Origin of the sequence: Tellurirhabdus rosea, from assembly GCF_026278345.1 — a bacterium.
GTDB lineage: Bacteria > Bacteroidota > Bacteroidia > Cytophagales > Spirosomataceae > Tellurirhabdus > Tellurirhabdus rosea.
The window spans coordinates 317,672-375,342 of sequence record NZ_CP111085.1 but is presented as its reverse complement, the minus strand read 5'-3'; the positions used below and the strand labels follow the sequence as shown (position 1 = coordinate 375,342).

Annotated in this window: 45 protein-coding genes and 3 tRNA genes (2 of these 48 running past the window's edge); 18 read left to right on the top strand and 30 right to left on the bottom strand. The window is 54.6% G+C overall.

The genetic code is table 11. The features are described from left to right. The 4 genes from ORG26_RS01545 to ORG26_RS01530 form a co-directional block, all read right to left on the bottom strand. Nucleotides 1–170, bottom strand: partial view of a transketolase gene (locus ORG26_RS01545; protein WP_266366726.1) — the 5' portion only. The gene continues 688 nt to the left of window position 1, outside the view; the window shows 170 of its 858 coding nt (coding positions 1–170); its start codon is at nt 168–170; its stop codon lies beyond the left edge, outside the window. A 69-nt stretch (nt 171–239) separates the two neighbouring features. Beyond that, the gene (gene bcp / locus ORG26_RS01540; protein ID WP_266366724.1) at nt 240–689 is read right to left on the bottom strand and encodes a thioredoxin-dependent thiol peroxidase; all 450 of its coding nucleotides are present in this window, start codon (nt 687–689) and stop codon (nt 240–242) included. Nucleotides 690–712: 23 nt separating this feature from the next. Further along, a complete protein-coding gene (locus tag ORG26_RS01535; RefSeq protein WP_266366722.1) occupies nt 713–2,734 on the bottom strand; it encodes a M23 family metallopeptidase in 2,022 nt (673 codons plus the stop codon). Nucleotides 2,735–2,806: 72 nt separating this feature from the next. Further along, nucleotides 2,807–3,418 carry a fumarylacetoacetate hydrolase family protein gene (locus ORG26_RS01530; RefSeq protein WP_266366720.1) on the bottom strand — a complete coding sequence of 204 codons (612 nt, stop codon included), beginning with the start codon at nt 3,416–3,418 and terminating at the stop codon, nt 2,807–2,809. Nucleotides 3,419–3,578: 160 nt separating this feature from the next. Here ORG26_RS01530 and ORG26_RS01525 point away from each other — a divergent pair, with 160 nt between their 5' ends. After that, nucleotides 3,579–4,400 carry a M48 family metallopeptidase gene (locus ORG26_RS01525; protein ID WP_266366718.1) on the top strand — a complete coding sequence of 274 codons (822 nt, stop codon included), beginning with the start codon at nt 3,579–3,581 and terminating at the stop codon, nt 4,398–4,400. A 90-nt stretch (nt 4,401–4,490) separates the two neighbouring features. On the opposite strand, the gene sucC is transcribed toward ORG26_RS01525, so the two are convergent. Then, nucleotides 4,491–5,714 carry an ADP-forming succinate--CoA ligase subunit beta gene (gene sucC, locus ORG26_RS01520; protein ID WP_266366716.1) on the bottom strand — a complete coding sequence of 408 codons (1,224 nt, stop codon included), beginning with the start codon at nt 5,712–5,714 and terminating at the stop codon, nt 4,491–4,493. A gap of 225 nt (nt 5,715–5,939) precedes the next feature. On the opposite strand from sucC, the gene ORG26_RS01515 reads away from it, so the two are divergent. Further along, on the top strand, nt 5,940–6,602 hold the full coding sequence (locus ORG26_RS01515) for an ABC transporter ATP-binding protein (RefSeq protein WP_266366714.1): 663 nt from the start codon (nt 5,940–5,942) through the stop codon (nt 6,600–6,602). Between the two features lie 384 nt (nt 6,603–6,986). Here ORG26_RS01515 and groL read toward each other — a convergent pair whose 3' ends face one another. Both groL and ORG26_RS01505 read right to left on the bottom strand, forming a co-directional pair. Beyond that, nucleotides 6,987–8,618, bottom strand: coding sequence for a chaperonin GroEL (gene groL, locus ORG26_RS01510; RefSeq protein ID WP_266366712.1), 1,632 nt, complete (start codon nt 8,616–8,618; stop codon nt 6,987–6,989). Between the two features lie 124 nt (nt 8,619–8,742). After that, nucleotides 8,743–9,039, bottom strand: a complete 297-nt coding sequence (locus tag ORG26_RS01505) for a co-chaperone GroES (RefSeq protein WP_266366710.1) — start codon at nt 9,037–9,039, stop codon at nt 8,743–8,745. Between the two features lie 397 nt (nt 9,040–9,436). Between ORG26_RS01505 and ORG26_RS01500 the strand changes: the two genes are divergently transcribed. Then, nucleotides 9,437–10,027: a hypothetical protein gene (locus tag ORG26_RS01500; RefSeq protein WP_266366708.1), complete on the top strand. Its 591-nt coding sequence runs from the start codon at nt 9,437–9,439 to the stop codon at nt 10,025–10,027. 68 nt (nt 10,028–10,095) lie between these two features. Here ORG26_RS01500 and ORG26_RS01495 read toward each other — a convergent pair whose 3' ends face one another. The 7 genes from ORG26_RS01495 to ORG26_RS01465 form a co-directional block, all read right to left on the bottom strand. Beyond that, on the bottom strand, nt 10,096–11,490 hold the full coding sequence (locus ORG26_RS01495) for a S8 family peptidase (RefSeq protein WP_266366706.1): 1,395 nt from the start codon (nt 11,488–11,490) through the stop codon (nt 10,096–10,098). Nucleotides 11,491–11,700: 210 nt separating this feature from the next. Then, nucleotides 11,701–12,078 carry a preprotein translocase subunit SecG gene (gene secG / locus ORG26_RS01490; protein WP_266366704.1) on the bottom strand — a complete coding sequence of 126 codons (378 nt, stop codon included), beginning with the start codon at nt 12,076–12,078 and terminating at the stop codon, nt 11,701–11,703. 45 nt (nt 12,079–12,123) lie between these two features. Further along, the gene (locus ORG26_RS01485) at nt 12,124–12,966 is read right to left on the bottom strand and encodes a hypothetical protein (RefSeq protein ID WP_266366702.1); all 843 of its coding nucleotides are present in this window, start codon (nt 12,964–12,966) and stop codon (nt 12,124–12,126) included. Nucleotides 12,967–13,020: 54 nt separating this feature from the next. Further along, on the bottom strand, nt 13,021–13,542 hold the full coding sequence (gene lptE, locus ORG26_RS01480; protein ID WP_266366700.1) for an LptE family protein: 522 nt from the start codon (nt 13,540–13,542) through the stop codon (nt 13,021–13,023). A 25-nt stretch (nt 13,543–13,567) separates the two neighbouring features. Next, nucleotides 13,568–14,878 carry a sigma-54 interaction domain-containing protein gene (locus ORG26_RS01475; RefSeq protein ID WP_266366698.1) on the bottom strand — a complete coding sequence of 437 codons (1,311 nt, stop codon included), beginning with the start codon at nt 14,876–14,878 and terminating at the stop codon, nt 13,568–13,570. Between the two features lie 127 nt (nt 14,879–15,005). Next, nucleotides 15,006–16,433, bottom strand: a complete 1,428-nt coding sequence (gene miaB, locus ORG26_RS01470) for a tRNA (N6-isopentenyl adenosine(37)-C2)-methylthiotransferase MiaB (RefSeq protein ID WP_266366696.1) — start codon at nt 16,431–16,433, stop codon at nt 15,006–15,008. Nucleotides 16,434–16,556: 123 nt separating this feature from the next. Next, nucleotides 16,557–19,151: a BamA/TamA family outer membrane protein gene (locus ORG26_RS01465; protein ID WP_266366694.1), complete on the bottom strand. Its 2,595-nt coding sequence runs from the start codon at nt 19,149–19,151 to the stop codon at nt 16,557–16,559. A gap of 88 nt (nt 19,152–19,239) precedes the next feature. Here ORG26_RS01465 and ORG26_RS01460 point away from each other — a divergent pair, with 88 nt between their 5' ends. Further along, the gene (locus ORG26_RS01460) at nt 19,240–19,989 is read left to right on the top strand and encodes a TrmH family RNA methyltransferase (protein ID WP_266366693.1); all 750 of its coding nucleotides are present in this window, start codon (nt 19,240–19,242) and stop codon (nt 19,987–19,989) included. A gap of 2 nt (nt 19,990–19,991) precedes the next feature. Here the strand turns inward: ORG26_RS01460 and ORG26_RS01455 are convergent, their stop codons facing one another. From ORG26_RS01455 to ORG26_RS01445, 3 genes are all read right to left on the bottom strand, one after another. After that, nucleotides 19,992–20,507: a hypothetical protein gene (locus ORG26_RS01455; protein ID WP_266366691.1), complete on the bottom strand. Its 516-nt coding sequence runs from the start codon at nt 20,505–20,507 to the stop codon at nt 19,992–19,994. Between the two features lie 56 nt (nt 20,508–20,563). Further along, on the bottom strand, nt 20,564–21,346 hold the full coding sequence (locus tag ORG26_RS01450; RefSeq protein ID WP_266366689.1) for a queuosine precursor transporter: 783 nt from the start codon (nt 21,344–21,346) through the stop codon (nt 20,564–20,566). A 98-nt stretch (nt 21,347–21,444) separates the two neighbouring features. After that, a complete protein-coding gene (locus ORG26_RS01445) occupies nt 21,445–22,662 on the bottom strand; it encodes a pyridoxal phosphate-dependent aminotransferase (RefSeq protein WP_266366687.1) in 1,218 nt (405 codons plus the stop codon). Nucleotides 22,663–23,022: 360 nt separating this feature from the next. Between ORG26_RS01445 and ORG26_RS01440 the strand changes: the two genes are divergently transcribed. The 6 genes from ORG26_RS01440 to ORG26_RS01415 all read left to right on the top strand — a co-directional run bounded on the left by ORG26_RS01440 (nt 23,023) and on the right by ORG26_RS01415 (nt 33,587). Continuing rightward, nucleotides 23,023–26,193: a ligand-binding sensor domain-containing protein gene (locus tag ORG26_RS01440; protein WP_266366685.1), complete on the top strand. Its 3,171-nt coding sequence runs from the start codon at nt 23,023–23,025 to the stop codon at nt 26,191–26,193. 235 nt (nt 26,194–26,428) lie between these two features. Beyond that, nucleotides 26,429–27,088: a response regulator gene (locus ORG26_RS01435; protein WP_266366683.1), complete on the top strand. Its 660-nt coding sequence runs from the start codon at nt 26,429–26,431 to the stop codon at nt 27,086–27,088. Nucleotides 27,089–27,381: 293 nt separating this feature from the next. Next, on the top strand, nt 27,382–30,522 hold the full coding sequence (locus ORG26_RS01430; protein ID WP_266366681.1) for a SusC/RagA family TonB-linked outer membrane protein: 3,141 nt from the start codon (nt 27,382–27,384) through the stop codon (nt 30,520–30,522). Between the two features lie 98 nt (nt 30,523–30,620). Next, nucleotides 30,621–32,066 (top strand): RagB/SusD family nutrient uptake outer membrane protein, encoded by a 1,446-nt coding sequence (locus ORG26_RS01425; protein WP_266366679.1) that lies wholly within the window; start codon nt 30,621–30,623, stop codon nt 32,064–32,066. Between the two features lie 292 nt (nt 32,067–32,358). Beyond that, on the top strand, nt 32,359–32,778 hold the full coding sequence (locus ORG26_RS01420) for a hypothetical protein (protein ID WP_266366677.1): 420 nt from the start codon (nt 32,359–32,361) through the stop codon (nt 32,776–32,778). A 161-nt stretch (nt 32,779–32,939) separates the two neighbouring features. After that, nucleotides 32,940–33,587 carry a carbonic anhydrase gene (locus ORG26_RS01415; protein WP_266366675.1) on the top strand — a complete coding sequence of 216 codons (648 nt, stop codon included), beginning with the start codon at nt 32,940–32,942 and terminating at the stop codon, nt 33,585–33,587. 68 nt (nt 33,588–33,655) lie between these two features. On the opposite strand, the gene ORG26_RS01410 is transcribed toward ORG26_RS01415, so the two are convergent. Beyond that, on the bottom strand, nt 33,656–35,143 hold the full coding sequence (locus ORG26_RS01410) for a glutamate synthase subunit beta (RefSeq protein WP_266366673.1): 1,488 nt from the start codon (nt 35,141–35,143) through the stop codon (nt 33,656–33,658). Nucleotides 35,144–35,158: 15 nt separating this feature from the next. Continuing rightward, nucleotides 35,159–39,733, bottom strand: a complete 4,575-nt coding sequence (gene gltB, locus ORG26_RS01405) for a glutamate synthase large subunit (RefSeq protein WP_266366671.1) — start codon at nt 39,731–39,733, stop codon at nt 35,159–35,161. A gap of 417 nt (nt 39,734–40,150) precedes the next feature. Between gltB and ORG26_RS01400 the strand changes: the two genes are divergently transcribed. Both ORG26_RS01400 and ORG26_RS01395 read left to right on the top strand, forming a co-directional pair. Beyond that, a complete protein-coding gene (locus ORG26_RS01400; RefSeq protein WP_266366668.1) occupies nt 40,151–40,597 on the top strand; it encodes a hypothetical protein in 447 nt (148 codons plus the stop codon). 37 nt (nt 40,598–40,634) lie between these two features. Next, nucleotides 40,635–43,874, top strand: a complete 3,240-nt coding sequence (locus tag ORG26_RS01395; RefSeq protein ID WP_266366666.1) for a M4 family metallopeptidase — start codon at nt 40,635–40,637, stop codon at nt 43,872–43,874. Between the two features lie 37 nt (nt 43,875–43,911). Here ORG26_RS01395 and ORG26_RS01390 read toward each other — a convergent pair whose 3' ends face one another. The 8 genes from ORG26_RS01390 to ORG26_RS01355 all read right to left on the bottom strand — a co-directional run bounded on the left by ORG26_RS01390 (nt 43,912) and on the right by ORG26_RS01355 (nt 51,396). After that, entirely contained in the window at nt 43,912–44,775 is an 864-nt protein-coding gene (locus ORG26_RS01390; RefSeq protein WP_266366664.1) for a glycosyltransferase family 2 protein, read from the bottom strand. A gap of 13 nt (nt 44,776–44,788) precedes the next feature. After that, a complete protein-coding gene (locus ORG26_RS01385; RefSeq protein WP_266366662.1) occupies nt 44,789–45,682 on the bottom strand; it encodes a glycosyltransferase family 2 protein in 894 nt (297 codons plus the stop codon). Between the two features lie 64 nt (nt 45,683–45,746). Continuing rightward, a complete protein-coding gene (locus ORG26_RS01380; protein WP_266369296.1) occupies nt 45,747–46,667 on the bottom strand; it encodes a ribonuclease Z in 921 nt (306 codons plus the stop codon). Nucleotides 46,668–46,798: 131 nt separating this feature from the next. Next, entirely contained in the window at nt 46,799–47,212 is a 414-nt protein-coding gene (locus tag ORG26_RS01375; protein WP_266366660.1) for an STAS domain-containing protein, read from the bottom strand. Between the two features lie 91 nt (nt 47,213–47,303). Beyond that, the gene (locus ORG26_RS01370; protein WP_266366658.1) at nt 47,304–48,248 is read right to left on the bottom strand and encodes a phosphoribosylaminoimidazolesuccinocarboxamide synthase; all 945 of its coding nucleotides are present in this window, start codon (nt 48,246–48,248) and stop codon (nt 47,304–47,306) included. A 224-nt stretch (nt 48,249–48,472) separates the two neighbouring features. Further along, on the bottom strand, nt 48,473–49,648 hold the full coding sequence (locus tag ORG26_RS01365; protein ID WP_266366656.1) for an acetyl-CoA C-acyltransferase: 1,176 nt from the start codon (nt 49,646–49,648) through the stop codon (nt 48,473–48,475). A gap of 34 nt (nt 49,649–49,682) precedes the next feature. After that, complete coding sequence (locus ORG26_RS01360) at nt 49,683–50,396, bottom strand: tetratricopeptide repeat protein (RefSeq protein WP_266366654.1); 714 nt, start codon at nt 50,394–50,396, stop codon at nt 49,683–49,685. A 37-nt stretch (nt 50,397–50,433) separates the two neighbouring features. Then, on the bottom strand, nt 50,434–51,396 hold the full coding sequence (locus ORG26_RS01355) for a VWA domain-containing protein (protein WP_266366652.1): 963 nt from the start codon (nt 51,394–51,396) through the stop codon (nt 50,434–50,436). 163 nt (nt 51,397–51,559) lie between these two features. Here ORG26_RS01355 and ORG26_RS01350 point away from each other — a divergent pair. From ORG26_RS01350 to ORG26_RS01325, 6 genes are all read left to right on the top strand, one after another. Beyond that, nucleotides 51,560–51,649 (top strand) — tRNA-Ser (locus ORG26_RS01350). 96 nt (nt 51,650–51,745) lie between these two features. Continuing rightward, nucleotides 51,746–51,820, top strand: a tRNA-Pro gene (locus ORG26_RS01345). Nucleotides 51,821–51,907: 87 nt separating this feature from the next. Next, nucleotides 51,908–51,981, top strand: a tRNA-Arg gene (locus ORG26_RS01340). Nucleotides 51,982–52,475: 494 nt separating this feature from the next. Next, a complete protein-coding gene (locus ORG26_RS01335; protein WP_266366651.1) occupies nt 52,476–53,654 on the top strand; it encodes a phosphoribosyltransferase in 1,179 nt (392 codons plus the stop codon). Continuing rightward, nucleotides 53,651–54,616 carry a DNA-processing protein DprA gene (locus ORG26_RS01330; protein WP_266366649.1) on the top strand — a complete coding sequence of 322 codons (966 nt, stop codon included), beginning with the start codon at nt 53,651–53,653 and terminating at the stop codon, nt 54,614–54,616. Before ORG26_RS01335 ends, ORG26_RS01330 begins: the two co-directional genes overlap by 4 nt. Before the next feature lie 212 nt (nt 54,617–54,828). Continuing rightward, nucleotides 54,829–55,479: a hypothetical protein gene (locus ORG26_RS01325; RefSeq protein WP_266366647.1), complete on the top strand. Its 651-nt coding sequence runs from the start codon at nt 54,829–54,831 to the stop codon at nt 55,477–55,479. A 143-nt stretch (nt 55,480–55,622) separates the two neighbouring features. Here the strand turns inward: ORG26_RS01325 and ORG26_RS01320 are convergent, their stop codons facing one another. From ORG26_RS01320 to ORG26_RS01310, 3 genes are all read right to left on the bottom strand, one after another. Beyond that, a complete protein-coding gene (locus ORG26_RS01320; RefSeq protein ID WP_266366645.1) occupies nt 55,623–56,447 on the bottom strand; it encodes a hypothetical protein in 825 nt (274 codons plus the stop codon). Next, entirely contained in the window at nt 56,408–57,343 is a 936-nt protein-coding gene (locus tag ORG26_RS01315) for an SIR2 family NAD-dependent protein deacylase (RefSeq protein ID WP_266366643.1), read from the bottom strand. The genes ORG26_RS01320 and ORG26_RS01315 overlap by 40 nt, the downstream gene beginning before the upstream one ends. An 89-nt stretch (nt 57,344–57,432) precedes the next feature. Then, nucleotides 57,433–57,671: the 3' portion of a site-specific DNA-methyltransferase gene (locus ORG26_RS01310; protein ID WP_266366641.1), read on the bottom strand. The gene runs 2,296 nt beyond the window's last position; only the last 239 of its 2,535 coding nucleotides appear in the window; the start codon falls outside the window, past its right edge; it ends in the stop codon at nt 57,433–57,435.

Genomic DNA, 57,671 nt, shown 5'->3' with positions numbered 1-57,671 from the left:
GGCGTCCCGTTTTCGTCCCGTTTGAGGCGCAGCACGTCGAAATACAGCGCTACAAAAAGATCCGTGCAGCCCAGTGAGCCGCCGGGGTGCCCCGAGTTGACGGCATGAACCATGCGCAGGATGTCACGACGAACCTGCACCGCAATCTGCTCTAGTTGTGTTTGTTCCATAGGGTCTCCATGACTTTTGACGCAGGACATGGGTAGGTGGCTGCCCACCGCCGGGCGTCAGCCGTCAGCTTATTTTAGAATTTGTTCTGCGTGATTTTTGGTATCAATCTTCTCGATGATGTCCGTGATGATTCCGGACTCATCGATGAGAAAGGTCGTCCGGACCGTGCCCATGTATTGACGGCCGTACATTGACTTTTCTTTCCAGACATCGTAGGCTTCCACGATTTTTTTGTCGGTATCAGCCAGCAACGGGAAGGGCAGTTCGTATTTGGAAATGAACTTCCGGTGCGATTTCTCATCATCGACGCTGACGCCCAGCACTTCGTATCCGGCCTGGCGCAGCTTTTCGTGGTTGTCGCGGAGGCTGCAGGCCTGGGCCGTACAGCCCGGCGTATCATCCTTGGGGTAAAAGTACAGGACTACCTTTTTTCCCCGGTAATCCGACAGTCTGATGGGGTTGCCCGACTGGTCTCTGGACTCAAAATCCGGAGCCGGTTCGCCGATTTGCAGTTTCATCGTAGGTAGTAACAGCGTTGAAATTATTTGGCAATCGAAACAGAATCCGCTTTGGCTGTCAGGACGGGCAGGGTGGCGGTCAGCAGGGTGACGTTGCCGGCCCGGTCTTTTACCTCCAGCTGCACGGGCCCTTCAAACGGTTTGGTGCGGTCGAGCCGGTCCGACCAGATGAGGGCGCGTTTGTAATCGTACTGCATCAGCACCCACTCGCCGTTTACCTGCATCCGGAAGCTCGCAATGCCGGACAAATCATCCTTGATGGTTGCCACCAGTCCCTGCGCATCTTTCCGAATCCAGCGGGCAACGGGCGGATTGACATCCGTCAGCAATTGAAAAGTACCCAGCTTCCGGGTGTGAAACTGGAAGGTGTTGTCTTTCCAGAATCCGCCAATGTAATCCCGCCGCCCGCCGCTTACCAGATACATCTGCGTCCGGTCGCGAACTTCGACGGGTTCGGTGGGCGCAAAGGTAACACGGATTTGTTCACGCAGCGGTATTGTAAAATCATTTATCACCAGCCGGTTGCCTTCGTGACTGACGGCCAGATGCAGGGTGTCGTACACGCTGTTTTCGGCAAATTCGATCTGAACCTGCTGCTCCCGGTAGGCATCGGCCCTGCCCGGAATGATCTGCTTGCGGTAATGCAGGGGCAGGGTGGTGGTTCCCACCTGAACCGAATCCGGCAGACGCCGGCTCAGATCAAGGACATAGACCGCTTCTCCGTTGCGGACATAACTTACGGGCACGTCCCGGCTGAGGCCGCTGCTGAAAAAACGGGCATCGGGCACCTCGGCCGTCGCAAAATTGCGGGCTTTTATGAGCAGCGTGTTGTCCGAAGCCGAAGCCGTCAGCACCGTCGGCAGGCGGCTGGGCGTCACCTGCACCGGGGAGGGCTCCGCTTCGGGCTGAATAGTGAACCGCAGCCGGGTCACATTCTGGTAACTGTCGAACAAGGTGATGACCACCTCATGCGGCTGTCCGTCAAAGAGCGGCAGACGGCCCCGGCGTTTGTCGGTCGTGTAAATCGGCAGCGTATTGCCGTCTACGACATAACACCGGTGGAAGCGCTGTCCGGTGAGCTGCTCGGTGGCGTAATCCATATGCAGATTAATCAGCCGGGATTCTTCGTGCGGGAAGTTGTCCATGTTGTAGGCGAACACTTCGTTGCCGTCCAGTTCGATTTCAATGCACGAAAGGCCGTTCTTGTACGGCGTGCCGTCGGTCCGGTCGTAGGCCAGGATGTCGATGCCAATGAGCCCGGAGGCCGAAACGGGCTGCGTCAGGACGTACTCTCCGTTGGGGCGTTTGACGGGAGCCAGCGCCACGCGGGTAGCCTGTCCGTTGACCAGCGAGGTCGGCGTAAGGGGCCGCAGGGCGATTTTGTCAAAAAACGGCGGGGTCTGGTCTTCAATTTCCGGGAAGCCGAACAGCAGCGGATTGAGCAGGTTGTCGCGCTCGTCCCGAATCTCGAAGTGCAGGTGCGGCCCGCCCGAGCCGCCCGTGTTGCCGGACAGGGCAATGACGTCTCCTTTTTTGGCGATAAACTGGTTGGGGGCCGGGCGCAGGTCGATTTCGAAGGATTGCTGCCGGTACTGTTCCTGGCGGAGGTATGTCGCCAGCGGTTCGCTGAGCTGCTTCAGGTGGCCGTACACGGTCGTCATGCCGTTGGGGTGCTTCATGAAGATGACGTTGCCGTAACCACCGGTGAACACCGCGATCCGGGAGATGTATCCGTCCGCGGCGGCATGGACGGCCAGGCCCTCGCGCTGCTGCGTCCGGATGTCGAGGCCCGCGTGAAAGTGGTTGGACCGCAGATCACCCAGGGCTCCGGACAGCGAATTGGACGCTCCCGGCCGGATCGGAAACAGGAAATAGCCCGGCTGGATGGCCTTCAGTTTCTCTTTGCGCGACAACACTTTGGAACGTTCCGAACCGGTCTGCTCCTCGTCAACCGGAATCGCATCCGTCTGAGCCCGCGCGGTTTCAGCGCCCCAAAGCAACGCACTGATTACTCCGTAAAAAAAAATAGCTACCGTTCGCCTCATAACGCATTAACAATCAGCCGCCCTAGTGGGCTGATAAATTGATTTAGTATACCTACGAAAAGCCGGGGGCGATTATTTTACCGCAAAATCGAGCATTTTGCGATCTTCCAGGTAGGCCGTCAGGGTATCGCCGACTTTCACCGGCCCAACGCCTTTGGGCGTGCCCGTAAACAGAATATCGCCCTGTTGCAGGGTAATATACCGGGATACAAAGGCAATCAGGTAATCGATTTTGAACAGCATCAGCTCCGTATTACCCTGCTGCCGGGTTTCGCCGTTGACATCGAGCCGGAAGTTCAGGTTCTGCAGGTCCGGAAATTCGGATTTGGGGACAAACTTCGAAATGGGAGCGGAGCCGTTGAAACCTTTCGCCAGATCCCACGGCAGCCCTTTGGCTTTGAGCTTTGACTGAATGTCGCGGGCCGTAAAGTCGATGCCGATGCCGATTTCGTCGTAATATTTATGGGCAAATTTCTCGTCGATGTTTTTTCCAACCTTGCTGATCCGTACCAGAATTTCGACTTCGTGGTGGATATCCTGGGAGAAATCAGGGTAGTAGAAAGGCTCGTTGTCACGGAGGACCGCCGTTTCGGGTTTGGTGAAGATAACCGGATCGTCGGGTTGTTCGTTGTTCAGTTCTTTGATATGTTCTGCGTAGTTGCGTCCGACGGCGATGATTTTCATGCGGAATAAGAAGAGTATTAAACGTTTGGGATGGGCGCAAATCTAAGGACTAAAGACGGGCCGTCCGCGCCAAACCTAAAAAAAATGAACAAATGGAGCCGTCTGACTGTCCTATTAGGTGATTTTTGCGTCTTAGTAGTAAACCAATTTTAACAGTACTATGAGAAAAGCGATTTTGCTGGTGTTGTTCATCGGCTTCCTCATCGGGTGTCAGAAGGTGCCCCTGACCGGTCGACGGCAATTGGCACTTGTCCCCAATTCACAGTTACTTCCGTTAAGTTTTAATAATTATAAAGAAGTACTGGACACGAGCCGGGTAGTTCGCTCAGGCGATCAGGCGGCGATGATCAAGCGGGTAGGTTCCCGGCTTCAGAGTGCCATTGAAGACTACATGCGGGCCAACAACCTCTCCAGCCGTCTGGAAGGCTTTGCCTGGGAATTCAATCTGATTCAGAGTCCGGAAGTGAACGCCTGGTGTATGCCCGGCGGGAAAGTAGCTTTCTACACCGGAATCATTCCCATTTGCCAGAACGAAGCGGGCGTAGCGACCGTAATGGGGCACGAAATTGCCCACGCCATTGCCGAACACGGCAACGAGCGGATGAGCGAAGGGCTGGTCGCCAACGGACTGCTTCAGGGCGGTCAGCTGGCGCTGGGCGTAATGTCGCAGGGACAGCGGTCGCAGACCAATGCCCTCTTGCTTCAGGCGGCCGGCGTAGCCCTGCCGCTGGGCTACCAATTGGGCCGGGCGCTGCCGCACAGCCGCAAGCAGGAGTCGGAAGCCGACCAGCTTGGGTTGATTTTTATGGCTATGGCGGGCTATAACCCCAACGAGGCGGTCGGGTTCTGGCAGCGGATGGCGCAGGCCAGCGGTGGCAACAAACCGCCCGAGTTTCTGTCGACGCACCCGTCCGACACGCGCCGGATTCGGGACATTCAGGCCCAACTGCCGGAGGCGCAGAAGTACTACCGGGCACGTTAAAAGCAAAAGCGGCGAGTCCGGAAAACGGTGAGGGCATCCATGAATGCCTTCGTCACCGTTTTCCGGACTCGCCGCTTTTAGCCTTTACAATCAGGCTCCCATTTCCGCCAGCACCTGCGTCACTTTCGCCGCGGCGTCTTTCAACTGCACGGCTGAGAACACTTTCAGGCCGGACTCGTCAATGATGCGGGCGCCTTCTTCGGCGTTGGTGCCCTGCAGACGGACGATGATGGGGACTTTGATGTCGCCGATGGCTTTGTAGGCCTCCACGACGCCCGTGGCTACTCGGTCGCAGCGCACGATACCGCCGAAGATATTGATCAGAATCGCCTTTACGTTCGGGTCTTTCAGGATAATCCGGAAGCCGGCTTCCACGGTTTTGGCGTTAGCACCGCCGCCCACGTCCAGGAAGTTGGCCGGTTCGCCGCCCGACAGCTTGATTATGTCCATCGTGGCCATCGCCAGTCCGGCGCCATTAACCATACAGCCCACGTTGCCGTCCAGCTTCACGTAGTTGAGGTCGTTGGCCGACGCTTCCACTTCCAGGGGATCTTCCTCCGACAGGTCGCGCAGACTCGCCAGTTCGCTGTGGCGGTACAGTGCGTTGTCGTCCAGGTTCACTTTCGCGTCCACAGCCAGAATCTTATTGTCCGACGTTTTGAGCACCGGGTTGATCTCGAACATGGACGAATCCGTTTCGACGTAAGCTTTGTAAAGCGCCGTCACGAATTTCACCATTTCCTTGAACGCTTCGCCTTCCAGTCCGAGGGCAAACGCGATGTTGCGGGCCTGGAACGGCTGCAGTCCTACGCGCGGGTCGATCCACTCCTTGATGATTTTTTCGGGAGAATGCTCGGCCACTTCCTCAATGTCCATCCCGCCTTCGGTGCTGGCCATGATGACGTTGCAGGCCTTGGCCCGGTCGAGCAGGATGCCCATATAATATTCCTTCGGCTCCGAAGCACCGGGGTAGTATACATCCTGAGCAATCAGAACCTTATTGACTTTCTTGCCTTCCGGGCCGGTCTGGTGCGTGACAAGGATATTACCGATGAGGTTTTTCGCGATGTCACGTACGTCGTCCACGGACTTGGCCAGTTGCACGCCGCGCTGCTCACCGCCCTGAATCTTGCCCTTTCCGCGGCCGCCAGCGTGAATCTGGGATTTCACAACCACGAACTTGGAAGCCGTCTGGGCCATCATTTGTTTCGCCGCCTCTACCGCCTTTTCCGGGGATTCCGCTACGATGCCTTCCTGGACGCGGACGCCGTAGCGTTTCAGTATTTCTTTACCCTGGTACTCGTGTATATTCATGGAGAATAGAACAAGGATTGGTGAAAAGTGTCAATTTTGCGGCGGCAAATTAGTGACAAAGGGGGAACGTTCCAAAGTTCCTAAGTCACAAAGTTGCAAAGAGCGGGAGGGCCGTAACCAAATCCGTAACCATACTCAGGCTTACGGGCACTTTTCATCTTTGCCATGCCGTTACCCGGTATCGTTACCGCTTTGTACCTTTACCATTCAGGAACCAACAGAAAAATGCAACCACTGCTTCAGGCGACAGACATCAAGCGGTCTTACGGGACACTTCCGGTATTGAAAGGGATTCAGTTGAGTATTCAGAAAAGCGAAGTCGTTTCGGTCGTGGGAGCGTCGGGAGCGGGTAAAAGTACGCTGCTGCACATTCTGGGAACGCTCGACCGGCCGGACGCGGGCCAGGTTTTGATGGACGGGCAGGATGTGTTTGCCCTCAACGAGAAGGAACTGGCCCGGTTCCGGAATCGCCGCATCGGCTTTGTTTTCCAGTTTCATAATCTGCTGGCCGAGTTTACGGCGCTCGAAAACGTCTGTCTACCAGGCTTTATGGCCGGAACCGACGAACGGGCGGTGCGCAAACGGGCGGCCGAATTATTAAATTTACTGGGATTAAGTGACCGGACGGACCACTTGCCGTCTCAACTTTCAGGAGGCGAGCAACAGCGGGTTGCCGTAGCCCGGGCCCTGGTCAATTCGCCGGCCATCGTTTTTGCCGACGAGCCTAGCGGGAACCTCGACTCGCGCAATGCCGAAGAACTTCATCAGTTATTTTTCCGGCTGAGAAATGAATTGGGGCAGACATTCGTTATAGTAACACATAACGAAACCCTGGCAACGCTGGCCGACCGCCGCCTTGTGATTCGCGACGGAGTGATGGAAGAGTGAAAAAGCTGCGCTGAGTGTAAGTACTTAAGCAATGCGCCGGTTTTCCAACGTATAGGGCTGGTAAATTTGGGGTTCGGTTTTGGTAAAATTATTTTAAGCTTGCCGAACTTATAATTGTACCTACTGTTATATATTTGTAAAGAAAAGAAAAGTTTTTCATAACGTTGAGTAAATCAGAAAGCCGTGCGGGAATCTCGCAAGGCTTTTTTGTTTGTCTGAATCTGGGTTTTCTGAACCGGGATTACACAGATTTAAGGATTAACTATGATATTCTTAATTAAGCATAGCATCATAGTAAATCCCTAAACCTGTGTAATCCCAGTTCAGAAAATAAAAAAAGCCCCCGACGTTGGTCAGAGGCTTTTTTTATGGGGATGGGGCTGATTACATCATGCCGCCCATGCCGCCGCCCGGATGGGCGTGGCCGCCTGCCGGTGCCTCTTCGGGCTCGTCAGCGATCACACACTCGGTCGTCAGCAGCAGACCTGCGATGGAAGAAGCGTTCTCCAGGGCCAGACGCGTTACTTTCGTCGGGTCGATGATACCAGCGGCAATCATGTTCTCGAACTTGTCTTCGCGGGCGTTGTAGCCGAAGTCGCCTTCGCCGTCCTTCACCTTGTTGACTACGACTGAACCTTCGCCACCGGCGTTGGCAACGATCGTACGCAGCGGAGATTCCAGCGCCACGCGGATGATGTTCACACCCGTCTTCTCGTCTTCGTTGATCGAGTTAACGCCGTCCAGAGCCGCGATGGCGCGGATCAGGGCAACGCCACCACCGGCCACGATGCCTTCTTCAACGGCCGCACGGGTTGCGTGCAGGGCGTCGTCAACGCGGTCTTTCTTCTCTTTCATCTCCACTTCGGTAGCCGCACCGATGTACAGGATAGCAACACCACCTGACAGTTTGGCCAGACGCTCCTGCAGTTTCTCACGGTCGTAGTCCGACGTCGTGTTTTCGATCTGCGCTTTGATCTGGTTAACGCGGCCCGTGATGTGCTCCGACTGACCGGCACCGTTGACAATCGTCGTGTTGTCCTTGTCGATGATGATTTTCTCGGCCTGACCCAGGTACTCGATCGAAGCGTTCTCCAGTTTGAAGCCGCGCTCTTCGGAGATCACCTGACCACCCGTCAGGATGGCGATGTCTTCCAGCATGGCTTTGCGGCGGTCGCCGAAGCCCGGAGCCTTCACGGCTGCCACTTTCAGGGCGCCACGGATTTTGTTTACGACCAGCGTCGCCAGGGCTTCGCCGTCTACGTCTTCTGCGATGATCAGCAGCGGACGACCCGTCTGGGCCACCTGCTCCAGCACCGGCAGCAGTTCTTTCATGGAAGAAACCTTCTTCTCCGAGATCAGGATGAACGGACGATCCAGCTCCGCTTCCATCTTCTCGGTGTTGGTTACGAAGTACGGAGACAGGTAACCGCGGTCGAACTGCATCCCTTCCACCGTTTTTACTTCGGTTTCGGTACCGCGCGCTTCTTCCACCGTGATAACGCCTTCCTTACCTACTTTCTCCATCGCGTCGGCGATCATCTTGCCGATTTCTTCGTCCGAGTTGGCCGAGATCGTCGCTACCTGAGCGATTTCCTTCGACGTTTCGATGGCGCGTGACTGCTGCTGGAGGTTTTTCACGACCGCGATAACGGCCTTGTCGATACCGCGCTTCAGGTCCATCGGGTTGGCACCGGCTGCGACGTTCTTCGCACCGATTGAGTAGATGGCCTGAGCCAGAACGGTTGCCGTTGTTGTACCGTCACCGGCAGAATCAGCCGTTTTGGAAGCAACTTCTTTCACCAGCTGAGCGCCCATGTTTTCCATGGCGTCTTTCAGCTCGATTTCTTTGGCTACCGTCACGCCGTCCTTGGTGATGGCCGGTGAGCCGAATTTCTTGTCGATTACCACGTTACGGCCTTTGGGACCCAGGGTCACCTTCACAGCATCGGCCAGCGTGTCAACGCCCTTCTTTACTTTGTCGCGGGCTTCCGTGTTGAAGAATATTTTCTTTGCCATTTTTTTAATGAGTTAACAATTGAACACTCGAAAGTGGAAGTGATGAAACAGTTTATGGTTTATAGTTTAGCGTTTGTAGTTCTTACGGATAACATTAACCATAAACTTTAAACCCAAACTGATTTTAGATGATCGCGAAGATGTCCGATTCCCGCATGATCAGGTATTCTTTGCCTTCCACGGTGAGCTCCGTACCGGCGTATTTGCCGTACAGTACCGTGTCGCCTACCTGAACCGTCAGCGGCTCGTCCTTTTTGCCGTTACCTACAGCAACGACGGTTCCGCGCTGGGGCTTCTCCTTGGCGGTGTCCGGGATGATGATACCGAATGCGGTTTTTTCTTCGGCAGGAGCCGGCTCAACCAGCACCCGATCAGCCAACGGTTTTACGTTCACTTGTACACTTTCCGTTACTGTTGCCATAATGGGTTTGTGTTTTAGGTTTATAAAACTGAATTTTTCAGTAGAATTTTCACTTCCGCCCCTGACATTTTCTGTGCCAATCCGTTTTATGTCATGAAAACTGACATTTTTTCAGAGTGGTCGGAGCAGAACAGGCCGCAATCGCCATGCGTTAAAATAAAACCTATGTCAGATTGATTTGAGGCAAAGGGTATTTGGCAAAACGAACTTTTTGGTTAACTTTTGCCATCACCGACCGACCGTAAATTACCAGAAGAATACCATGAAGCGACTACAGAAAGATTGGTTGACTCAAGGTTGGATTGATTTTGAGTACCAAAAATTTGTCATTCTGGCCTACCTGCAAGGCGTCCGTCAGCAATTTTCTGACAAAAAGTTATTCCCTGACCTGACGGATTTGCACGACCATTATGAGAGCGTGGTTCAATTCCGAAGCCGCAAAGGTACGCTTTCGGCCAACTTTCCCAAGGATGTTTCGGGAATTGATCCCGAAAAGCTTAGGCTGCGGTATAAGGCCACCGTGGAGGATGACAGCTACATGCAGGAACTCGACGCGATTACGGCGTTTGCGCTGCCCCGCTTCGGACAGGCAAGGGACGAAGGGCGGCGAATGGCGGCCGAAATCGAGGCGGATATCCGGCTGGAACCCGTGGGCGTACTGCCGTTGCGCAAAAGCGAAGGGTACCTGTTCCTGCATTGGTCGAGCCATCCGGAAACCCATATTTTTTACTTTACCGCCACCCTTTTTACCGGCGCGTATACCGGCCATCGGCAGATCCGGACCAGCTATCTGGAGTCGGCCCGGAAAAGCCTTGGAACCACCTTCGAAAGCCTGAAGCGGGATCTGATCCGCCGTCAGCCGCACCTGCCCAATCCGGCCACTTTTCTGGTCGAGGCAAAACGGGCTGTGCCCCTGGAAGAAACCTTTCTGCCCATGGCCCGGCAACTGGTCGCCCGGGTGGCGGGCGATTCCGGCGAGGGGGCCTGACCAACTTCTGGCGCAGCAAAAAGGCCCTGACTAAGCAGCCAGGGCCTTTTTGCTGATGAAGGGGGTAATTAGAAGGTGCTTACATTCAGGCGACCGCCCGTCACGCACTTGCCCGCCAGAGACGGCGTTGCCGTGACCGATCCAAGGATGGCCGACTTGATTGCCGAGGCGGAGGCTGACGGATTAATGGATTTGTAAAGCGCCACCGCGCCCGTTACGTGCGGAGTCGCCATCGACGTCCCGCTGTAAGAGGCGTAGCTTGAGGTGTTCCGGCGGCCGGGAATCGTTGACTGAATGGCCGAGCCCGGAGCGCCAAGGTCCACGCGCGTAGCCCCGTAGTTCGAGAAGCTGGACAAGCCGCCCGTGTTCGTGATGGACGCTACGGAGATGATGTTGCTGTTCGGGTAGCCCGCCGGATACGAAGGCGTCGCATCAATGTTCTGCGTGTTGTTTCCGGCCGCCGCTACGAACAGAATACCGGCCTGGTTGGCGCGTTCGATGGCATCCTGAAGCGCCTGCGAGAAGCCACCGCCGCCCCAGGAGTTGTTGGAAGCCGCAATGTTCAGGCCGTGACGGGTTTTCAGGTCCGTCAGGTAATCGATGGCTTTGATTGCGTTGGCCGTGGTGCCGCCGGTAGTGCCCAGGAATTTCAGGGAAATCATCTTGACATTCCAGACAACACCCGCTACGCCTTTGCCATTGCCGCCGACAGCGCCGATGGTTCCGGCCACGTGCGTGCCATGATCGTCAGACGTACCTCCGTAGACCGTCCGGTTGTTGTTGACAAAGTTCCAGCCATTGGTATCATCAATATAACCGTTGCCGTCATTATCAACTCCGTCTACCGGGTCAAAGGTGTTGGTCCAGATGTTAGCGGCCAGATCTTCGTGCGTCGTGAAGACGCCTTCGTCGATGATGCCCACGATGACGGAACTGCTGCCGGTTTTGTTAGCCTGCCACGCCACCGCCGCGTGGCTGCCAAACTGGTTAGCCGGCGAGGTACCTGCTCCATACATGCCCCAGAGTGATCCGTTGGTAAAGAAAGGATCGTTTGAGGTGGCGAAGTGGTTGTAGACGTAGTTCGGTTCAACCACTGCAAATTCCGGTAACTGCTTCAGTTTGTCGATGAGTTCATTGACATCGCTGTCGAATTCCAGCAGCGCGTACCCGTCGTTGTCACCGGCGCGCTCCATCATCTTGGTAACGATCTGTTCCTTGATGTTGCCATTGTACCGGCGTACGACCTCAAAGGCCCGTTCTCTGGATAAACCGCGCGAGAATTTGACAATAAGTTCGCCGGGAACGATTTCTTCACCTTTGGCCGTCCGGGCGCCTGACTTAGGCTGAGAAGCGGTCAGCGATTCTTCAGGGGCGATTTTGGGGTCGCAACTCACCACCGTCAGCATAGCGGTCAAAAGAGAGGGAATCGCCAGATAGCGCAGGGAAATAAAAGACTGTTTCATAATAAAGAGTTATGGATAAGGATTATAGGCTCGAAAAATATGGAAACTTTCTGCATCTGGCAACTAAGTAGTTTTCTTTTTAATTAACGTGTATTTTCTGTATCGGATTCTAATATGAAAATAGGGTTGTTTGTTACCAAAAAGGAGCTTCTGTCCAACAAAAAAGGCTTTCCCGACGGGAAAGCCTTTTTTGTTGGTTGTTCGCTTAAATTATTTAGCGGTCGTTCCGCTCTGGGGGGGAGCCGCCGGAGCCGGAGTGGCCGGCTGCTGCTGCGTCGGCGCCTGCGGAGCCGCACCCGGAAGGGTTTTGGTGGCGGCGGCATCTACGTTGGCGCTGTTGATGGTCGCCCCGCCCTGTTCTTTCGGAATGAGAACGTAAGACGTCAGGCTCAGTACCATAATGGCAACACCCAGTCCCCAGGTAATCTGTTCCAGAATGTCCGTTGTCTTTTTAACACCCATCAACTGGTTGGAGCCCAGTCCGCCGAATTCACCGGCCAGCCCGCCACCTTTCGAGTTTTGGACAAGAACGACCAGAATTAACAGGACAGTCAGGATGCAGATCAGAATAACTAATGCAGTAATCATACTTGCTGTTTCGGTAATAAGAAAATGTCTTTTCGGAAAAGCTGTTCAGGAGCCCTGGCGGGATTCCAGTTCCCGAATTTGGTCCGCAAAATAACTCTTTTTTTCGGGATTTTTCACCATTAATTTCTGGTAAATGTCAATCGCTTTGTCAAATTTCCCCTGCTTGATGAGGATTTTGGCAAAACTTTCGGTAACCAGCCCGCCGCCGGTAGGGGCGACCCGTCGGGCGGCAAGATCTTCCTGCGGAGCCTGTTCGCCGGGTTTCAGACGAACGCGGGTAATCTGGGGTTCGTTCCGGATGAACTGTTCAATGATGTCCAGTTGCTGCTGGCGAACGGGGTTCGGCTCCGGAACGGCCGGTTCGGCGGGCGTCGGCGTCTGTTCCAGTTCGCTCTGCAGGGCGTTCTCTGTCACCGTGGTATCGTCCACGATGGGCAGCAGATCCGCTCCCTGCGGCTCCGGTTCCTGGCCGTACACCTCCTCGGCCGCTTTCCGGAAATCAAGAAACGAGACGGAAGGAAACGTGCGGGACTGCTCGGCCCGTTCCCGGAACAGAGCGTAACTTTCTTTCTGATAATCGTCCGGAATGGAGACGTGGTTCAGGGACAGTTCGTTAAGTCTGGTCAGCAGATTCTCCGACCAGTTGAATTCATTATCAATCAATTTACGAAGGGCGTTACGGCTGAGGGCATGGGCGGCCGCCTGTCGGATCCATTCCATCGCCTGGCTACGCTGGTGCACCGACGCAGCTTTGGCACCAAGGATGTACAGGGCCTGACAGTACGGATGTTCTTCCACCGCCTGCTGCAGCATTTGAAAATCAGTGGCAAGTAATTCGTCCGGATGAGTTACCCAGAACGAAAAGGTTTCTTTATCGAGATGGTCCATTGGTCTCAGGAGGAAGAGAGAGTTGTTGCCGAAGATACAAATCCGGCCCCAGACTCACCAGTCTGCCGCCGTTTTGTTGAAAATATCGAGGACCAGCTGATCGAGCAAGCGCGGCACCAGACGGGCTTCGTTTTGCGTCAGCGTCTGGTTCTGAGGGAAATCCTGATAAAACGAGAAAGCCTGATCGAAGTTTTTGGTGTCGTCTTTGTTATTGGAAAAACGCACCTGGACGGTCATCGTCAGGCGGTTTTGCCCCGCCTGGTCGTTGGCGGTGGGAGCCACGGCGGTCAGTTCGTAACCCGTAATGGTGCCGTCGAGCACCAGATCGCCGTTATTGGGCACCACCTTCAGGTTTGTGTACCGCTGGTAATATTCCTTGAGACGTTCGGTCAGCTGAAGCGGCAGGTTGGCCTGCCCGCCCGCCGCCGACAGGGTAAAGGTACTGACCTGCACCGTCTTGATGTTGGGGTCAAGTTTGGCGCTGTTGAACGAGTACACGCCGCAGGAAGAAATGAAGAAGGAAGAATGCAGAATGAAGAATAGACTGATGTACCGAAGGATACGTTTGCGCTTCATTCTGGATGGTTCATTATTCATCGATTCAGTTTTCTTCATCAATTCGATACTGTTTAATTTTCCGGTATAACGTCCTTTCGGAGATACCAAGTGCTTCGGCCGCGTATTTTCGTTTGTGATTATTGCGGCGCAGCGCCTTGATAATCATTTCTTTTTCCTTTTTCTCCAGCGACAGCGAATCGTCTTCTTCCGTTTCGTGGGGAATATCCTCGACCGTTACCCCGTTGTCCTTGTCCGAACTTTCGTACTGATCGTATTCAATGACCGGCGTCGGCGGGAGCAGCCGGGGAGCCGGAGAGTCCGTCGGGGCGGTAAAGTCGGACGGCTGCAAGGTATCGAACAGGTTCTTGTGCGTGTTCAGAATATCGCTGCCGTACTGTTCGTGTTTGAGCACATCCAGAACCAGCCGCTTCAGTTCGTTCATGTCCCGCCGCATGTCGAAAAGCACCTTGTACAGCAGTTCGCGTTCCGAAAAAGTACCGTCGCCCGCCGACTGGCCCGGAACGAGCATTGGCGGCTGCGGCGCCTGGCTGGCGGTAGCCGTAGCGGGCAGGTATTTGGCCAGCGTTTCCGCCTCGATGAGGCTGTTGTTGGCCGATTCCAGAATCGAAGTCTGCTCGGCGATATTCTTCAACTGCCGGATGTTGCCCGGAAACGGGTACCGCAGCAGCATCTGCTTGGCGGCTTCGGTCAGCTGAATGGGGTTGATGCGATACCGCTCGGCAAAGTCGGTGGTAAACTTCCGGAACAGCAGTTCAATGTCCTCGCCCCGTTCGCGCAGGGGCGGAACGTAGATAGGCACCGTATTGAGCCGGTAATACAAATCCTCCCGAAACTTCCCGTTCTCGACCGCCGAACGCAGGTTTACATTCGTCGCCGCCACCACCCGGACATCGGTTTTTAGCACTTTGGACGAACCGACCCGGATGTATTCCCCGTTTTCGAGGACGCGCAGGAGCCGGGCCTGGGTGCCAAGCGGCATTTCGCCGATTTCGTCCAGAAAAATGGTGCCCCCGTTGGTGGTTTCGAAATACCCTTTCCGCTGGTCGACGGCCCCGGTAAACGAGCCTTTTTCGTGCCCAAACAGTTCGGAATCGATGGTTCCCTCGGGAATGGCGCCGCAGTTGATGGCGATGAACTGCCCGTGTTTCCGGGCGCTCAGGCTGTGGATGATTTTGGAAAAGGACTCCTTTCCCGAACCGCTTTCGCCGGTAATCAGAACCGTTAAATCCGTATTGGCTACCTGAAGCGCCACGTTGATGGCGTAATTAAGGCCCGACGCGTTCCCGATAATGCCGAATCGCTGTTTAACGGATTGGATTTCTTTCAGATTCATGAAAGGTGGCTTACTGGTGTATGGCTCAATGGCTGAATGGTTCGGATGGCTGACTTGCGTGTGACCAATCAGTCATCCGAACCATTCAGCCATTGAGCCATTGAGCCATTAAAGTATCATGCGCGTTTTAAAGGACCGCTTCTCCCATCAGGGTAGCCGCCGTGCAGTCGGTAATGCGCACGTAGGCATACTGCCCTTTCTGGAGGTTTCCTTTCGGGAAAACGACCATTTTATTCTGATCATTCCGGCCGCAGAGGTCCTCCGCCGAGCGTTTGGAAGGACCTTCAATCAGGACTTTCTGGATTTTGCCGATATGCCGCTGGTTCCGTTCCAGCGACAGCTTCTGCTGGAGCGCGATGATTTCGTTCAGGCGGCGAATCTTGACGTCATGCGGTACGTCGTCGGCGTATTTCTTGGCGGCCGGTGTGCCGGGCCGTTCGGAATAGGCAAACATGTAGCCGTAATCGTAGCGGGCGTATTCCATCAGGGTCAGCGTATCCCGGTGTTCCTCCTCGGTTTCGGAGCAGAAGCCCGAAATCATGTCGTGCGAGATGCCGCAGTCTTCGCCCAGAATCGCCCGGATGCGGTCGATTTTCTGGATGTACCATTCGCGGTCGTACGTCCGGTTCATCAGCTTCAGAATCCGGTTGTTGCCGCTCTGGGCAGGCAGGTGAATGTACTTGCAGATGTTCTCGTACCGCGCCATCGTGTGCAGCACTTCGTCCGTAATGTCCTTCGGATGGGAGGTCGAGAAGCGAACGCGCAGGTCGGGAGAGAGTTGCGCAACCCGTTCCAGCAACTGGGCGAAGTTAACTTTCTCGCTGCCGTCTTCGCTGGCCCATTTGTAGGAATCCACGTTCTGGCCCAGCAGCGTCACTTCCTTGTAACCGGCTTCGACCAGTTCGCGGGCTTCGTTGACGATGGAATGGGCGTCGCGGCTCCGTTCGCGGCCGCGGGTGTACGGCACCACGCAGAAAGAGCACATGTTGTCGCAGCCCCGCATGATGGAAATAAAGGCCGTGATTCCGTTGGAATTCAGGCGGATCGGGGAGATATCGGCGTACGTTTCCTCCCGGGACAAAAAGACGTTGACGGCTTTCTGACCGGTTTCGGCTTCTTCTACCAGCTTCGGAATGTCGCGGTAGGCATCCGGACCGGCGACGATGTCGACAATCTTTTCCTCTTCGAGCAGCCGGGTTTTCAGCCGCTCCGCCATACAGCCGAGCATGCCGACGAGCAATTCCGGCCGCTTCTTTTTGAGGCTTTTGAGCTGCTGAAGCCGGTTCCGCACCTTTTGTTCGGCGTTTTCCCGGATGGCGCAGGTGTTCAGAAAAATCACATCCGCTTCGGTCACTTCGGAAGTCGTGGCAAAACCGGCGTTCCGCATGACGGAGGCCACAATCTCGCTGTCCGAGAAATTCATCTGACAGCCGTAGCTTTCAATGTAAAGGCGTTTGCGGCCGACGGTCAGCTCGTCCTCCGAAATGCGGGGCAGGTCGCAGGCTTCCTTGTCTGCTTCCGATAATATGGTTAGTGTTTCGGCAATACGTTCCATAAAAAAAGTCGTAAGTCGTAAGTCGCAGGTCACTAGCCGCTTACGACTTATGACCTGCGACTTACGACTGATTTTTAGCAAAGGTACGAAGAAAATCTGGTACGAGGTGACAGTTTGTCAGGTTTAGAACGGATAGCCGATCCCGAAATTCAGCACGAGCGGGTTCGGCCCCTTGCTCAGCTTGCCGAGGGAGAACAGAGGCAGGATGAACCGTTCGTCGCGCAGGGCGCCGGTGCTCGGGTCAACATACCGACGGGCGGGATCGTAGACTTTGATTCCGCCGTCGAGGCGAATGATGAAAAACGAGAAGTCGATTCGCAGGCCGACCCCGGTGCCAACGGCCAGTTCACGGTAGAAGCGGTTCCAGGCGAAGTTTTCGCCCTGCCGTGTGGGGTCGTCGCGCAGGGTCCAGACGTTGCCCACGTCCAGGAAGAGAGCTCCATCGATATCAGCCCCCAGGTGAAAAAGGCGGCCCCGCAGCTCAGCATTCAGTTCCAATTGCACATCGCCCGGCTGTTCAAAGCTGTAGTCAAACTGGCGTTCGTAACCGGGGCGCCCGCGGAAGACCGGGCCTACTGTGCCGGCTGGGTAGAGTGGCGAGTTGGGGTACACCTGCGTACGGGGGTAGGACGACCCCGGTCCCAGCCGGCGCGGAAGCCAGGCCCGAACGCTGTTGCTCCCGCCGCCAAACAGGAGCTTTTCGTAAGGGGCCACATAACCGCGGGTGTTGACCTGCGAGTCTGAGTTTCTCTCGATGTAGGAATAATAGGTATAGATCAGGCCGGAATTGAACCGAAAGGCCAGGGTCGTGCGGGGTCGAAGCGGGATGTAATACCGGTAATCGAGCGTCGGACGGAAAAACTTGCTCAGGCTGACGCCGCTGTTCCGGGAAAACTGGTCCAGTTGGGAAGCGCCAAACAGGTTCAGCGTCGTGCCGCCCGATTCCAGACTGGCCCGGAAGAAATCACCCTGATTTCCCTGCCCGAACACGTTCGAGTTGTTCGAATAGGTAAAGATCATACTCGAAACCAGCTGGGAGTTAAAGCTGAAAATCAGCGGGTTGCCCTGGTTGTAGAGGTCCGTCAGGTACTGGCGGAAAGGGCCGCTGAGGTAGCGGGTATCGAGGTAGTTGAGGTTGGTCAGGGCAAAATTGAACAAGCGCTTGGGCGACGGCTGCCAGCTGTAGGCAATGGTTCCCCGCAGGCTGGAGCGCCGGAATTCGGGCCGGTCGGTATAGTTGTAGCCGACGCTGATCTGCGTGCGCGGGTTGGCCCGGTTGAAGCGGAACCGATAGGGGCTGGGAAAAAGAATGTGCGGGAACGTCAACCCCACGTTGAAGCTCAGAATGGTGGTCCGCTTCTGGGTGGGGGTCTGGCTGCTCTGGTTCGTAAAGATTCCCGGCACAAACTCGTAACTGCCCTGGGCCGAGGCTTCAAACGTTTCCAGTCCGCCGAAAACGTTGTGAACCTGAAACCCCAGGTTTACAAACGGACCCGGAAACACGTTGTTGGAAACGTTGTTAACATTGAGCCCCGACTCCGTCGAAAGCTGGTATTTATCGACCGGAATGGCCGTAATCACCGTCGAGAGCCGTCGGTTGGTCGTGTCGATGAAGTTGATGTTGGTAAACTTGAACTGATTGAGCAGAAACAATTGCCGCTGTGTATCGCGGATGTTGCGGATGCGGTAAAGACTGTCGGGCCGGAACAGAATGCGGCTTTCCATCAGCCGGGTTGACAGGCGGGTATTCGTCAGCAGAAACCGGACGCCGTTGCGTTCCAGGGTGTCGGTCGGCGGCAGATTCTCGTTCCGGCTCACCCGAACATCAATGGTGCCCATCCGATAAATCGGGTGCCGCCGCTGGCCGGGCGGGTTGGCGATGGTTACCCACAGATCGAGGTAACGCTGGCTGGAATCCGGCGAATATCCCCGGGCGGAATCGGCGTCGGGCGGGGGAATAAACTGCCGGGTAAAGGCGTAATAGCCGTGGTTGCGAAGCAGTTCTTCGATCCGGATGCGTTCGTTCTGAATATTATCGGCCGAATACCGTTCTCCTTTCCGGAGCAGACTTTCCGAAAGCGTCTGCCGGACGAGCGTATCCACCGCCGGGTCGGCAATGCGCCAGGTGATGTTGTTGAGGTAGAACGGCATATTCTCGGTAATGAGGTAATTGACCCGAATCCGGCGGCCGAGCAGCGTGTCTATTTTTACGGCGGTACGGGCCTGAAAAAAGCCGTGGTTGTAGAGCAGGCGCTGCATTTTGGCGGCGTTGTTGCGGGCATCGGCTTCCCGGAAATAGGCGGGCGGTTCCCCGAGCGACCGCATGAGCCAGTTGCCTTCTTCTGCTTTTCGCCGCAGACGCTGGATTTGCCGGTTATAGCGTTTGGTCAGCCGGTTTAATTGCTTCGGGTCTGCGTTCAGGGTAGCGCTGATTGAATCGTATTCCTTAATTTTGGCGTCCAGTTCGCGCTGCACCGCTTCCCGGTCGAAACGCCGGGCGCCGACCTCGTAGAACCAGAGCGCCGGGGAGATCGGGAGTCGCAGGATTCGCCGGTTGGGCTTCTGCGGAATGAGTCCCTGCAGTTCATCGTCCGGAATGGCCGTATTTCCCCGAACGGTATTGGTATAAAGCAGGTATTCGTTTTTCTGCCTGATGAGCGTGCTGACGCAGCCCGACTGAAAAAATACCGTACCGGAGCACAGGAGAAAAAAGACCATCTTTTGAACGGTCCACAACGGTTTACGGGCAGAGAACGGCTCTTCCGGCTGGGTATAGGTTGTATTTCGTAATCCGTAATTTATTCTCATGTTATCCAAATCGCTTGCCAAATACGTTCAGTCGCTGCAACAGAAAAAATTTCGGCAGGAGCACGGCGCTTTCCTGGTGGAAGGGGCCAAGAGTGTGATTGAATTACTGGAATCTGACTACCAGACAGACCTGTTGCTGACGACCGAGCCGTTTCACAAAGAAAACGCCCGCCTGCTGGATAAACAACCGGCCCGGGTGGAAATCGTTTCGACGGCGGATCTGGAGCGGGTCGGGACGCTGGCCACCAACGACACCTGCCTCGCTGTTGCCAGAACGAAGGAAAACCGGATTTTAGTCGCCGATCCGGCCGAATACGCCCTGATTCTGGACGATATCCGCGATCCCGGAAATCTGGGTACCATTCTCCGGATTGCCGACTGGTACGGCATCCGGAAACTGATCTGCTCACCAACCACCGCCGATGTGTATAATCCGAAGGTGATTTCGGCCAGCAAAGGCTCGTTTACGCGGGTGCAATGGTACTACTGCGATCTGGCGGAGTTTCTCAAAAACCAGTCGGGGGTGCCCGTCTACGGGGCGTTTCTGGGCGGAGCGGATGTCCATACCCTGTCCTTTGCCCCAGGCGGATATGTAGTCATGGGCAACGAGTCGAACGGAATCGGCGCGGCGGTGGAACAATGGGTTACCCGGAAAATAACGATTCCGCGCTACGGAGGCGCGGAATCGCTGAATGTGGGAATTGCCACGGCCGTCATCTGCGACAATCTCCGCCGGAGCCTGGCCTGAGTTCAGGCTAATTTGTCTTTCAACAGCAGGAGAATAGCTTCCTGCGTCTGCTGCATGGCATCGAAACGCTTGTCCATCTGATCGAAGCGCTTGTCCATCTGCTCAAAGCGCCGGTCTACCTGCTCAAAGCGCTTGTCTACCTGCTCAAAGCGCTTGTCTACCTGTTCAAAACGCCGGTCGATTGTCTCAAATCGTTGAGCAATTGATTCAAACTGCCGGTCATGGCCTTCAAGCCGCTGATCAACGGCGTCAAAGCGCTGGTCGATAGCGTCGAAGCGCTGCCGCATCTCGGTGCGCAGGGAGGCAACGTCCAGCGTGAGATTGGCGAGGCCGGACGCAATTTTCTCGGTACGGACTTCCAGACGGTTGGTCCGGTCGGCGACCTCGTCAATCCGCACGGATTGCAGGGAAATCTGGTCGGTCAGTAACCGGACGTACCCGAGCATGCGGGCCTGATTTTGCGAGAGTTCGGCGACAATAGGTTCCAAGACGTCCAGTCGTTCTTTTTCAGTTGGCATACGAAAGATAGGAAAAAGGAGTGATCTTTCAAGAAGACGCAGTCCTTCTCCCAAAGTCACATCACGGCCGGCATGCTCGCTTCGTTGGCCAGTTCTTTGGCGTGCTCCGGACCCAGATAGCGGTCGATCAGGTAATGGGACAGGTACAGCAGGGGCGTCAGGGCCACGGCCGTGATGAACTTATAGATGTAGTTGACCGTCGCCACGGCCATCACCTGCGCCCAGGACCAGTTGCCGAATAGGTAAAAGGCGATCGTCAGAACGACAAAACTGTCGATAAGCTGAGAAACCAGCGTGGAACCCGTCGCCCGGAGCCAGATCTTGCGGCTTCCGGTGATGCGTTTGAGTGCCTGAAAAACGGTAGCGTCCAGAATCTGCGCCACCAGGAAAGCCGTCAGCGAGCCCAGAATAATACCCATGCCCTGCCGGAAAATCATCCCGAAGGCATTGTTGATGTTGATGGCGTTGCCGACCGGGTCTTTGGCGTTTACGTCGAGCCAGAACTGAGCGGGGGGCAGGCCCGTGACTGCGTAAATGACGACAAACGCATAGGCAATGAAACCCGCCGTCAGAAAGGAAATCCGCCGCACCCCCTTAACGCCGAAGTATTCATTGATGATATCAGACGTAATAAAGACAAAAGGCCAGATGACAGCCCCCGCCGTCAGGTTAAAATCCAGCACAAAGTCACCAAACAGGGGCAACTGAGCGGGAGGCACCCCGAGCAGGGTTTCAACCGAAAAAATCTTGACGCCGATCACTTCCGCTACCAGCGCATTGGTGAGAAAGACGGCACTTAGGAAAATGTACAGAGAAGTCTTTTTATTCACGGACAACATAGGAAGAGAGGTTTTCTAGGTATGAGGTATGAGGTATGAGGTTTGAAGTGCGTTACCCCAAATGTAAATCATACGCCTCATACTTCATACCTCATACCTCACACCTGAATTCGCCGGCTTTCCAGAAACGCCTCAATGCGGTCGAGGGCGATGGTCAGGTCATCCACCGAAGGCAGGCAGACAATCCGGAAATGGTCGTTATGCACGTAGTTGAAGCCGGTTCCGGCGACGACCAGCACTTTCTGCTCGTCCAGCAGATCGAACACAAACTCGTCGTCGCTTTCGAGTCGGAACTGGGTGAGATCAATCTTCGGGAAGATGTAAAGCGCCCCTTTGGGCTTGACGCAGCTAACGCCCGGAATGGCCGTCATCCGTTCGTAGGCCAGATGAATCTGTTTGTACAGCCGCCCGGTCGGGGCCGTCAGGTCGTGGATGCTCTGGTAGCCGCCCAGCGCGGTCTGGATGGCGTACTGGGTCGGCACGTTGGCGCAAAGCCGCATGCTAGCCAGGAGCGTCAGGCCCTCGATGTAGGACTTGGCCCGGTGTTTGGCCCCGCTCAGAATGAGCCAGCCGCCCCGGAAGCCGGCCGCCCGGTAGTTCTTCGACAGGCCGCCCATGGAAATGCAGAGGGTGTCGTGCACCATCGTGGCCATCGGATGATGAACGGCTCCGTCGAACAGAATCTTGTCGTAAATCTCGTCGGCAAACAGAATCAGCTGGTGCCGCTCGGCAATCGCCGCCAGACCGAGCAGAACGCCCTTGTCGTACACCGCCCCGGTTGGATTGTTGGGATTGATGACGACGATGGCCCGGGTCCGGGGCGTAATCTTGCTTTCGAGGTCCGCCAGGTCGGGGTTCCAGCCGGACGCTTCGTCGCAGAGGTAATGCACGGGCTTTCCGCCCGACAGGGCCACGGACGTGGTCCAGAGCGGGTAGTCGGGCGAAGGCACCAGCACCTCGTCGCCTTCGTTGATGAGGGCCTGCATCGACAGCAGAATCAGTTCGCTGACGCCGTTGCCGATAAAAATGTCGTTGATGGTCACGTCCCGGATGCCCAGATTCTGGGTGTAGTGCATGACCGCTTTCCGGGCCGCAAACAGGCCGCGCGAATCCGAATAGCCCTGAGCGTTGCGGATATTCAGAATAATGTCGTGGACGATTTCGTCGGGCGCATCAAAACCGAAAGGGGCGGGGTTGCCGATGTTCAGAGAGATAATTTTATACCCCTGGCTTTCCAGTTCAAGGGCTTTTTCGTACACCGGCCCGCGGATTTCGTAGCGGAGGTTGTTGAGGCGATTGGATTTGAGAAAAGTCATACTAAGCACTTTGCCGGGTCCACAGAAGTGGCCGGTTATTCACAATACTCAAAAAGCAGGTTGCCGAGTGAAGCGTAGGGGTTGTGAAGCTGGATGGCTGTACGGAGCAAAAGTACGAAGATTCGCCGGGAAGCGGATGGTAGGAAGGGTGGTATGTAAAAAAAATAGCCCTGTTCGCGAGCAAGGCTACTTTTCCGGTTTTCTTAATCCAAAACACTTTTCTGTTGCCTATGTCGGGGCTACAAAATCGTGCTGTAAAGATACGAACGCCTGCCTGCCTCTATTTCCTGCAATTTGGGGGATTTATTACCCCGTTTTACCGTTTTACCTTTGTTGTGAGGGGATTTTACTCACCCACCTATGTCGTATAGAATAATTTTACTGCTTGCCACCCTGCTCTGGGTGTCGCCGGGGCAGGCCCAGAAGGCCGAGGTGTTTCTGGACCAGCTTACGGTCGAAAACGGCCTTTCGCAGAGCCAGGTCCGATGTGTGCTGAAGGATAACCGGGGATTTATGTGGCTCGGAACGCAGGATGGACTCAACCGCTACGACGGCTACCAGATGACCGTCTACAAACACGACCCCTTCGACAGTACTTCCCTTTGCGGCGATGACATCCGGTCGCTGGCCGAAGACCGCGACGGCTTTCTCTGGATCGGTACCACCAACGGCCTGTGCCGCTTTGACCCCCGCACCAACCGTTTTCTCCGGTTAAAAAAACAGATTCCGCTGCGGGCGCGCTTTTCGGCCCTGTTCGTGAACGCCCTCGTTCCGGATGCCTTTGGTTCGCTCTGGCTGGGAACAAACCAGGGATTGAAGCGCCTCATTCCGGATGGCCGGGGCGATTACCGGTCCGTATCCGTGCCGGTCGGAGGAACGCCCGACAGTTCCGATGAGTTTATTCACTCCCTCACCGTGGGCCCCGGCCATGCGCTCTGGATTGGCTCGGGTGGGGGCCTCGCCCGCCTGACGATGTGTCCGGTCAAGGCCGCTGCCGAAACCCGGTGCCGGGTTGACCGGATTCCGCTTCCGCTGCCAAACCCGGTCGTCAAGGCGCTGGCCGTCGATGCGTTTGGCAGCCTGTGGATCGGAACGCCGGAAGGACTGGCCCACATCGACCCGTCGACCGGCCGGCTGATGGAGGACGGGGCCGCGGCGGCGATTGGCCGGAAAGATGTAAGCGCCCTGCTGGCGTCGCCGGGAAAAATGCTCTGGGTCGGGACGTACGGGGCCGGAATCAGCCGCTTCCGCCTCACCGCTCCCGGAAAAGCCGAGTTTCTGGGCACCATCCAGCAAGAACTGTTCACCCGCCACGGACTGAAGTCCGGCTCCATCGAATGCCTCTATACCGGCCCCAGCCCCGACGAAGACCTGGTCTGGATCGGAACGTACGGGGCCGGGGCGCACTTGTACAGCCGCTCGAAAAACACCTTTCGCTACTGGAAAACAATCACCGACCAGGAACAGTCGTCCACGGCCGGCATGGTGTTTTCCATCACGACCGACCGGACCGGCAATCTCTGGCTGGGAACCTACGACGGCCTGCAACGCTTCAACCGGGCGACGGGAGCCAGCCAGCGGTATCGCCACCAGCCCGGCAACCCGGCCAGCCTCAGCAGCGACCGGATCAATGCCTTGCTCGAAACCCGCGACGGCACGTTCTGGGTGGGAACCGACCGGGGCCTGCACCGCTTCGACCGCCAGACCAACACGTTCCGGGCGTTCGTACTGCAGCCGCTGGAAAAAGACCCGATGCGCAGGACCGGGGCTACGGTGCTGAGCCTGTTTGAAGACCGGGCGGGCAACCTCTGGGTCGGCTGTGCGCTGCGGCTGTACCGGATCGCCGCCCGCACGGGAGCCATTACCGTCTATGAATACAGCCCGAAAGACCCGACCAGCCTGAGGGCCTACATGGTGTCGAGCATCCGCGAGGACCGGGCCGGTTACCTCTGGATCGGAACCTGGGTGGGACTCAACAAGCTCGACCCCCGAACCGGCCGAATCAGCCATTTCGAAACCAAGCCCGAAGATCCGGCCAGTCTCATCAGCAACCAGGTCCTTTGCATTCTGCACGACCACCGGAACCAGCTCTGGATATGCAGCAGTAAAGGACTGAGCCGGTTGATTTCGGACGGAAAGAAGCCGCGATTTGTGCATTATACCGAACGGAACGGGCTACCCAACGCCCTGGTTTACGGTGCGCTGGAAGACGGCCGAGGACGCATCTGGGTGAGCACCAACTACGGGCTTTCGTGCCTCGACCCGCAGACCGGCCGCTTTCAGAATTTCGCCGCCTCCGACGGGCCGGGCATCAACGAGTTCAACATGAACGCCTACCACCGCAGCGCCGACGGAACGCTCTTCTATGGCGGGGTCGGCATGGCGATCAGCTTTCGGCCCGATCAGCTGGTCGAGAACCGGCACCGGCCGCCGATTGTGCTGACCGGTTTCCGCAAATTCGACCGGACGCTCAACGCCGACAGCCTGATGGCGCGGCGGGGCCGGATCGAAATCCGGCCGGGCGAAAGTTTCTTTGCCTTCGCGTTTGCCGCGCTCGATTTTACCAATCCGGCCCAGAACCAGTATGCCTACCAGCTGGAAGGTTTCCGGGACGAATGGATTCCGCTCGGAACGCAGCGGGAAATCAGCTTTACCAACCTGAAGCCCGGCGAATACACCCTTAAAGTGAAGGGGTCCAACAACAACGGCGTCTGGAGCGATTCCGGGAACGCGCCCAATGGCATTCTTCAGATTCCCATCACCGTGCTGCCGCCTTTCTGGCAGACCTGGTGGTTTATGGCCGCCGTCCTGGTGCTGGTGGCGTTTACCATCTGGCTGATTTACACCATTCGGGTACGGCGGCAGGTGCGGCACCTGCTCGAACTGGAGAAGGTCAAAATTGCCGAAAGCGAACGGGTCCGTAAACTCGCGGCCCAGGACCTGCACGATGAATTCGGCAACACGATCACCCGCATCTCGATGCTGACCGAAATCATCCGGGCGCAGCTGAACGGACGGGCCGAGGAAGTGACGCCGCTGCTGACGAAGATCAGCGACAACACCAACCGCCTCTACCAGGGAACCCGGGATTTTATCTGGGCCATCAATCCCGAACACGACAACCTGTACGAGATTGCCATCCGGCTCAAGGACTTCGGCGACGACATCTTCGACCGGACCGAAACCGAATTCCGCGCGCATGGCATCACGGAGGATTTGCGTCAGGCGGTGCTGCCGATGGGGGCCAGCCGCCACCTGATTTTTCTGTTCAAGGAAGCCATGAGCAACACGCTCAAACACGCCCGGGCGCCGCTGGGCCAGCTGTATTTCCGGGCCGAAAAAGACCGGATCGAGGTGATCTGGGAAGATACCGGCGTGGGGCTTCCGGTGAACGAAGTCCATACCGGAAACGGGTTGCTGAACATCCAGAGCCGCGCGGAACGCATCGAGGGAAAGGTCGATATCCAGACAAAAAAAGGGGGAGGAACCGCAATTATTTTTAGCTTGTTTCTAACCCAGAATGGGGGATAAGGCGTACATTTGCCCCCCGGTTTCCGAACACCCCTCCATGACTATGGAACTGGCAGGGTCTATTGTTTTTTCCTATTCCCTCTGCCCGGTTTTTTCATACGAACAGCGGCCATGAATGATAAAGGTCCGAGGCAGCATGCCGGAGCCGTACGTTCATCGTCGGTATTCACCTTTGGTGGAAAAAGGAAGGGGGTTCGGAACGAAAATGTGATAGCTTATCCCGTACAACAAAGACATGATGACAATGACTGCCCCCCAGCCGTCGCGAACTCCGCAGACGATCCGAATCTGCATTGTGGAAGATGATAACCTCATCCGCGACGGGTTTGCCTTATTAATTAATAGTACGTACGGTTATAAGATAGTCAATACCTACCAGCGCTGCGAGGATGCGCTGAAAAATCTGGAGGTCGATGCTCCAGATGTGGTGCTGATGGACATCAATCTGCCCGGCATGAGCGGGATTGAAGGCATTATCCGCATCAAGAAGATCAGGCCCAAGACCAACATCATCGTCGTGACGGTGTATGAGAACGATGATCTGGTTTTCAAGGCGTTATGTGCCGGAGCGGGTGGTTATCTGACCAAGAACATGCAGCCTACGCGCCTGCTCGAAGCCATTCGGGACATCATGGAGGGTGGCGCTCCGATGAGTACCAACATTGCCCGGATGGTCGTCGCCTCGTTCCAGAAGAACCGGAATTCGCCGCTGACGGCCCGCGAAACGGAGGTGCTGGAATTACTGGCAAAAGGCAAAAGTTACACCACCATCGCCGAGCAGTTGTTTGTCGATAAGGAAACGGTGCGGTCGCATATTAAGAATATTTACTGGAAACTGGAGGTTCACTCTAAGGCAGAGGCCATTGAAAAAGCCATTCGCGACAAATTGATTTAAGTAGTCTCCTTAAGTAGTCCGGCCCCGTTCGTTTATTCGAGCGGGGCTTCCTGTTTATATGTTGGTGTGTTCTAAAATTTCTCTTCGGAATCAAACGTTTACTTTACGGAAAAATACCAAATTTTAATTGGTTCTAAGGGCTCTTCCGCTCTGCGTTTGTTTGGTTGTACTTCCCAAAATCCCCCTGATTGGGTGATTTCAAACCCCCCATATTATCCGGAATTTTGTATTTAAGAACGCTTCGGGTGAGCGCATCCCTTTACACGTATACCCAATCTTCATCTAAAAGTAATATGAGAAAAATTCTATGGCTGTCGGCTGTGGTACTCCTGGTACTGACCGGCTGGCAGGGACGGGCGCAGGGCATTTCTGTGTCCGGTAAAGTGACCACGGCCGAGGAGGACATGGGCCTTCCCGGGGTGACCGTTCTGGTGAAAGGAAGCACCAACGGAACCACCACCGCCGCCGACGGGTCCTACCGCCTCAACGCGGCCGACAATGCGACGCTGGTTTTTTCCTTCGTTGGGTACACCTCCCAGGAAGTGCCCGTGAGCGGCCGTTCTACCGTTAATGTAAAGCTCGCTGCCGACGTAAAATCCCTCCAGGAAGTAGTTGTGGTGGCTTACGGCCAGCAAACCCGGAAAGCCATCACGGGTTCGGTTTCGGCCATCAACGCCGACCAGATTCGCTCCCAGCAGATCGTTTCCGCTACGCAGGCCCTCCAAGGGACGGCGCCGGGCGTTCAGATTGTCAACTCTTCGGGCCAGCCGGGCGAAAACCCGATCATCCGGATTCGCGGGGTCGGCTCCATCAACGCGGCTTCTGACCCGCTGATCGTCGTGGACGGGGTGCCTTTCCAGGGCAACATCAACGCCATCAACCCGGCCGATATCGAAAGCATGAGCGTCCTGAAAGACGCCTCGGCTTCGGCGCTGTACGGTTCGCGGGCGGCCAACGGCGTCATCATCATTACAACTAAGGGCGGTAAAAAAGGCACGCCGGAGATCAACCTGTACTCTACCTTCGGGGTTTCTTCCCGCGCGGTCAAGGAGTATCCGTTTGTGAATTCCCAGCAGATGTTCGAACTCGGCTGGGAAGCGCTGCGTAACGAAGCCCAGATTGCCAAGCTGCCGAATCCGGAACAGTACGCCACGGACAACCTCGTGGACGAAATGCGCTACAACCCGTTTGGGATCGCCAAGCCGGTCGGGCTGGACGGTAAGCTCGTGGCCGGTACGCCGCTGCTGTGGAATACGGATTGGGAAAAAGAACTGACCAACCAGAACGCGGCTCGCCGCGAAGTGGGCGTCAACATCTCCGGCGGTACGGACAAGCTCCGCTACTTCCTGTCATCGGGCTACCTCAACCAGGACGGGTACCTGATCACCTCGAACTTCGACCGGATCAACACGCGCCTGAACCTGACCTCCGATGTACGCGACTGGCTGCAGGTTGGTCTGCGTTCGCAGTTCGTGTTCTCGAACCAGAACTCGCCGGACCAGGGTGGTACGTCGTACAGCAACGTGGTGCAGTACATCCGCAACATGTCGTCGATTTACCCGGTTTACCAGCGCGACGACCAGGGCCAAGTGATTCTGGACGAAGCCGGTCAGCCGATCTGGGACTTTGGCCGTCCGAACGCCGACCGCGCCGTGAACGTGGGCCGGAATACGCTCCAGCCGTCGAACCTGCTCGCCAGCACGCTGCTCGACGACCGCGACCGTCGCCGGTTTACGTCGTCCATCAACGCTTTTGCCGAAGTGCGCCCGTTTGAAGGATTCCGCCTGAAAACGACGTTTGGTCTGGATCGGTACACGCTGAATCAGATGGATTACGAAAACCCAAAATTCGGGAACGGGGAAAGCGTGAACGGCCGTCTGTTCCGCCGCAACGACCTGACGACTTCGTGGACCTGGAACAACATGGCCGCCTATACGAAGGAGTTCAACGGCCACATGATCGACGTGATGGCCAGCATCGAGGCTTACAACTTTCAGTTTGAGCGTCTGGATGCCCAGAAATCAGGTTTCCCGTTTGGTGGTCTGAAAGAATTTAACTCCGGTGCTAAACTGGAAGACATCAGCGGTTATACGGATCGGGAGCGCATCCTGTCGTACCTGAGCCGGGCGGTGTACTCCTTCCGCGACAAGTACTTCCTCGAAGGAACGGTACGCTGGGACGGATCGAGCCGTTTCTCACCGGAAGGCAACCGCCGCTGGGGCTTCTTCCCCTCGCTGGGTGCTTCCTGGGTGATTTCGGAAGAGCCGTTCATGAAAGCGATTTCTCCGATCAGCTTCCTGAAAGCCCGGGCTTCTTACGGTTCGCTGGGGAACAACAACCTGAACAGCTACTTCCCGTACCAGAGCCTTTACGGCACGGGTTACAACGACCTCGAATACTCGGGTATCTACTTCACGCGTCTGGCCAACCCGGCCATTTCCTGGGAAAAGCAGGCGGCCTTCAACGCCGGGGTGGACTTTGGTCTGTTCCAGGATCGTATCCGCGGTAACGTAGAATACTACCAGAAGAATACCTTCGACCTCCTGTTCAGCCGTCCGCTGGTGCTGTCTTCGGGTATTCCGGCAGTAGATGAGAACGTCGGTAACCTGCGGAACTCAGGGGTTGAATTCTCGATCAATACGGTGAACGTGAAGACCAAAGATTTGACCTGGGAAACGGGCTTCAACATTACGACGGTGAAAAACCGCATCACGAAGCTGCCGGCAGGGCAGGAGAAAATCCGGACGGGCTCCTTCCAGCGCGAAGTGGGCAAGTCGGTGTACGAGTTCTACATCCCGACCTATGCCGGGGTAGACGCGCAGACGGGTGATCCGCTATGGTACAAAGACGTGCTGGACGCCAACGGCAACCCGACGGGCGAACGGACGACGGTGAACCAGTACGCCAACGCCTCATTCTACTACCAGGGTTCGGCTATCCCGACCTGGCTGGGCGGTCTGAGCTCGAAACTGACGTACAAGAACTTCGATCTGTCGATCCTGTTCAACTTCTCGGGCGGAAACAAGATTCTGGACAGCGACTACCAGGGCCTGATGCACGGCCTCTCGGGTGGAATGGGCGACCAGATGCACACGGACATCCTGAACCGCTGGCAGAAGCCGGGCGACAACACGGACGTGCCGCGCCTGAACCGCAACAGCACCGACATCACCAGCACCTCGTCGCGCTTCCTGTTCTCGGGCGACTACGCCCGTCTGCGGAACGTTACGCTGGGCTACAACGTGAACCTGCCGGTGAAGTTCATCAAAGCGGCCCGCGTGTATGTTCAGGCGGACAACTACCTGACGCTGACGAAGGCGAAGAAGGGTCTCGATCCCGAAACGGCCAACGCCAGCCGCGTTCCGAACGGGACGACGAACAACAACTCGTCGCTGTTCAAGACGCTGTCCGGCGGCATTAACTTCACATTCTAATTTTTGCAGACAATAGATAAAAGACAAGAGACACACGACTCCCCGAACACGGTGTCAGGTCTCTTGTCTATTGTCTCAACTCTTTTGTCATAAAAAACATGAAATATACTGTTAAATTCCTGTTGGTAGCCGGGGCGCTCAGCCTGGGTTCCTGCTCGAAAGATTACCTGGAAGCACCCCAGCCGACGGCGCAGATTTCGCCGGATCAGGTGTTCTCGACCCCGGACGGGGCAAGGGCGTTCTTCAACGGCATCTACCGCCGTCTGCGGAGCCAGTGGATCAACCTCAACGAAACCGCCGGTAACTCGACGGATGCCTGGGGCGTCGTGTCGGTGAACCTCGCCCGCGAAATGAAAGGCGACGACATCATCAACCCCGGCGGCTGGTACCAGTTCGATTACCGCCACGAAAACCGCGAGCCGACCTACCGCCGGACGATCTTCACCTGGGCGTTCTTCTATGAGTTCATCAACCAGGCGAACATCATGATCGACGGCGTGCAGAAGAGCAACTTCCCCGAGGCGACCAAAACCCGCTACATCGCGGAGGCACGGGCGCTGCGGGCATGGCTGTACTTCGAGACCATCCGTGAGTTCCAGCACACCTACCTGAAAGACCCCAACGCGCCGGGTATTCCGGTGTATACGGAGCCGACGGGCATCGAAACGACCGGCAAAGGCCGCGGCACGGTGCAGCAGGTGTACGACCAGATCAACGCCGACATCGACTTCGCCGTAGCCAATCTGGACAACAGCCGGTTGCTGAAAAGCAACATCGACAAGAATGTAGCGCTGGGTCTGCAGGCCCGGATTGCGCTGGAGCAGGGCCAGTGGGCCAAAGCCGAAACGGCCGCCATCGCCGCCCGTCAGGGATACGCGTTGAACGCCGCTCAGTACAAAACCGGCTTCAAGAACATCGACAGCGAAGAATGGATGTGGGCGTTCCCGAACACGGAAACCGACGGACAGACGCTGTACTACGGCATTCCGAACTCATTCTTCGCCAAGGCGGGGAACGGCTACGACAACTTCTTCATCAACGAGGAGTTCGTGAAGAAATTCACGACGACGGACGTTCGTAACCTGTTCCAGCCATACACGTCTACCAACGTACAGCGCAAGTGGTCTACCACGAAGTTTGGCGATGACCTGGACTTCAACGCGGCCATGCCGATGATGCGGGTTTCGGAAATGTATCTGATCGAAGCCGAAGCGAAGGCCGAGCAGGGCAAACAGGCCGCCGCCGCTGACGTGCTGTACACGTTGCAAAAAAACCGCGATCCGCAGGCGGTGAAGTCGGCCGCCGCAACCAAAGCCGCGCTGATCGACGAAATCCTGCTGGAGCGCCGGAAAGAACTGTATGGCGAGCTGGGGATTCAGTTCCTGGATGTGAAGCGTCGGCAACTGCCGCTCGTCCGGACGGGGAACCATTCACCGGCCTTCAAGTTCAACATCCCGGCCAATGACCCGCGGTTTGTGCTGAAGATTCCGTTCCGGGAAATCGACGCCAATCCGAACATCAATCCGGAAGACCAGAACCAGTAAGCTACCGGTGATAAACAGTGCCTCCTGTAAGACCCCGCTTCGGCGGGGTTTTTTTATGGCCTTCCCGCAAAGCGGGTGAGAAGGAGAGGGGGCCGCCCGTTAGCCAACGGGACAAGGACTTATTGACGGGTCTTAAAAGGCCCTGCCGTTTCGTTTATTCAGCCCATTGACCATTCATCCCGGAAAACGGATAGCCTTGTATATCACCTCCCCTGCGGTAGGGCGCCTGTCGAATCGTCGGTTACTTTTATGGCTGAAGTTCAACCTTATTAACTCCTAACAACAAGTACCGATGAAACAACTTTTTGCCGCCCTGCTGCTGTTCACGGCTTTGAGCGCCACCGCTGCTCCGCCCGACGGCCCCGACACCCTGGCAACCCTGCCGGCTGCCCCCAACGTGACCCGCACCAAAGCTATGAGCATGGCCATCTATCCGAATCTGGATCACACCAAAATGCACCTGATGGTCGAAAACCACGTGGAGATTCCGCTCTTTGTCACGTTTATGGATGGGAAGAACAAACTGTACGATGTGAAGGTAGGCAAACGGCTGCGGGCTTTCCACGCCAAGTTCGACATTTCGCAACTGAAGGACGGCGATTATACCATTGAAGTAAGCGACGGGTTCAACAAGATAGTCAAAACGTTCAGCGTGGGCACGCGCCCGCCCCAGAAAGAAGGCCCTTCGCGGTTCCTTACCGCCATAGACTGATTAATTGATGGATAAGAGCGAAACAGCACAGAGCATACTTTGTGCTGTTTTTTTATGCTTTCCCGCAAAACAGGATTTAGGGCAATCCCGGAAAAGGTTGTATATTTTTGGTGACTAATTTGCCGGGGCATCCTCCCTCAAATCACCCTATCCACACACGTATGAATCTGTTCACTCAGGTTTTCGAAAACAACTGCCGCTGGGTCGCCGAAAAAACCAAAACCGACCCGGAGTATTTTACCAAACTGGCAACGGGCCAGCACCCCGAATTTCTCTACATCGGCTGTTCGGACAGCCGGGTAACGGCCGAGGATTTGATGGGCCTCCAGCCGGGGCAGGTCTTCGTGCACCGCAACGTGGCCAATCTGGTGGTCAGCACCGACAACAACGTGAACGCCGTGGTTCAGTACGCCGTCGAGCAGTTGAAAGTGAAACACATCATCATCTGCGGCCATTATGAGTGCGGCGGCATCAAAGCGGCGCTGCATCCGTCGGACATGGGCCAGCTCAATAGCTGGCTGCAAACCCTCAGAGACGTGTACCGCCTCCACCGCGCGGAGCTGGATGCCATTCCGGACGAGCAGAAGCGGTTTGACCGGCTGGTCGAACTCAATGTGCTGGAACAGTGCATCAACGTCATCAAAATCGATCACGTCCAGCGAATGTGGTACAAAACGGGCTTTCCGCAGGTCCACGGCTGGGTTTTCAACGTCCGGACCGGCGTGCTGAAAGACCTGGGACTGGACATGGAACAGGTGTTCGGCGACATCCGCAGCATTTATGACCTGCGCCCGACTGCCAGCGAGTAAGCTTTTCTGCAAAAACAAAAGCGGGTACAGAGAATCTCCGTACCCGCTTTGCCTTCTGTATGGCTTGATTAAACTGTAGCAAACAACGACTGAGCTTTGGCTTCCAGCTGGCTTTCGCCCATCAGGTAGGCATCCGCCGCCCGGGCCGCCTCGCGCCCTTCTGAAATGGCCCAGACCACCAGCGACTGCCCCCGACGCATGTCGCCGGCGGCAAACACTTTCGAAACGCTCGTCTGGTAATGAGTCGCTTTCACGTTGCCGCGCTCGTCCAGCTCGACGCCGAGGTCGGTCAGCAGACCGTTCCGCTGGGGGTGCAGGAAACCCGCCGCCAGCAGCGCCAGTTCGCAGGGAATGTCGCGCTCTGAACCGGGCACTTCCACCATCTGCATGCGGCCGTTTTCGGACTTCCACTCCAGGTTGACCAGGCGGAGCGCTTTCAGGTTACCGGCCTCGTCGCCGATAAACGCTTTCGTGTTGATCGACCAGTGCCGGTCGCAGCCTTCCTCGTGCGAGGTAGAGGTGCGGAGCATCATCGGCCAGTGCGGCCAGGGCGTATTTTCGTGCCGTTCTTTCGGCGGCATCGGCAGCAGTTCGATCTGGGTAATGGATGTCGCGCCGTGGCGGTTCGACGTACCGACGCAGTCAGAACCGGTGTCACCGCCGCCGATCACGACCACGTTCTTGCCCGTTGCCAGCAGTTCGCCGTTGGCATAAGGCGTGCCCGTATGGTCGATCATCACCGGAGTACCGGACACCCGCTTGTTCTGCTGGCTCAGGAACTCCATGGCAAAGTGAACGCCTTTCAGGTCACGGCCCGGAATCGGCAGGTCGCGCGGAACGGTAGAGCCGCCCGTCAGCATGACCAGGTCAAAGCTGTCGAGCAGTTCGTTGGCCTTGATGTCGACGCCCACGTTGGTGTTGGTCCGGAAGACAATGCCTTCGGCTTCCATTACGGCCAGGCGGCGGTCGATTACCCGTTTTTCCAGTTTGAAATCGGGAATACCGTAACGGACCAGCCCGCCGATCTGGTCGGCCCGCTCGAAGACTGTCACCCAGTGACCAGCTTTGTTGAGCTGGGCCGCCGCGGCCATACCTGCCGGGCCGGAGCCCACGATAGCCACCTTTTTGCCCGTCCGTTTGGCCGGAATGTTCGGCTTCACCAGACCGCGCTCGAAGGCAGCCTCGATGATCGATTTTTCGATGAATTCAATCGTGACGGGCGGTTTGTTGATGCCCAGCACGCAGGCGCTTTCGCAGGGAGCGGGGCAGATGCGGCCCGTAAACTCCGGAAAGTTGTTCGTCGACGACAGGATTTCGTAGGCGTATTCCCAGTTCTGTTCGTACACCGCATCGTTGAACTCCGGAATAATATTTCCCAGCGGACAGCCGCTGTGGCAGAAGGGCGTTCCGCAGTCCATGCAGCGGGCGGCCTGTTTCTGTGAATCCGCCTCCTGGTGAGGCATTTCGATTTCCTTATAATCGTGAATCCGTTCCTGGGCGGGCCGTTTCTTCGGCAACTCACGTTCGAATTCTAAAAATCCAGTCGGTTTTCCCATTGTTTTGTTGTACGATTACTGGTTAACCACGTCCACGACGATGTCCTGATACACTACATTTTTGTCACGAATCACTTCCGAGAGGGCCACACCCCGTCCGGCCAGCGCCTTGCGGAAGTCGGTTGGCATCACTTTCACAAACTGCCCGATCAGGTTGTCCCAATCCTGCATCAGCGAGAAGGCTACGTTGGACGTAGTGAACTGGAAGTGCTTTTCCACGTATTCCCGCACGATGGTTGCGTCCTCGTCGGCCAGCCCTTCGAGCGCCACCATTTCCCGGTTCACTTTCGAGGCAAACGTGCCGTCCTTGTCCCAGACGTAAGCCACGCCGCCCGACATTCCCGCCGCGAAGTTGCGGCCTACCGAGCCGAGAATAACCACCAGACCGCCCGTCATGTATTCGAGGCCGTGGTCGCCCACGCCTTCCACGACGACTTTGGCCCCGGAGTTCCGGACGCAGAAACGTTCCCCGGCCATCCCGCGGATGAAGGCTTCGCCCGAGGTAGCGCCGTAGAACGACACGTTACCGACAATGCTGTTTTCTTCCGGTTTGAAGGGAGCCGTCCGGTCGGGGTACACGATGAGCTGCGCCCCGCAGAGGCCCTTGCCGAAGTAGTCGTTGGCGTCGCCTTCGAGTTCGAGCGTGATGCCCCGCGTGTTGAACGCCCCGAAGCTCTGTCCGGCCGTTCCACGGAACTTGAAGTGCAGGGTGTTCTCCGGCAGCCCTTTTCCGCCGTAGACTTTCGAAATTTCGTTCGAGAGCATGGTCCCTACGGCCCGGTTCAGGTTAATGGTCGGGAACTCGGCGTACACCGATTCGCCCGATTCGAGGGCCGGTTGGGCGGCTTTGATAAGCTGACGGTCCAGGACCGTTTCAATGCCGTGATCCTGTTCTTCCTGCTTGTAGAGCGCCACGTCGAGGTTGATCGGCTCTTTGTACAGGATGGCGTTCAGGTCAACGGCCTTGTATTTCCAGTGTTTGATCTCGTCGCGCATTTCCAGCATCTGCGACTGCCCGACCATTTCGTTGACCGTCCGGAAGCCGAGTTCGGCCATGATTTCGCGCAGTTCCATCGCCAGGAAGGTGAACATGTTGACCACGTCTTCCGGCTTGCCCGTAAACAGAGCCCGCAGTTCCTTGTTCTGCGTGGCCACGCCCACCGGACAGGTGTTCAGGTGACACTTCCGCATCATGATGCAGCCGACGGATACCAGCGCTGCCGTGGCAACGCCCCATTCTTCGGCACCGAGCAGGGCGGCAATCGCCAGGTCGCGACCCGTCCGCATCTGCCCGTCGGCCTGCACCGTGACGCGTCCGCGGAGTTTGTTGCGAACCAGCGTCTGGTGCGTTTCGGCCAGTCCCAGTTCCCAGGGCAGACCCGCGTGCCGGATTGAGCTCAGCGGCGAAGCACCCGTACCGCCGTCGTGACCGGCGATCAGGATGTGGTCGGCATGGGCTTTGGCTACCCCGGCGGCAATGGTGCCGACTCCGGCTTCCGACACCAGCTTGACGCTGATGCGGGCTTTGCGGTTGGCGTTTTTAAGATCGAAAATCAGCTGCGCCAAATCCTCGATCGAATAAATATCGTGGTGAGGCGGGGGCGAAATCAGACCCACACCCGGCGTCGAATGACGGGTCCGGCCGATCCAGTCGTCCACCTTGTGACCCGGCAGCTGACCGCCTTCGCCCGGTTTGGCACCCTGGGCCATTTTGATCTGCAGTTCCTCGGCGTTGGTCAGGTAGTGGCTCGTCACCCCGAAGCGGCCCGAAGCCACCTGTTTGATGGCCGAGTTCAGGCTGTCGCCGTTTGCCAGTTTGCCGAAGCGTCGTTCGTCTTCGCCGCCTTCGCCGGAATTGCTTTTGCCGCCGATGCGGTTCATGGCAATCGCCAGCGTCGTGTGGGCTTCCCACGAAATAGACCCGAACGACATGGCACCCGTGGCAAACCGCTTGAAAATGCTTTCAATCGGCTCCACTTCGTCCAGCGGAACGGGGTTGCCTTTGCGGAACTTCATCAGACCGCGCAGGGTCAGGGCCTTCTGCGTCTGGTCGTCGATCAGTTTCGCGTATTTTTTGTAAACGCCGTAATCGTTCTTTTTCGTGGCCTGTTGCAGCAGGTGAATCGTGTCCGGGTTGAACGTGTGGGCTTCGCCGCGCTGCTTCCACTGGTACACGCCGCCCACTTCCAGACGCGGGGTGCCGACGGGCTTGTCGGGGAACGCCTGCCGGTGACGAACGAGGATTTCGCGGCCGATCTGCTCCAGACCCATCCCGCCGATTCGCGAAACGGTGCCCGTGAAGTAGCGGTCCACCACCTCTTTGTTCAGGCCGAGGCACTCGAAAATCATCGCACCCTGGTACGATTGCAGGGTCGAGATGCCCATTTTCGAGAAAATCTTCAGCAGTTCCTTGTTGACGGCTTTGACGTAGTTCTGGAACAGTTTGTCGAGCGGATAGTCCACCTGCAACAGCCCGCGCTCTTTCATGTCCGCGATCGTTTCGAAGGCCATGTACGGGTTGATGCCCGAGGCACCGTACCCGATGAGGGTCGCGAAGTGGTGCGATTCCCAGACGTCCCCGGCCTCCACCAGAATGCCGACCTTGCCCCGCAGTCCTTTGCGGATGAGGTGGTGGTGAATGGCGGCCGTTGCGAGCAGGGTCGGGATGGGCGCGTGGTCCGAGTCGATAGCCCGGTCGGAGAGGATGATGATCTCGAACCCGTCTTCAATGGCGTCCTCGGCGTAGCGGCAAATCCGCTCGATGGCCCGTTCCAGCCCGATTCCGCCCTGGTCGGCGCGGAAATAGGTGGTGATGGTTTTCGCCTGGAAGTGGTTTTTGTCGACAAACCGCAGTTTGTCAAACTCTTCCGTCGTCAGCACCGGCTGTTCGAGTTCGATCTGGCGGCAGTGCAGCGGCGATTCGGTCAGCAGGTTGCCCGTCGAGCCCACGAAGGAAATGAGCGACATGATGGCCCGTTCCCGAATGGGGTCGATCGGCGGGTTGGTCACCTGCGCGAACAGCTGCTTGAAGTAGTTGGCCAGGTGCTGGCTCTGCTCCGAAAGCACGGCCAGCGGCGTATCGACGCCCATCGAACCCAGCGGTTCCAGGCCGGTTTCGGCCATCGGGGCCAGAATCATCCGCAGGTCTTCCGACGTCATGCCGAAGCTGAGCTGCTTTTTGAGCAGTTCTTCCTTCGCAATCGGGCCGTACTTCCGCGAAGGCGTCGGCAGGTCGCTGGTCTTGATTTTATATTCGTCGAGCCACTGCTGATACGGCTGGCGCGAGCAAATGTCGTTTTTGAGTTCTTCGTCGGCAATGATGCGGCCCTGCTCCATGTCCACGACGAACATGCGGCCCGGCTGCAGACGGCCTTTCTTGACGACCGTGGCCGGATCTACGTCGAGGACCCCGGCTTCGGAGGCCATAATGACCACGTCGTCCTCCGTGACCCAGTAGCGCGAGGGACGCAGGCCGTTCCGGTCGAGGGTAGCACCCACGATGCGGCCGTCCGTGAAGGAGATCGAGGCCGGACCGTCCCAGGGCTCCTGAAGCGCCGCGTGGAATTCGTAGAAGGCGTGCCGGATGGGGTCCATCTCCTCATTACCGTCCCAGGCTTCCGGAATCACCATCATCATGGCGTGCGGCAGCGAACGACCCGACATCACGAGCAGTTCGATGGCATTGTCGAGGTTGGCCGAGTCCGACTGGTTATGGTCGCAGATCGGCTTCAGCATGTCGAGTTCTTCCTGCGTGAACAGCTCGGACTCCAGCATGGCTTCGGCCGCTTTCAGCCAGTTGACGTTCCCCTTCACGGTGTTGATCTCGCCGTTGTGGGCGATGTAGCGGAACGGCTGGGCCAGTTTCCACGACGGGAAGGTGTTGGTCGAGAAGCGGGAGTGAATGACCGCCATGGCCGACACCAGTTCCTCGCGCTGAAGGTCCGGAAAATAGCCGCGGAGCTGCCCCGTGGTCAGCTGGCCTTTATACGTAATGACCCGGCCCGAGAGGGAAGCGTAGTAGAACGAGTTGTTCACTCCCGCGACGGTCTCGTTGATGATCCGGGTGGTGTAATTTCTTAGAATGTAGAGTTTACGCTCAAATTCGTCTGCCGTCAGTCCGGCTGCTTTCTTGATAAACACCTGCTCCATGACCGGTTCGGCGGAACGGGAACCATTGCCGAGGTCGGAGGAATCGGTCGGTACGACGCGGTAGCCCAGCAGTTCGAGTTTCAGCTTCCGAACCGCCCGTTCGAGCACCTGGCGGCACTCCCGGCGCAGATTGTCGTCCTTGGGCATGTACATCATCCCCACGCCGTACTCCCCGGCGGAAGGCAGCGAAAAGCCCAGTTTCAGGCATTCGTCGACAAAAAACTCGTGGGGAATCTGGAAGAGGATACCGGCCCCGTCGCCCGTGTTGACCTCACAGCCGCACGCGCCGCGGTGGTCCATTCGGGTCAGCATCGTCAGCGCGTCCTCCACAATCCGGTGTGACTTCCGGCCTTTGACGTGCGCCACAAATCCAATTCCACAGGCGTCGTGTTCAAATTCGGACCGGTAGAGGCCCTGTTGGGGAACATCGGTAACAGACATCGGCGTAAGTTTTTTGTGGTTTTGTTGAATTTTTTTCAATCTGTCCACAGACTATTTAGAAGAAGTAAAACCCGTTGGCGGGAATTCTAGTAAGCAGATTGTATTTGGTTATGCAATATATAGCCAAAAATATTTTGTTAAAATACCCAAATGCGAAATATGCTTTGCTAAACGGCATTTTATGAAATTGGTACAAATTCTTCTTGCTTAGTGAATAAATGACAAAAGCCTCGTGGATTTTCCGGCCCTTCATTCTGCCAGAAAACAACGCCGGACGCTAAAATAATTCCCGCCGACCGCCTCCTGTTGGCACGGGACAATCAACGTTTCATCCGTCAATAATGACGACTTGAGCAGAAGGGGCTGGCCTTCGCCTGACGACCGCTTTATTTTCGCCGCTGTCCATTCCATACTGCCATGCGTTCTGTCCTCATTCTGCTCAGTCTGTCAATCGGGGTTTGCCTTCAGGCAGCCTTTGGTCCCGAAAGTGGTTCCTCCAATCCGGACTCCTACCGGGGTCGTCAGCTGGTGGTGGGAAGCGGCGGGGGCATCACCGGCCTGACCGACACCTATTATCTGTTCGAAAACGGAAATCTGTACGCCCGGTCCGAAGGCGATTCCGCTTTTACCCGCCTCCGCAAACAGCCCGCCGCAATCGTCCGGCGACTCTTCAAAATGGTCGAAGATGATTGCCGCATCCGGTCGGCCCGTTTCGACAATCCCGGCAACGTTTACCGCTTTGTTCGCTGGAAACGCGCCAAGGAGGAGCATACCGTAACCTGGGGCGATCCGCGTCAGCCCGCCCCGGCTTCATATACCAAACTTTACCGGTCGTTCATGACGATGGTCGCCAGCGCCCGGTAGCCCCTGATCCGCACAAAACAACAAGTACTCCTGAATCATGAAAGCAATTTTATCCACCCTCCTGCTGAGCGTGGCTGTCGGCGCGATGGCGCAGCCGGGGCCGGGTTTTGGCCGGAAAATGAAGAACGCCTCCGCCACGCCGGGGCTGGTCCAGCGCCTGAAGGCCGAAGAAACGCCCATGCCGGTCCTTCCGGCGGTTCCTTCCCGGAACGGCCTGCTGGCTACTACCACCAGCCTGCAGCGGCAGCCGCTGCGTCTCCGGGTCGTGCGGGATACCAGCTCCAACCGGCCCGTCTACATCGAAAACCGGACCCCGGCCAAACCCTCGGCCCGGGCCGCCCGGCGCAGTCTCAACGCCACAGTCTTTGACTTCATCGGACAGGTCAAAGCGCTGCTGTCGGTCACGAATCCGGAGCAGGAGCTGACCATCAGCAAAACGGAAACCGATGCGCTGGGACAAACCCACGTCCGGCTGGCCCAGCGTTACCAGGGCGTGCCGGTGTACGGCAGCGAACTGATTGCGCACGTCGAGAATGGCGAAGTGAAACTGCTGAATGGGTCGTTTCGGGTCATCAAAAACGCGGTTGTCACGCCCTCGCTTTCGCTGACAGAAGCGTCCGGCCGGGCGCTGCAGGACGTTCGGAAGGAATCGATCGTCCGGACGTTTGGTGACAATATATTGAAAATGAAAGCCGCGGAAGGCGAATTGTGCCTGTATCCGGTGGCCGACGAAACGGTGCTGGCCTACCGGCTGACCGTCCGCCCGAACCTGATCGAGCGCTGGGAGTACGTAGTCGATGCCCAAACCGGAGCGGTTCTCGACAAAATCAACACCACCTGCGGCGTCGACGGGCCGGTCAAGGCCACCGGGAAAGACCTTAACGGGGTGAGCCAGACCTTCCAGACGTACCTGATCGGAAGCACTTACTTCCTGATCGACGGCTCCAAGTCCATGTTTGATAAAACGGCTTCCAAACTGCCCAATAACGGCGTGGGGGCCCTGCTGACGCTGGATGCGGGCAATACCTACGGCGACAACTGGAAAGTTAAACACAACATTTCGACCAGCAACACCAACTGGAGCGCCACGGCCATCTCGGCCCATACGAACGCCTCCAAAGCCTACGATTACTACCAGAGTGTGCACAAACGGACTTCGCTGAACGGCAAGGGCGGCAATATGCTGTCCATCATCAACATCGTGGAGGACGACGGTAAAGGCATGGATAACGCGTTCTGGAACGGGGAGTACATGGGCTACGGCAACGGGAACCTCTACTGCAAACCGCTGGCGGGCGGGCTGGACGTGGCCGGGCACGAAATGACGCATGGCGTGGTCGAACATTCGGCCAACCTGGAGTACAAAGGACAGTCCGGCGCGCTGAACGAATCGTTTGCGGATGTCTTCGGAATGATGATCGACCGGGACGACTGGACGCTGGGCGAGGATGTTGTCCTCAAAACCAAATACACCAGCGGCGCCATGCGGAGCTTCGCGAATCCGAACCAGAACGGGAAAGGAACCCTCGGGTATCAGCCCAAACACATGTCGGAGTTTGTCGAAACCGAGAAGGACAACGGGGGCGTGCACGCCAACAGCGGGATTCCCAACCACGCCTTTTACAAAATCGCCACGGCCATCGGCCGGGATAAGGCCGAGAAAATCTACTACCGCGCCCTGACGACGTACCTCACCCGGACGTCCAAATTTCTGGATTGCCGCCTGGCCGTGGTCCGCTCGGCGGGCGACCTCTTTGGGGCCGGCAGCCCGGAGGTGACCGCCGCCAAACAGGCGTTCGACGCGGTGGGTATTCTGGAGACCACCGAAACACCGGAAGAACCGGCCAAAGACCTGCCGACCAACAACGGGCAGGACATGATTCTGCTTTACGGCGGTGACGCCAAACTGTATACGGTGGAGTTCGGCAAAGACAAATTCGACGCCAAAGTGAAGGCCATGCTGAAGCACAAGCCTAGCGTGACCGACGACGGAAAATTTGCCTATTACGTATCCGACGACAAGAAAATACGCGCCATTAACCTGACCGGCACGCCGCAGGAATCGATTATTTCGGACGAAGCCATCTGGGACAACGTCGCCATTTCCCGCGACGGGACCAAACTGGCCGCCCTGACGGATGAAAAGGACAAGGCGATCTGGGTCTACAGCTACGAACTGAAGAAATGGAAGAAATTTGGCCTCTTCAACCCGACTTCGGCCGAAGGTGTCAAAACGGGCGAAGTCGAATATGCCGATTCGTTCGAATGGGACCCGAGCGGGGAGTACATCATCTACGATGCCTACAACAAACTGAAAAGTCTGGATGGGGCGGCGATCGATTACTGGGACGTTGGCTTCCTGCGCGCCTGGGACACCGCGAAGAAAACCTTCGGGCAGGGCGAAATCGAAAAACTGTTCTCCAACCTTGAAGAAGGCGAAAGCGTGGGCAACCCGTCGTTCTCCAAAAATTCGCCGAACATCATCACGTTTGATTATTACAACGCAACCGACGAAAGTTACTTCATTCTGGCCGCCGACCTGCGCGAAGGCAAACTGACGAGTGTTTACGAAAACAACACCCTCGGCTTCCCCGGCTACTCCCGCCTGGACGACCGGCTGATCTTTAACACCTTAGGCGAGGAAGACCGGCCCGATGTGGCGGTGGTACGCCTGAAAACGGACAAAATCACGCCCGATACCGACGCCGAAACGGTGTACAATAACGCTTCCTGGGCCGTCTGGTACAGCACCGGCACCCGGACGCAGCCGGCCAAAAAAACGCAGACCATCACGTTTGCCGAGTTGAAAGACCGCTACCTGAGCAGCGACCCGGTCACGCTGACGGCCACGGCCTCTTCCGGACTGCCGGTAAGCTTCTCGGTGGTCTCCGGTCCGGCAACGATTTCGGGCAATAAACTGACGATGAAAGGAGGCGGAAAAGTGGTCGTGCGGGCCACGCAGGCCGGAAACGAGCAGTACCAGGCGGCCACGCCGGTAGAGCGGTCGTTTAACGTACAGGTGGTGACGGGGCTGGAACCTACCTGGCAGGAGGCCGTCCGGGTGTACCCGAACCCGGTCGTCTCGACCCTGACCGTTGAGGTGCCCGCCGGGGCGAATGTGCTGGGGATCAGCGTGGTAAGTGCCGGAGGGGCAACCGTTTCGCGGGCAGCGGCCGGACAAACGACCCTGGACCTGAGCGGACTAACCCCCGGCACCTACCTGCTGACGATTCAGACCGAAAAAGGCCGCGAAGTGAGAAAGATCGTGAAGCGGTAACGGAAAGTCCCCACGGCTGCGGCGGTGGGGACTTTTGCTAATCTGCGGATTTATTTCGGGAGAAAACGCCCCTCATTTTCCGCCATTGCCGCTGCTGGACATGACGGCCCAGTTCGGGCGGAAAAGGCCGTTCGGCTTTCACCCAGCGGGTTTTGACGTAGGCGAACAATTGCATGGCCGCTCCGAGAACAAAAGGTTTCTGCCGGACATTTTTCAGAACGGTCAGCATAAAGAAGTCAAAGCGGTACGGAATCTGGGCTTTGAAGCGGCCCGTGTCAAAATGATTGACCAGCGAGGGCGAGCGAATGCCTTCCGGCTTCAGGTGGTCGAAGGGAACGGGCAGCGTCCGGGTGAGCCAGCCTTTCTGCTGAGCCAGAAACGTGTCAATTTCGTCTTCGCCCCGCATGGTGTAAAACTTGCCGATCTGCTCAAAACACGTCCGCCGGTAGATGCGTGTAGCCCCGCGCACGCCCGTCCAGTCGTGAAGCGTTTCGGGAATGCCGTCCTGCCGTAAGTGTCCCGAAGCGAGGCCAAGTTTCGGGTTTTCTGCAAAATGCTGAAAGACCGTGGCGAAGAAGTCCGGGGCAAACGCCACGTCGGCATCGATCTTGACCACAAAGTCAACGGTTTCGTCCTGAATCAGCTCCCGGGCGTAATTCATCAGCGCCCCACTCCGACCGCCCGTAGAATTCAGGTCCGGCCGGAAGTCGCGCATGATGATGAATTCAATCCAGGGGTGTTGTTGCTGGTATTGCCGGATCAGTTCCGGTGATGAATCGGTCGAGTTATCGTCCAGGATAATCCAGCGTTTCGGCAGAATCGTCTGGGCGCAGACCGACCGCAGGGTCTGTTCGATGTATTGCTGTTCGTTTTTCTGGGGAGTCAGGAGGACGTAACGCATGGAGGAGGCAGAATCAGTTCGGTTGCTGGCGGCGGTATTTCCAGGCGTAGGCCCGGACGGTTGCCACCAGACTCAGCGCAAAGCCGACCGGCCACAGCAGCGGCAGACCGTGTTTGCGGTAAAAATGAAACGTTTTGGTCAGGGAATTGACCGAGTAGGGATTGAAGAAACTTTTCAGAAACGTCTTCAGCGGCGGCCTCAGGTAAACCGTTCCGGCCGAAGTCATGCCGGTATGGTCGTAAACCACGGCTTCCCAGGCGACGTAGGTAGGAATACCGGCGGTCACGGCGCGCAGGGCCATGTCGTCGTCGGAGCCGTACTGCGGAAAGCGTCGTTCGTCGAAAAGACCGATTTCATCCAGCACCGCAACCGGCAGGAGCATGCCGCGGCCGTTCAGGGTCTGGGTCGGGTGCAGGCCCGTAAACTGCGCCGGGCGGTAGGGGGTCATGAAGGGCACGTACGGGTCCTGTTTCATCAGCCACCGCAGCGTCCGCGGATTGCCCGAAAACGTCACCCGTGCCGGAGCGTCCCGGGTGACGGACAGACTGCCCAGAACGGACCGCGGACCCGCTTCCCGGTAACAGCGCAGCAGGGTAGAAACATACGACGTGTCCAGTTCCGAATCATCGTTCATGACCAGAATCTGGTCCACCGAAAGGTGCTGACGGGCGAAGCGAATGCCTTCGTTCACGCAGCGGGTGAACCACCATTGCCCCGTTCCCGGCACGACATGCACCGCCGGGAACTCGGTCCGGAGCAGTTCGTCCGTTCCGTCGGTAGACCCGTCCACCACGACCACCACCGACAGGCGGAAGTCACTGCCTTCCTGCCGGAGCAGCTGGTCCAGAAGCGTCCGTAGGTAGGTTTTCCGGTTGAAAGTCGGGATAACGACGGCGAGTGAATGCACGGTGATTGACAGCGAGTACAAAGGCCGCAGGGGCCGCATCGTGCAAATATATGAAAATTTGCCGTTACGTTTCTTTGACCGTTATGGTTTGCCCTTCCTGGGCCAGATAGGTCTGGGCAAAAACCGTCCGGGCTTCGGTCAGAAAGGCGTCTGTCTGTTTGTAGCGGGAGGAAAAGTGTCCGATCAGCAGGCGGCCCACCCCGGCTTTGGCGGCAATGGCAGCGGCCTGCCGCGCGGTGGAATGGAAGACCTCCGCCGCCCGAACTGCCATGTCTTCGAGAAACGTAGCTTCGTGATACAGCAGGTCGATGCCGCGCAGCTGGTCGATAATCGTTTCGGTAAACCGGGTGTCCGAGCAGAAGGCGTAGGAGCGGGGCGGCGGGGCCGGAACAGTGTAATCGTCCATCCGGAACAGCACGCGCCCCTGGGCGTCGAGGATGTCGTGCCCGTCTTTGAGCTGCCGCAGGTAATCCACCGGCACATCGGCGGGCAGTTTTTCGCGGATGAGCTTTCGCTTCCGGGCCTTTTCGCGGAACAGGTAGCCCGTACAGTCGATGCGGTGCTGGAGCGGAATGGACTCCACGGTCAGCGACGGCAGGTCCAGAACGGTGGCCGGGGCCGTCGGGTCAACGGGGTGAAAATGCAGCGGAAAACCGATCCGGGTGTCGGAATAGCGAAACTGCACCGTCATGATTTCCAGCAGGCCCGCCGGGCCGAAGAGGTGAAGCTCGTCCTGCCGGCCGGCCAGATTCAGGCTCGACAGCAGCGGGACGAGCCCGAAATAATGATCGCCGTGGAGGTGACTGATGAAGATGTAACGCAACCTGCCGGGGCGGATTTTCTGTTCCATGAGCCGGTACTGCGTACCTTCGCCGCAATCGATCAGAAAATAATCGCTTTCGATTTCAAGCAGTTGAGCGGTCGGGTGGCGCCCCAGCAAAGGGGTCGCCGAGCCGCTTCCCAGAATTGTCAGGTTGAAATTCATCATGTATCCACGGGCGTCAGCCCATGCTTTTTTTCTCACGAAGTTGAGTCCGTGGTCTTTGTTCAAGGGCCGGGGCCGTGTGGTTCTTTCACGAAGCCGTTTTTCTCACGGGCTGAAGCCCGAAGGTACGGTTAGGGTTCCGTGGTGGTGCTGCCGTCGAACTCGTCGTATTCGTCGTCGTCCTCGTTGCGGAAGTTATTTTCCAGATCGTGCATAAACACGGCGTCGATGGCTTCCTCAACCGTGGGCAGCATGGTAATGTCCTGAATGGAACCTTCCAGAAAATCGGTAATGGTATCTTTTTTGGTAACCAGAATCATGATGCCGAGTTCGTTGGAGCTCTGGCGGTTGATCTTGCGCAGGACGCTGGTGCCGTTCTGATCGACGCTGTCCACGCTGTTGATGTCCACAATCAGGTTGCTGAAGCCTTCCCGGAACAGGCTGCGGGCGACCACCTCAAAACTCGAAGGCACCTCGCCGCCAAAAGCTTCTTCCTGAAGTTTAATCAGCGCGTACTGGTCGTTTCGTTCAATCGTATGATTCATATAAGTTTAATGTTGAATGACTGAATGATTGAATGACTGAATGAATGATTAGCTCTGTTCCAATCAGTCATTCAGTCATTCCGTCATTCAATTAATAAATAACCGCCAGCGACTGGCGAATGTTGGTTTCGATTCGTTGCAGAATATGGTCTGTCTGGGCGCGCTGAAAAGGCTGACCCGTGACGGTTTCGTAGAGTTCGATGTACCGTTCAGAAATCTGGGTAATCCACTCGTCCGTCATCTCCGGCACGACCTGGCCCTCTTTGCCCTGGAAATTATTGGCAATAAGCCATTCTCTAACAAACTCCTTGGACAATTGTTTTTGTGCCTCACCGGCCTGCTGCCGGGCCTCGTAGCCCTCGGCGTAGAAGTACCGGGACGAATCCGGCGTGTGGACTTCGTCGATGAGGTAGACCTGCCCGTTGTACCGGCCGAATTCGTATTTGGTATCGACCAGAATCAGGCCCCGTTCGGCGGCCATTGCGGTTCCGCGGCGGAACAGCGCCAGGGCGTACGCCTCCAGTTGCCCGTATTCGGCTTCCGAAACCAGTCCTTTCGCCAGAATCTCCTCGCGGGAAATGTCCTCGTCGTGGCCTTCGTGGGCTTTGGTCGTGGGCGTGATGATCGGTTCCGGCAGACGGTCGTTTTCGTTCAGCCCATCGGGCAGGGCCACGCCGCAGAGCGTCCGCAGGCCCGAGCGGTAAGTCCGCCAGGCGTGGCCCGCCAGATAGCCCCGCACGACCATCTCGACCGGGTACGTTTCGCATTTGAGGCCGACGCTGACGTTCGGGTCCGGCGTCGCCAGGAGCCAGTTCGGGACGATGTCGGCGGTGGCTTTCAGAAAATGCGCGGCGGTCTGGTTCAGCACCTGCCCTTTGTAGGGAATCGGGCGCGGCAGCACCACGTCGAAGGCCGAGATGCGGTCGGAGGCCACCATGACGAGCCGGTCGGGGAAGCTGTACACATCCCGCACCTTGCCCCGGTAGTAACCGGTCTGTCCTTCAAACTGGAAATGGGTTTCCTGTAAACTATTCATATTATCGTTGTCCGCGTTCCCGGAGAAGCCCGGTTGGAGGTGGCCGTTCTGACCTTTTTCGGAAATCTAGCGCGAAACAAACGGTTTCGGGCCGTTTCGCAAAATGTTTCAACAAGGTTTTGGTGCGGGCAGACGGGAAAGACCGGGCCATCATGGCGGTGGGCAATAAAAAAGGACCTGCCGACAAACCCGCCGACAAGTCCTTTTTCGGTGCTGAACCGGAATTACATTTTCTCGATCACCAGCGCCGAGGCCCCGCCGCCGCCGTTGCAGATGCCGACCGCCCCGACGGTGCCGCCATTCTGGTGCAGAATGTTGGTCAGCGTCGTGACGATCCGGGCTCCGGAAGCGCCCAGCGGATGCCCGATGGAAACGGCCCCGCCGTACACGTTCAGTTTCTCCTGCGGCACGTCCAGCAGTTTGCTGAATGCCAGCGGAACCACCGAAAACGCCTCATTGACCTCGTAATAATCGACGTCGTGGGCCCGGATGCCTGCCCGTTTCAGCGCCGCCGGAACGGCCAGAACGGGCGTCGTCGGAAACAGGGCCGGTTCCTGTTCGGCATCGGCATAGCCCAGAATCCGGGCCAGCGGTTTCAGGCCCAGTTCCTCGGCCTTGCGCAGGCTCATCACCACCAGGGCCGAAGCGCCATCGTTGATGGTCGAGGAGTTGGCCGCCGTCACGGTGCCTTCTTTCGTAAAGGCCGGTTTCAGGGACGGAATCTTATCGAAAATCACATTTTTAAATTCCTCATCTTCCGAGACGGTAACCGCCCCTTTGCGGCCCGGCACCTCCAGCGGCACGATCTCGGCCTTAAACCGGCCGTTCTCCGTCGACTGGGCTGAACGTTCGTAGGAGCGAACGGCGTAGGCGTCCTGTTCCTCACGGCTGATGCCGTATTTTTTGGCGATGCCGTCGGCAAAAACACCCATGGCGCACTGGTCGTAAACGTCGGTCAGGCCATCGCGGGCGAGGCCGTCGATGAGTTCGGCATTGCCGTATTTGTACCCGAAACGGGCTTTGGGCACATAGTACGGGATGTTGGACATGCTTTCCATGCCGCCCGCCACGATGATGTCGGCCTGGCCGAGCTGGATGGTCTGGGCCGCCATCATGATGGCCTTCGTCCCCGAAGCGCACACTTTGTTGACGGTGGTACAGCGGGCTGTGGCCGGCAGTCCGGCTTTGAGCGCCGCCTGACGGGCCGGAGCCTGGCCCAGATTGGCCGAGACCACGTTGCCCATAATGACTTCTTCGACCTGGGAGGCCTCAATGCCCGCCCGTTGCAGGGCCGCTTCAATGGCTTTGGCTCCAAGTTCGGTGGCCGACAGGGGCGACAGAATGCCGCCAAAACTGCCCAGGGGCGTCCGCACGGCGGAGACAATGACTACTTCATTCATAATCAGGTGAACTCTATGTGGTTTGTTGATGAAATTACCAGGTTCGGTAGGCCTTCCGGGCTTCTTTGGAAGCCAGTGACGAGGGCTTACGCTGTTGGATGTACTGCACTTCGGTGTCCTCCATCGAATTCAGCAACTGCAGAACCTGCGCCTCCGTCAGGTTCAGCGACCGAAGGCGCCGGAGGAGGTCTGTCCGCCGGTCGTTCTGTTCGACTTCCCGGCCGGCGTTAGGCTGTCCGGGCTGCACGTCCGCTTCATTCGAAGCGGCGGCCTGTTTCTGTATTTCTTTTTTCGGCGCTTTCGAGCGGGGAACCCGCCCCGAGAAGCGCTTGCTGATGAACTCGTAATTAAACTGCGCTTCGGGCAAATCCGGCTGCATCTGGAGGGCCTGCCGATACTGCCGGAGGGCGGTCAGGGTGTCTCCTTTCAGACAGGCGATCACGCCCAGCTGGAGCATGGCCTGGGCCGCCAGTTCGGGCTGCCGGACCTGGGCTACCTGCTGGTAATACCGCTGGGCATCCGGGTACCTCCGAAGCTGGAAATACGAATGCCCCAGGTTCAGCCGGGCCGTGGGTTCCACGAACAGCGACGACCGAAGCAGCAGCGAATACTGATCGGCGGCCCGCTGGTAATTGCCTGCCTGATACGCTTTGAACGCTTCCAGCCGGGCCGTGTTTTTCTGAGAGACCTGCGCCACCGATCGGTTGTCCGAGAGCCACAAAAGAAAAGACAGTATCAGATAAGTCATGCCGCGATGAAATACGCTCTAAATGTAAAAACTCCGATTATAACTTAAACGTTCGGACGCTCACCAACAGGTCAACGGCGATTAAAATTAGGGCAACGGCCAGAAAATAATAGTATTTGTTGGAAGTGACCCGGATTTTCCGCTGGTCGATGAGCCGGTTTTCGAGTCCGGAGATGGCCGAAGCGAGGGCGGTCAGGTCGCCGGAGGCAGAGGTGATTTCGAGGTAGGAGCCGTTGGCGTCCTGGCTGAGCCGCCGCAGCAGGTCGCGGTTGAGCCGGGAGCGAACCGCCCGTCCGTCGGCATCGCGGACGATGCTTTTCCCGGCCGGAATGGTGCTGCCGGTTTCGGTGCCCACGCCCACCACAAACAGCGAAATGCCGTACGCCCGGATGCGGTTCAGCAGCGAGCGTTCGCAGGAGCCAAAATCTTCGCCGTCGGTGAGCAGGACAATGACTTTTGTCTGATTATCGGACGTTTTGTTTTGCAGATGTTTCTGCAACGCTACCGTTACGGCGGCGCAGAGGTTGGTACCCGACTCGGGCATCAGGCTGGTGGAAAGCGAACGGATGAAGGTGCTGAGCGCCGCCTGGTCGGAGGTCAGCGGCGCGTGGACGTACGCTTCGGTCGAGACGACCAGCAGGCCGAAGCGGTTCCCCGAAAGGGCTTTGATGAGCCGGTCGAGTTCAAACTTGACTTTTTCGAGCCGGGAGGGGGCCACATCGGCCGCGTCCATCGACCGGGAAAGGTCCACGATCAGGAAAATGTCCTTTCCTTCGGCCACCAGTTCCCGTTCGGCTTCTCCGAAAGCGGGGCCGAGGAGGGCAATCAGGAGCATCGAGAAATAACCGGCCCGCAGGAAGAATTTGGGAATGACGGCCCAGGCCGTGGTGCCCAGCAGACGGGCCGCCCGAAACGTCCGCAGAAAAAAAATAGCGTACAGAATCAGGAAGGCGGCGATAAAGGCAAACTCGGCGTAAGTCAATCCGTAATTCCAGTTCATACAGGTAATTATGCCGTTGGGTAACGGGCGGAAATGAGGTCGGTGGAAACCAGCAGAAATGCGAAATTAGCCCAAAATAAAAGATTTTCGGCAGGAATGTTTGGTGGAATGTGTTTTAATGCTCTATATTTGCGGAACGAAATGCGAAAGCAGGCCGGCCCACGGAGAGATGGGTGAGTGGCTGAAACCAGCAGTTTGCTAAACTGCCGTACCCGCAAGGGTACCGCGGGTTCGAATCCCGCTCTCTCCGCCAGTTAAAGTATGAGCGGTTCGCCGCTTCGGTTTATAGTTTAACGTTTAAAGTTGGCTAGTAAACTCTAAACTTTAGACTGTAAACTTTTTTTATTTTCGGGGTGTAGCGCAGTCCGGTTAGCGTACCTGGTTTGGGACCAGGTGGTCGCAGGTTCGAATCCTGCCACCCCGACAAACACAGTTAAGAGTTATGAGTTAAAAGTTATGAATTGAAAAGAAGCAACTCATAACTTTTAACTCATAACTCTTAACTACTTTTGGTCCCGTAGCTCAGTTGGATAGAGCATCTGCCTTCTAAGCAGACGGTCTTTGGTTCGAATCCAAACGGGATCGCTGTTGAAAGTCAGGCACTTAGCATCGTATGTTAAGTGCTTTTTTTGTATTAGTTTGCACCATAGTTTGCATATCTATTAATTCTTTTCCCAAAACATGTCTTTTTAAATTTTAAAAGCAATGTTCTTGAGGCTGCATAATCAAGAGCTTTAGGTAGATGTAAGGGAGCTATTAACTAACTTAAGAGCCTACTTTCTGAGTTACTAGCCCAAATTTCTACTTTAATGCAATAACGGAGCTTACTTATGCATCTGTTGAGTGTGGCTACACTTGAAGAGCGCAGAAGTATGTGCGTATAGTTGTCAATGACCATCCGGAAATGCCCATAGTTGAGAGAGTGTTATGTAGACAAGGTCATTAACACAATTCAATCGCACCTTTGCCTGTAACACTCTTTAGGTGATTACAGGCTTTTTTTTGCAAAAGAAGTATATTTTTCATTGATTTATGCGTATAAAGTAACCAGGTACAGACAATTAAGCCCAATCATTATAATGAATTTACTTATTACTAGCGTAGAAGCAATAATCAATAGTAGTACAATGTCTCCTTATGATGGAATTATTGAAGCTTTGCAAAATTTCCGTAGTTCAAAGGATGGAAATCTAGTTATCGTTGTCTCATCGAATCCTGATAAACTTTATGCTGTTCCTGATGGATTTGAAATTTTTTTAAGTCCAAGAGAAGAAAGGACTACGTCGCTTATAAATTCTATTCTAAAGCAGTATAATTCATTTACAATTGGAGACGTAATTTTATTAGGAGCTAAAGATATGGACTTCTATTTAGCCGTTAATAACCGAGTTTTATTGCTTTCTGCACTGTATGCTTATAAAGGTGCAAGGGACCAACAAAAAGTTTTATCATATGGAATCCCTATAAGAGTTATAGATAATTTAAACCTATTCTTCAACATAAATCAGAAGATAAACCGCCCCTGGTTTTACAAGCTTGTGGTATCTCGCGTTACTACTATTTACAGCTTAACTAATGCTAACACTTATTATACTTCAAAAAATTTGGAGAAAATGAACCTTGCATTTCAGGATTGTTTAAAGCAAGGAAATACTACCAATTTTAGCCTGTTCCTTGTTTATTTTCTGATTAGCAGCTTCTCGCCGCAAACGGTGAATGATTTTAGGCAAATTGATTTTTGGGGTATTTATCCTTCGTCAGGACTAGATGTCAATGACTCTCTAGAAGCATTTAAAGAGTATATAAGAAAGATGTATAAAGGTAAGCCTGATGTAAGAGCAAATAGAATGCAACCTCCAATCTTAGAGAGAATTGAGCCCACTTATCAAAGGCACAAACTTGGCAGTCAAAAAAGGGTTTCGGATGGATGTGATGAACAATTCAAAACAATACGCATAAATCCAAATTATAGGGAACAATTGAGAGGAGCAACTGTATGCATTATCGATGACTACACAACTTATGGGACATCTTGTGAGACAGCAAGAGCACTACTTGAAGCGGCGGGAGTGAAGAAGTTAATTTTTGTGGCTTTAGGAAAATTTGGATTAGAATATTACCAATATAGTTATAAAATATTGGGTGATGTTTTTGGTAAATATGAATTTTTTAGAGAGTCGGTGAAACGTAGGCAAGATTATGCGTTAAATAACACATCAACAAAAGTATTTGTAGACTCACTCAGTGGATTAGTATGAACGAATTGGATGAAATTTATGACATACTATTTTATACATACCTTACAGGGTATAATATCGCAGATATTTATTATTTGTTAAGCAAAGGGGATTTAACAAAAGAAGCTGATTTCCTTGATGAAAGAGTTACTTCGCTTAAAGGATATTTGAGTAATAGGTCTTCTTTTAATAAGCTTTACAATAAAGCTAAGAATGATGCTGAGTTTGCAATTCAGTATTGCCGCTACTTAGAAATAAAAATGCTACCTTATACGTCAAGCCAATATCCTAAAAGCTTGTATGATATAAAAGATAAGCCGCCACTACTTTTTATTAAAGGAAAGCTTAATAGACGGCCATTAGTAGCTGTTGTTGGGACTCGCGATATTTCTCAGCATGCTGAAAGAATTACAAGTAAAATAGTTAGATCCTTAACTCACAATGGTGTTGGCGTTGTATCAGGGCTAGCTTTAGGGATTGACGCAATAGCTCATAAGAATTCAATAGACCAATATGGCTATACTATTGCAGTTATGCCAAACTCTTTAGATACTATTTATCCGAAAGATAATATTAAATTGGCTAATGAAATATTAGATGGAGGCGGAGCACTTATCTCAGAGTTAGCTTTTAACATTAATAGAGGTAAGAAAAGTTTTGTAGAGCGTAACAGAATACAAGCTGCACTTTCGGAAATAGTTATACCAATTGAAATGACAATAAAAAGCGGTACAATGCATACGGTGAATTTTGCTAAATATCAAAATAAAAAAATAATTTTGTTAAAGCCTTCAAAGGTTTTAACAAAATTACCACAATATGAAGGTATTGAGTATCTAATTAATCTAAATGAGAACAATAGACGAGACAATGTAATGATCGCTCAAAATATGGAACAGTTTATAGAAATAATCGAGGGTCATTTTAAGCCAGACGATAGAAGCTTAGATACCGGCATTCAATTAACTTTGTTTGATTTGTAGCAATATTTTAACCAAATTTGCTGTAAAGTAAAGACACATTGCAATGCTACAATTAATAACTTGTAATGCCTCCTTCTTACAAATAATTTGATCGTTAAAACCTGCCTAGATGAATTTCAGCTCAATAAAGATTTCTAAGGCTAGTACCATTATAGAGTAATTTACCCTGCCAACATGAAACATGAGATTAGTAGGATAATATTTTGTAAAATATGAAAAGTAGAGAAGCAAAACTTAAAGACGCTATTCTAGGAAGGTTGAAAGATAATTCCTTATTCAAAAGAAATTTAGAATCAACCGTATTTCGTCTTACAACTTTTTTGAATAATCCATATTCCGATGTTGTTAAAGGGTATCAAGACATGTGGGTCATTTTAGATGATATTGGGAATGATGCCTATATAAAAGTTGTGAACGAAAACATAGAAGACCCGTCGCTTCCAAGCGGTCAGTATTCAGATAATCGAGAATATGAGATAACATCTCGTGGAGTATCTTTCTTAACTAATGGAGGATATAAGAGGAAGTATATATTAGATAGACGAAACAAGTGGAAAGATATTGTATTAGGATTATTTTTAGTTTCTAATGGCATTGCCACGCTTATAATTGCCTTATCTGGTTTATTTTTTTCACGCGAGTCAACTGTAATTGCTAAAGCAGCTTTAGCTATTCAAGATTCTTCATTTCAATTGCAAAAAAAAGGTGAACCAACAAAAGTAGTAATTATCCCTCAGCAGTCGCAAGATTCTTCACGCATGGGATCAAGCAAAAGAGATTCGACAAGTGATACAACTAAGATTGAACGCAATAGGAATTTTTTCAGAAAGAAACTTAAAGAAAAACCTCCAAAATTTTTGTGAAAACCTATGAAGTTCATGGGGATTTATATTTTATAATAACAATTGTTGTAAATATAGTTGTAGCTGTATCTCCGTGTTGTAAAAAAAGTAATGATGTAAATATGGAGAGTGCAAAATATTAATAAATTAGAATATGCTTCAATTCACCAAATTACATCGTTCCAATAAATTTTACTCAAAGATACACTTGCTGCTTTTGCTATTTCCTCTTTTTGGTACTTTTTTAAAGAATAATTAGAAATAATATTATTTGTATTACTTGGATCCGCAATCTGCTTATTCATGAAATCACGCTCGAGGTATTCAAATATAGTTTTTAGATTATTAGCCAGTTGATTTGTTTTTCTATTGTATAAAGCATCAATTACAACAAGTTCTAAATAGATTGAGGGAAATTTGAGGAAATTTATTTTACTCCATATTTTTAATGCCCGAATCTCGTTAATTCTTCCGCAGCTTTTTATTCTGTTTATATGCTCATCAATATTAGTTTGAAGCCAAGTGTCACTGTAATTATTATAAAGACTATGATAGTTTTTATAACCTTGTTGTATTTTTCCAGGAACGATATCAACCTTTAATGAACCAACTTTTGTTTGAATTGCAACGGTATGCCTTTCGGTTGAATACCCTTTGCTTTTAAGCATAGCTTCTAACGAAGCATATAGGTCTTTCAGTGTGGTACTTGTAGAAGATTTTAAAGAGACAAAAATATCAATATCTGCATTTCCGCTTACGACTAGATCTTTAGCAGATGAGCCCGATAGTTTTAATTGATTGAGATTGTCACCTGCCCAGAATTTAAGTAAAAACGTCAAGCTGTATAATCTTGAATCGTTTAGCGAAATGGGTGTTACATAATGACTTCTGATGACGCTTTGAAGGTATTCATCATTGTTCATCCAAAGGTTCTTATTCTTTAACATTTTTATTGAAATAACGTTTTGTTGTAGTTCTTGAATTTCCATTCATTTGGTATAAAGTTAACCTTTTGGTCTAGCTCTAGTATAAAGTTAAAGAATGTTCTGTTGATTTGCCTTATACCAAATTTGTCACGCATCATGTTTCTTACATCAGAATCGTTTCTAGGAAAAATTGCATACCATGACTGCCCATTTACTCCCTGATTTAAGTTATAAAGTATAGAAGAAATATCAAAATCAAGTAAGCTATACCCAATGAATATTACGCACTTCTCATGGAAATTTGACATGAACTTTTCAAGCATTAATCTCCTTGTTTGCATTATTTCATAATAATCGAATTGTGTTATAACGTATCCTCCTTCTGATACTTTTGAATGTGGATGATTAATTGAACCATGCGGTTTATATAGTGGAGTTTTATTAGGGTTAATACTAGTTGAGTTATTGAATACTGGTAATATTTTATGCGCCATGCCTGTGGCAGCGTAGCCTAGCTCGATAAGATTATCATAGTTTGTAGTAAATATTGAACTAGGTTTTAAAAAGGGAATCATTCCATGCTGCCAAAGAGGTTTAGTTATAGCAAATTTGTTAGATAGATAACGCTCAAGAAGAATGCGACTGGATTTAATTTCCGCCAACGTAGATACATGTTCCAACGACATAAGGGCTAGGTTAGAATAATCAAAGTCCTTTCTTTCAGATTCACTCAATATAAATCTCGACCAAATTTGGTTTCGAAGTTCATATGCGCCCGGCATGGGTTCTCCACTTTCATTTATGGCACCAACTGATGCTCCAGCACCAAAAAAAAGGATTATATCATCTTTCAAATCATTCCAGTTATGTAGGAGATTGTCAAAATTTTCATCAGGGGGCTCATCTTTTTTTTGATAGGGAGCAACATTAATCGGCCTTCTTTCTAAATCATTTGGCATAAATGTATAATTATTTATATGAAATTTACAAACAAATAGATAGAGCTACTGCTTTTGTATTAAGCTAAATTAGCTTAATAATATACATTTTAAAGTAACAAAACTTTAGTACTCTCTTCTCCAAACTGGCTAATTACCCGTACTGCAATTTTCTTACCTTGTTTTAAAGGAATTGGATGCGATGTATGACCGTAAAGCCGGTCCCAAGCGTCATCGTCCAGTTCGATTTTTAGCGTCTTCTCAGCCTTTTTTTTCGTGCCTTGCTTGGTCAGGTCGTTAAGGCCCTTGTTGAACTTGTCAAACTCGTTTTTATTCCCTCCACAGAAAA

Bases quoted from the DNA above. Each gene is read 5' to 3' on its own strand.
- ORG26_RS01460 (WP_266366693.1), top strand. From the start codon at position 19,240: ATGTTATCCAAATCGCTTGCCAAATACGTTCAGTCGCTGCAACAGAAA.
- miaB (WP_266366696.1), bottom strand. From the start codon at position 16,433: ATGGAACGTATTGCCGAAACACTAACCATATTATCGGAAGCAGACAAG.
- ORG26_RS01435 (WP_266366683.1), top strand. From the start codon at position 26,429: ATGATGACAATGACTGCCCCCCAGCCGTCGCGAACTCCGCAGACGATC.
- ORG26_RS01530 (WP_266366720.1), bottom strand. From the start codon at position 3,418: ATGAAAATCATCGCCGTCGGACGCAACTACGCAGAACATATCAAAGAA.
- ORG26_RS01400 (WP_266366668.1), top strand. From the start codon at position 40,151: ATGCGTTCTGTCCTCATTCTGCTCAGTCTGTCAATCGGGGTTTGCCTT.
- ORG26_RS01475 (WP_266366698.1), bottom strand. From the start codon at position 14,878: ATGAATCTGAAAGAAATCCAATCCGTTAAACAGCGATTCGGCATTATC.
- ORG26_RS01495 (WP_266366706.1), bottom strand. From the start codon at position 11,490: ATGAAACAGTCTTTTATTTCCCTGCGCTATCTGGCGATTCCCTCTCTT.
- ORG26_RS01420 (WP_266366677.1), top strand. From the start codon at position 32,359: ATGAAACAACTTTTTGCCGCCCTGCTGCTGTTCACGGCTTTGAGCGCC.
- ORG26_RS01450 (WP_266366689.1), bottom strand. From the start codon at position 21,346: ATGTTGTCCGTGAATAAAAAGACTTCTCTGTACATTTTCCTAAGTGCC.
- ORG26_RS01440 (WP_266366685.1), top strand. From the start codon at position 23,023: ATGTCGTATAGAATAATTTTACTGCTTGCCACCCTGCTCTGGGTGTCG.
- ORG26_RS01395 (WP_266366666.1), top strand. From the start codon at position 40,635: ATGAAAGCAATTTTATCCACCCTCCTGCTGAGCGTGGCTGTCGGCGCG.
- ORG26_RS01485 (WP_266366702.1), bottom strand. From the start codon at position 12,966: ATGGACCATCTCGATAAAGAAACCTTTTCGTTCTGGGTAACTCATCCG.
- ORG26_RS01415 (WP_266366675.1), top strand. From the start codon at position 32,940: ATGAATCTGTTCACTCAGGTTTTCGAAAACAACTGCCGCTGGGTCGCC.
- ORG26_RS01370 (WP_266366658.1), bottom strand. From the start codon at position 48,248: ATGAATAGTTTACAGGAAACCCATTTCCAGTTTGAAGGACAGACCGGT.
- ORG26_RS01455 (WP_266366691.1), bottom strand. From the start codon at position 20,507: ATGCCAACTGAAAAAGAACGACTGGACGTCTTGGAACCTATTGTCGCC.
- ORG26_RS01525 (WP_266366718.1), top strand. From the start codon at position 3,579: ATGAGAAAAGCGATTTTGCTGGTGTTGTTCATCGGCTTCCTCATCGGG.
- secG (WP_266366704.1), bottom strand. From the start codon at position 12,078: ATGATTACTGCATTAGTTATTCTGATCTGCATCCTGACTGTCCTGTTA.
- ORG26_RS01505 (WP_266366710.1), bottom strand. From the start codon at position 9,039: ATGGCAACAGTAACGGAAAGTGTACAAGTGAACGTAAAACCGTTGGCT.
- sucC (WP_266366716.1), bottom strand. From the start codon at position 5,714: ATGAATATACACGAGTACCAGGGTAAAGAAATACTGAAACGCTACGGC.
- ORG26_RS01320 (WP_266366645.1), bottom strand. From the start codon at position 56,447: ATGGAAATTCAAGAACTACAACAAAACGTTATTTCAATAAAAATGTTA.
- ORG26_RS01355 (WP_266366652.1), bottom strand. From the start codon at position 51,396: ATGAACTGGAATTACGGATTGACTTACGCCGAGTTTGCCTTTATCGCC.
- gltB (WP_266366671.1), bottom strand. From the start codon at position 39,733: ATGTCTGTTACCGATGTTCCCCAACAGGGCCTCTACCGGTCCGAATTT.
- ORG26_RS01365 (WP_266366656.1), bottom strand. From the start codon at position 49,648: ATGAATGAAGTAGTCATTGTCTCCGCCGTGCGGACGCCCCTGGGCAGT.
- ORG26_RS01535 (WP_266366722.1), bottom strand. From the start codon at position 2,734: ATGAGGCGAACGGTAGCTATTTTTTTTTACGGAGTAATCAGTGCGTTG.
- ORG26_RS01360 (WP_266366654.1), bottom strand. From the start codon at position 50,396: ATGACTTATCTGATACTGTCTTTTCTTTTGTGGCTCTCGGACAACCGA.
- ORG26_RS01425 (WP_266366679.1), top strand. From the start codon at position 30,621: ATGAAATATACTGTTAAATTCCTGTTGGTAGCCGGGGCGCTCAGCCTG.
- ORG26_RS01375 (WP_266366660.1), bottom strand. From the start codon at position 47,212: ATGAATCATACGATTGAACGAAACGACCAGTACGCGCTGATTAAACTT.
- ORG26_RS01445 (WP_266366687.1), bottom strand. From the start codon at position 22,662: ATGACTTTTCTCAAATCCAATCGCCTCAACAACCTCCGCTACGAAATC.
- ORG26_RS01330 (WP_266366649.1), top strand. From the start codon at position 53,651: ATGAACGAATTGGATGAAATTTATGACATACTATTTTATACATACCTT.
- lptE (WP_266366700.1), bottom strand. From the start codon at position 13,542: ATGAAGCGCAAACGTATCCTTCGGTACATCAGTCTATTCTTCATTCTG.
- ORG26_RS01325 (WP_266366647.1), top strand. From the start codon at position 54,829: ATGAAAAGTAGAGAAGCAAAACTTAAAGACGCTATTCTAGGAAGGTTG.
- ORG26_RS01515 (WP_266366714.1), top strand. From the start codon at position 5,940: ATGCAACCACTGCTTCAGGCGACAGACATCAAGCGGTCTTACGGGACA.
- ORG26_RS01380 (WP_266369296.1), bottom strand. From the start codon at position 46,667: ATGAATTTCAACCTGACAATTCTGGGAAGCGGCTCGGCGACCCCTTTG.
- groL (WP_266366712.1), bottom strand. From the start codon at position 8,618: ATGGCAAAGAAAATATTCTTCAACACGGAAGCCCGCGACAAAGTAAAG.
- ORG26_RS01430 (WP_266366681.1), top strand. From the start codon at position 27,382: ATGAGAAAAATTCTATGGCTGTCGGCTGTGGTACTCCTGGTACTGACC.
- ORG26_RS01465 (WP_266366694.1), bottom strand. From the start codon at position 19,151: ATGGTCTTTTTTCTCCTGTGCTCCGGTACGGTATTTTTTCAGTCGGGC.
- ORG26_RS01410 (WP_266366673.1), bottom strand. From the start codon at position 35,143: ATGGGAAAACCGACTGGATTTTTAGAATTCGAACGTGAGTTGCCGAAG.
- ORG26_RS01335 (WP_266366651.1), top strand. From the start codon at position 52,476: ATGAATTTACTTATTACTAGCGTAGAAGCAATAATCAATAGTAGTACA.
- ORG26_RS01315 (WP_266366643.1), bottom strand. From the start codon at position 57,343: ATGCCAAATGATTTAGAAAGAAGGCCGATTAATGTTGCTCCCTATCAA.
- ORG26_RS01390 (WP_266366664.1), bottom strand. From the start codon at position 44,775: ATGCGTTACGTCCTCCTGACTCCCCAGAAAAACGAACAGCAATACATC.
- bcp (WP_266366724.1), bottom strand. From the start codon at position 689: ATGAAACTGCAAATCGGCGAACCGGCTCCGGATTTTGAGTCCAGAGAC.